Below are 57,671 nucleotides of genomic sequence, written 5' to 3' on the forward strand. Positions count from 1 at the left end.
CACCGGTAATGTGACCGGCCCGCACCTCCACCTCGAGGTCCGGCCCGGCGGCGGCTCGCCGATCGACCCGATGCCCTGGCTGCGCCAGCACGGACAGAACCCCTGACACCCCGGACACCCCTGATACCCCGGCGGCCCTGGCGCTCTCTCCCCCCTTGACGCCAGGGCCGCCGGTTGTCCGTGTCCGGCACGGCGCAATCCGCGCGGGTGTGGTGGAACAACCTCTTCCAGTCAGTCGTTGAGGGAATACATGGCTGACAACAAGCAGAAGATCGGTGACCTGTCCGTCTTCCCGCTCTCCTTCGGTGGGAATGTCTTCGGCTGGACCGCGAACGAGGCCGAGTCCTTCGAGGTGCTCGACGCCTATGTGGCGGCGGGCGGCAATTTCATCGACACCGCCGATGTCTATTCCGCCTGGGTGCCGGGCAACGAGGGCGGCGAGTCCGAGATCATCCTCGGCAAGTGGTTCGCCTCCCGCGGCAACCGCTCCGACATCGTCCTGGCCACCAAGGTGGGCGCCGGGGTCCCGGAGCCGCGCGGCCTGACCTCGTCCGCCATCAAGTCGGGCATCGAGGAATCCCTCCAGCGGCTGGGCACCGACTACATCGACCTCTACTACACCCACTACGACGATCCGTCGGTGCCGGTTGAGGAGATCATCACCACCCTGGACGAGCTGGTCCGGGAGGGCAAGGTCCGCGAGATCGGCGCCTCCAACGTGAGCGCGGAGCGCCTGGAGGCCCAGCTCACCTTCTCCACCCAGGAGAACCTGGCCCGCTACGTCGCACTCCAGCCCCACTACAACCTGGTCTCGCGCGACACCTTCGAGGGCGAGCTGGCCGACGTCGCCGCCCGCCACGGCCTGGCGACCCTCCCGTACTACTCCCTGGCGTCCGGCTTCCTCACCGGCAAGTACCGTCCTGGCACCGCGGTCGACAGCCCCCGCTCCACGGGCGCGGCCAAGTACCTGGAGACCGAGCGCGGCCAGAAGGTCCTCGCCGCCCTGGACGACGTCGCCGCCAACCACGGCGCCGAGCCCGCCACGGTCGCCCTGGCCTGGCTCCTCGCCCAGCCCACGGTCGTGGCCCCCATCGCCAGCGCCCGCACCGTCGACCAGCTCCCGGCCCTCCTGGCCTCGGTCGACCTCAAGCTGACCCAGCCGGAACTGGACCTGCTGACCTCGGCCTCGGACTGAGGCCGCAGGCCGTCCGGCGGCACGGATACGCGATACGAGATACGAGGGGCGGGCGGGCCGCAGGGCCCGCCCGCCCCTCCTCATACGTACGCCTACGAACGGAACGCCTACCGCCGATCGGCAAGAGCCCACGAAGCGAGGGCGACGCCACCGGCGACGGCGAACACGGACGGCCAGGCCCCGATCTTCTTCGCCAGCGGATGCGACCCGGCGAAGGCGGCCACATACGCCGCACTCAGCGCGGCCGCCGTCCCGTTCCCCGCCTTCTCCCGCCACCCCCGAGCGGCCACCGCCCCGGCGGCGGCCAGGGCAACCCCACCCAAGGGCCGCTTCTTGGTCCACCGGGCGACCCCATACCCCCCGACCAAACCACTAGCGGCCACGACACCCGCCGGCACTCCAGCCATCCCGATACCTCCCACTCCAAGGATCTCCTCGCCCCGACCCTACGCAGCAGGCACCCCGAACGGACCCTCGACCCGGTCCAAGCCCAGCCGGTCTCAGCCCAACCGACCACTCCGCACCGCCGCGACAAAGTCCCGCCAGGCGCCACCCGAGAACCCGACCACGGGCCCACCCGGATCCTTGGAGTCCCGCACCGCGGTCCCCTCACCGGCCAGACCGGCCACCTCGACGCAGTTGCCCCCGCTTCCGTTGCTGTAGCTGCTCTTCCGCCATCGGCGAGGCGATATCTCAGTCATCAGGACAGCCCTTCTGCTGCTCGTCTGATCAGGTCACTCGACCGCTGAGGACTCAAGGACAGAGCGCGTAGATTGTCAAACGCCTTGGCGTAGAGACCGATCTCTTCCGGACGCTCCAGATACACGGCGTCTGTCAGGCCGTCGCGGTACACCATGTCGGGGTCCTCCTGGTCCGGAAACTCCAGGATCGTAAATGCCCCTACAGCGGGGTAGCTGCCAGCGTCGAACGGCAACACTTGGATCGTGACGCTTTTCAATTGCACTAGCTTCAACAGGTTTTCACACTGGCCGCGCATGATCGCGGCGTTGCCGATGGTGTGATGCAGGACGCTCTGATGAAGGATCGCCCACAGGTCGACAGGTCTTGTGCTCGTCAGGAGGGCCTGTCGCTCCATTCGTACGTTGATCATCCGCTCGACATCGTTGGGGTCCTGATCAGGCGCAGCGAGGTGGAGTTCTCGTGCGTAGTCGGCCGTCTGGAGCAGACCGGGGACGAACTCGCACTCGTACGTGCGTAGTCCCGAGGCAGCCTGCTCCAGCCCAACGTAGACCGAAAACCACGAGGGAACAGCGCTGCCATACGCATGCCACCACCCGCGCGTCTTGGACTGCTTCGCAAGGTCTTTGAGGAGTTCACGGAGCTCATCGGACGTTCCGTAGAACCGGCAGAGGGCATCGACGTCCGATGGCTGCACACGACCTTGGCCAGTCTCTAACCGGTTGACCTTCGAACCACTCCAGTCCAGTTCCTCGCCCACCTGGCTACAGGTGAGCTGGTGTTCCTCACGAAGTTTCTTGAGCTCGATCGCCAGGCGACGGCGTCGAGCGGTGGGTGATCCGGGCACGCTGACTCCTCAATTCATTGGGCCGTTCAGTCTTGTCGGACGGCTGGAGGCCCGCCATCACTCGATCGAGCGAATCCGTATGTGCACATTGCATGCCGGGATGTGCGGTGCCATGCTCTCACATGGAGTAACCGAAAGCCACCACGTCGTCGCCATCGGTGATTGTTGGGTGGCAACCCAACGGCAAAGGCTGAGTCATGGTCATCGGACACTGCATGTCGAGGAAGGCGTGGGATCTTCCCTTCCTCGCGGAACCTAGCGAAGTGGCAGCCCTACGGCGGATCGTGCGTACGCATCTGACGCTGTGGGGGCTGCCTGACGTTATTGAGGTGGCACAGATGTGCGTCACCGAACTCGTCGCCAACGTCATCACGCACATCGGCCCCGGCACTCCAACGACGTTGGTAGTCGCCATGAATGGCACGCATGTGCGCCTTGAGGTCCACGATCCGGATGGCAGCGCGTTGCCGACACTGCTCAGCGCGACAACTACAGCCGAGTCGGGGCGCGGCTTGGCATTAGTCACGGCGATGGCAGACCGTTGGGGGGTGATCCCGACCGAGAAAGGCAAGACGACCTGGTGCGAGATCGCCACCGAGCTCTCGCGGAACGATGCCCATGTGGACAAGCCTCAAGTCCATCGCGCCGAAGCCCTGCTCGCCCTCTATGGCCCATCGGTAGCCCAGCCAAGCTCTCTAACTCGACTGGGGCTGGCGAACTGGGAAGAGGCAGCGATTACGGTGATTACCGACTTGCTCCACTGGTTTCGCGCCCATGGGCAGGACCCGGATACAGCCTTGGACCGAGCCCAGATGCACTTCGAGGCAGAGCTGCACGCGGCCGGTTGAGCTACCCCGCTGCGATGGCCGAGTAGGTCCAGACATCGGCGGGCAGCTCATGTTGGAGCCGCCAGACGATGCCCATGGGCTTACTGCCCTCGTGGGATTCGTATTCGGCAGGACCGAGCAGCATCCAGGGCTGAGGCCCCCCGATGTCCGTCTTCTTGTAGCGCCGCACAAAGAGCAGCACATGCGATCCACGCGCTTTGTGCTGCTGGTAGCGCTGTCCGGTGGGCGAAGAGTCAGACGTTTGGTTCTGCGATTCCCAGTGGAAGCGGTCCGGGCTCATCGCAAAGTCCTTGTATCGGGTCTGTGGTGAGAAGTCCTTATCGTCCTTCTCGAGTGTGATCAGGAGCGCATCCGTCTGTATCCCTTCGCACCACTTCACGCCCTCGCGGAAATTCCCTGGCAGGAAGCCGCCTACCGCTGCCTGGCCAAGGGCGGGCAGGATCTCCTCCCGGCTGTACGAGGCATGGATGGCCAGCGGAACGCCGCTGTGCTCGCCGAGGAGCGGGATCGGGTAGTGGTCGGTGTGCTCCAGGTTGTACGCCAATACGTGGCTCAGTTCACGTCGGAAGGCTTTCTGCTGGCGCAATGACGCGAAGCCATCGGCATAGCTGCTGAACCCACCGCCCAGCGGCCACAAGGAGAAGAAGAGCATCCGTGCATACGCTTGCCCTGATGCGTCGAGCGAGTCGTAATCCGGGGCCTCATCGGCGAGCATCCGACGGTAGGCATTCACGCGTTGTGGGTCGCTGACATGGAGAAACGCTGAGACGCGCTTGAGAAGTGCAGCTTCTCCTTCGGGTGGCTCGTCGGTGAGGAGATTGGCTCGCCGCAACAGACTCGTCCATGAGTTGTTAGCCCGGTAGAGCTCCTTGAGCTCGCGGCGACTCTCCCGAAGGTAGGCGTCGAGTCGCGGCTCGGCGTATGCCGCGACCTCTGCCGCCAACTGGCGTACGTTGACGTTGATCTGGCTTCTGATGTTGTCCAGGATCCGTTCCTTGGACTTTCGGTCCAGGATGATCTGGCAGCCGGAAGGAAGCTGAGGGAAGTCTCGCTCCATGTGCTCCGTCAGCCGGTTACGGGTGAAGTTCGTCAGTGCACGGAACTGCTCCTCGAAGCGGAACTCTTTACGGTGCTGCCCGATGAAGTCGAGCACCGTCAGGACCGGCTTGCCTGGTGTGCGTCGCAAGCCTCGGCCGAGCTGCTGGAGGAAGACCGTGGCGCTGGACGTGGGACGTAGCAGGAGGAGAGTGTCTACGTCAGGGACGTCGAGCCCCTCGTTGAAGAGGTCGACCGAGAAGAGGACCTGTACGTTGCCTTCACGGAGATCCCTGAGGGCCTGGGCGCGCTCGTTGGCAGGAGTTGAGCCGTCGAGGGCCTTGGCGTTGATACCCGCCTGACGGAAGAAGTCAGCCATGAAGTGGGCGTGCGCCACGGTGACACAGAAGCCCAGGGCCCGCATGGCTCCCGGGTCGGTCACCTTCTCTTGGACGGCCTTGACGATGAGTCGAGCTCGAGCGTGGTTGCCGGTATAGACCTCGCTGAGCTCACTTGTTACGTAGGAGCCCTGCTTCCAGGTGAGCCCTTCGAGATCGGTGTTGTCCGCGATGCCGAAGTAGTGGAACGGACTGAGGAGGTCGTTCTCCAGCGCTTCCCACAACCGCATCTCGGCTGCGATGTGGCCGTCGAAGAACTCATCCTGAACGTTCCTGCCGTCCATCCGCTCGGGTGTGGCGGTCAGGCCAAGAAGCTCGATGGGCTCGAAATAGTCGATAATGCGCCGGTACGTTGGGGAAACGCCGTGGTGGAATTCATCGATGACCACCACATCGAAGTGGTCGGGAGCGAACTCCTCCAGGGCCCGGGCGTTGAGGGACTGCACGCTGGCGAAGACATGGGTCCAGTCCCTCGGCGACTCTCCTCCGAACAGCAGCTCGCCGAAGTTCGCGTCGTCGAGCACCTCCTGGTAGGTGCGCAGCGATTGCTTGAGGATCTCCTGGCGATGTGCCACGAAGAGGATGCTGAGGGGACGTCCTTGGTGGGCGCGCTTCAGCGCCTTGTAGTCGAGGGCCGCCATCACCGTCTTACCGGTCCCGGTCGCTGCGACGAGCAAGTTCTTGTGCCGGCCGTGGATGTCACGCTCGATACGGAGCCGTTCGAGCATGTCTTGCTGATGGGGGTACGGCCGTACTTCGAGGCCGGACAGGCTGATGGCGTGGGTGTCGCTCTTCTGCTTACCGCTGGCCAAGGTGAGAGCCTCGTCCAACCGGATGGCATCGCGCTCGGGGTCGTAGGTCTCAAAGGCGGGCTCAGCCCAGTACGAGTCGAACGTTGCCTCGAACTTCCGCAACACGGGTGGCGTCGCTACGGATGACAGACGGACATTCCACTCCAAGCCATCGAGAAGTGCCGCCTTGGAGAGGTTGGAACTCCCCACGTAGGCAGTGTCGTAGCCGCTGTTCCGTCGAAACAGCCATGCCTTGGCATGGAGACGCGTGGACCGTGACTCGTAGTTGACCTTGACCTCGGCATTGAACTCCGTGACGAGGCGATCCAGTGCACGTCGCTCCGTGGCGCCGATGTAGGTGGTCGTGATGACACGTATCGGCACTCCACGATCGCGAGCAGCCTTGAGCGACTCTTCCAGGATGCGTAGACCATGCCACTTCACGAACGCACAGAGCAGATCGATACGGTCGGCCGTGGCCAGCTCGGCCCGCAACTCGAAGCCCAGGTTCGGGTCTTCCGGCGCGTTGGTGATGAGCGCTGTCTCGGAAAGCGGGGTGGCCGGACGAATGCTGTAGACACCTTGCGCTTCCTGCTCTGCGATGGCCGTCAGCTGATGAGGCCCGTCCGCGACAAGGTCTACCCACTGCTTGGTTCCATCGAGGGTGCTGATCGACTCAAGGATGTGATTGGCCGCGACGACCTGCTCTGCGGGTGGCAGACCGATGAAGATCTGGCGGACGGTCTCGCCGATGTGACGTGCGAGTACATGAGGTGAGGAGTGCTCGCCGACCCTCTGTCGGATGGTCTTCCATCCGCTGGCATCCAGAGCGTTGAGCTGCTCCTCGACCCGGGAGGTGATCAGCCGCTCGTACAGCCCGGGCACCGGCGTCGTCTGGTCCGCAGGGTGATCGGCCATGGGCAGCTCTCCTCGGGGTCGGCTCAGTGGTGCAGCTGTTGTACCAATCGCATCTGACGACGCGCTCGAACAGCGCGAGCAGGAAGAGCCGTTGGCCTGATACCTGGTGTCATGGGTGGTTGTTATCGAATGCTTCTCCGTCGCGCCAGATTACTGTCGCACCGGACATATTGCACAGGTCGATCAGGTCTTGCCTGGGGCGCGAGGGCAGCAGTACTGCCAGGGACGGCGCAGGCGTGATGTACCGGCGATAGTCGTAGAGCTGCCCTATGGCCATGCGCACCGCTTCGCGACTCACACTGCCCTTGGCCTCGACCAAGACTTGGTCGGTGGTGTCGAAAAGATCGGTGTAGAGGGCCCTGACCTCACCCGCCGGGATGATCTTCTTGCGCGTCACGGTGTGCCCACGCTCCACCAAATAGTCGCGATACGCCCCGACCAGGGGCGCCTCACGCCGCTCGGCTTCGCGCTCCTCCCCCTTCGAGTTGACGAGCATGCGTTCAGTCTGGTGGTTTTCGACCTCGACGTCCTCGACCACATCGTCCTTGCGCGGGGTAAACGCGAGGTCCTCACCGAGCTTCGCCGCCGTGCCGACCGGCTTGAGCCGGAACATGATCACGCTGCGCGTCTCGCCCTTGGCGTCTGGCGAGTCCCGGTAGTACCAGGGGGTATCCGTAGCGAGCGTGAACTCTCCTACGTAGGCCACGAGGCCCTTGGCGACTGAGTCAAACAGGTGCAGGGCGCGCCCGTCGTGTACATGGTTCAGGACGGCTAGGTTTCCTCGGACCATCCTCTGGTCGCCCGTCTGACCTTCGCCGGTGTAGTGGTAACAGCCGTCTGTTCCCCAACCGTCGAAGTAGCCCACCTTGTGGCCTCGGCTGGGATCGGTGAACAGCAGAACGTTTGGCGTCAAGCGCGAGTGTGCGATCCCCCCTTGGGGACTGCCACCGTAGACGGCTTGTATCTCCTTACGCTTGCGCTTCTGGCCAGGCGCGATGTCCAAAGTGGGTCCCCCAAGGGCCAAGAATGATGGTCGACCCAAGAGGCTAGTCCTATAAGCCTACTAATTCAGGTATGAGACTGCCCTGGCGTGCCGGGGCGGACCTGGAGAGAGCGGGAGGTTACAGACGGCCTCCGGGGCCGCCGGGGCCGTGCGGGACCGAAGTGGGGTGGGCCGTCGGCGGGGTCGTGGGGGGTTGGGGGCCCTGCGGGGGAGGGGTGGCCCACGGGGCGTAGGTGGGATGGACCCCGTATTGCGGCTGCTGGCCGTAGCCGTATCCGTATCCGGTGCCGCTTCCGTGCTCTTGGCCCTGCCCGGCTCCGTAGCCGTAGCCGTATCCGCCGCCGGACGGCCCCGTGGGCCAGTACGGTGCGGGCGTCGTGCCCGGGGGTGGGTGGGGGACGAAGCGGGGGCGGGGGAGGGGGACCGAGAGGGCCGCGTGGGCCAGGGCGGGCTGGGCGGTTTCGCGCCGCTCCCAGAGGCGGTCCAGCAGCTCCTTCTCGCGGGTGGTGAAGTCCGGGCCCGCCGTGCCCCGGTACGCGCGCCGCCGCAGAAGGGCCAGTGAGGTCGCGTAGGCGGTGTACTCGCCGACCGTACGGGCCGCCGCCGCGCCCTGGGTGCGGCGGGCGAGGTCCCGGGCGATGCCGCGGGCGCGCATCGAGGACAGCGCGATGGGCTCGGGCGGGGTGAGCCAGCCGGCGGCCTGGTAGGCCGCGAGCTGCTCCCGTATGGCGCGCAGCTCCTTGCCGCGGGACCAGATGGTCAGCCAGGTCAGCAGTCCGAACACCGGGACCATGAAGAGGGCGTAGACGATGAGGAAGCCGTAGCCGCCGAGGCTCGCCGAGCCGTTCCAGACGCCGTGCAGGACCATCGCGCCCAGCAGCATCGCGATCGGTATGAGGACGCGGCGGACGCGCTGGTGCCGCGCCGTCGCGGCGGCTATGCCGAAGCCGACGCCGGTCATCGAGGTGAAGAGAGGGTGCGCGAAGGGGGACATCACGGCGCGGATGAAGAAGGTCGCGGCCGTGGTCGACCGGATGCCGGAGTAGCCGAGCGTCTGGTCGCTGACGAAGGCCGAGCCGAGGTAGAGGATGTTCTCGGTGAAGGCGAAGCCGGTGGCGGTGATTCCGGCGACGACGACCCCGTCGACCAGCCCGTTGAAGTCGCGGCGGCGGAAGAGGAAGAGCAGCAGGACGGCGGCCGCCTTGGCGCTCTCCTCCACGAACGGCGCGACGAAGGTGGCGCCCCAGGCGTCGGCGTCGGCCTGGCCGCTGGAGGACGAGGAGTCCACGGTGGTCATGAGCCACTCGGTGGCGAAGCCGTTCGCTATCAGCGCGACCAGCGTCGCGGCGCACGCCCCCCAGGCGAAGGCGAACAAAAGGTTTCGCCGGGGCTTGGGGTCCACGCGGTCCAGCCACCCGAAGACCGCGATGATCAGGGGCACGGGGAGGACGGCGAGGCCGAGCCCCACCAGGAAACCCTTGGTGCCCGTCTGCTCACGCACCAGCGCCAGGATGATCAGGCCGGAGAGCGAGAGCAGGCCGGTGAGCGCGGTGGCCCGGAGCGCCCTGTTGTCCCAGAGGCGGGCGAGGCGGCCGCCCGGCCCCCACAGGCGCTGGCGCGGCGGATGCGGCCAGCCCGCCGGGGCGGCGCCGGCGTCGAACCACGGGTGCGGGCCGCCGCCGTACGGACCTCCGTAGGGCGTGCCGTGCGTACCGGGCGGAGCGCTGTACGGGGCCTCCTGCGGGGCACCGGGCGGAGCGCTGTGGGGAGCCTCGTACGAGGCGCCGCGCGGAGCGCCGGGTGCCTCGCTCGGTGTGCCGGGCGGAGCCTCGTGCGGCGGCGTGGCCGGTGGATCGGGCGGTTCTTGCGGGGACGGGGACTGATGCACTCGACCGACCCTAACGAAAGGGAGAAGAGGGGACTCGGGGTATATGCCCACCCCCTTGGGGCCGTTATGTGTCGTTGCGGCGGAAGATCAGGTCATGGACGAGGTGCCCCTTGTCCAGCCCCTGGCTCTCGAACTTGGTGAGCGGCCGGAAGTCCGGGCGCGGGGTGTAGCCACCGTCGGGCTGGGAGTTGTCGAAGGCGGGGCTCGCGGAGAGGACCTCCAGCATCTGCTCCGCGTACGGCTCCCAGTCGGTCGCGCAGTGCAGCAGGGCGCCGGGCCTCATCCGGGTGGCGGCCAGCTCGATGAACTCGGGCTGGATGAGGCGGCGCTTGTGGTGCCGCTTCTTGGGCCAGGGGTCGGGGAAGAAGACCCGCAGCCCGGAGAGCGAGGCGGGGGCCAGCATCTCGCGGAGCAGGATGATCGCGTCGCCGTTGGCGACCCGTATGTTGTCCAGGCCGTTCCGCTCCGCGAGCGCGAGCAGATTGCCCTGGCCGGGGGTGTGGACGTCGGCGGCGAGGATGCCCGTGCCGGGGTCGGCGGCGGCCATCTGCGCGGTGGCCTCGCCCATGCCGAAACCGATCTCCAGGACGACGGGGAGGCCGGGGCGCGGGCCCGCCTCGGTGGCGAACAGCTCACCGAGGTCGATACGGCTCAGCCCGTCGATGTCCAGGCCCCACTGCTGCCACAGGCGGCGCAGCGCCTCGCCCTGGCCCGCGGTCACCCGGCCGCGGCGGGGGCGGAAAGAGCGGATGCGGCGCTCGTGGTGCGAGCCGGCCGGATCGGCCGCGGGGCCGCCGGGGAACAGGGGCTCGCCGCGGTCACGGGGGGCGGGCAGCGTGCGCTCCGCGCGGGGGCCGGGGGCGGTGGGGTTCTCGGACACAGTGCTTCGATTCTACGGGCGCGGGTGGGTGGGGCGGTGGGGCGCGTATCCCAGGCGGTGGGGTGCGGCATGTATGCCGGGCGGTGGGGTGCGGCGCGTATGCCGGGCGGTGCGGCACGTATCCCAGGTGGTGGGGCGCGGCGCGTACCCCAGGCCCCAGCCCCCGTATCACCCCGCCCGCAAGGTCTCCAGCACGCGCCGGGCGACCTCCCGGCCGATCGGCAGGGAGGCCGTGGCGGCGGGCGACGGGGCGTTGAGCACATGGACGATCCGGGGCGACTGCGAGATGAGGAAGTCGTCCACCAGCGTGCCGTCCGGCAGCACCGCCTGTGCGCGCACGCCCGCCGGGGCCGCTATGAGGTCGTCGGCCGTCACATCCGGCAGCAGGCGGCGCACGGCGTCGGTGAAGGCGCGCTTGGACAGGGAGCGCCGCATCTCACCCGCCCCGTACCGCCAGTGGCGGCGGGCGATCCGCCAGGAGCCCGGATACGCCAGCGTGCCGGCCAGCTCCCGGGGGCGCACCGTGTGCCAGGCGTAGCCCTCGCGGGCGAGGGCCGGCACGGCGTTGGGCCCGATGTGGACGCCGCCGTCGATGCCGCGGGTCAGATGGACGCCGAGGAACGGGAACGCCGGGTCGGGCACCGGGTACACCAGGCCGTGCACCAGCGAGGCGCGGGAGGGCACCAGCTCGTAGTACTCCCCGCGGAAGGGCACGATCCGCATGCCCGGGTCGTCGCCCGCCAGCCGGGCGACGCGGTCGCAGTGCAGCCCCGCGCAGTTGACCAGGGCCCGCGCGCGCAGCACCGTCCCGTCCGCCGTACGGACGGCGACCGCGGAGGGGCGCCGGCCGATGGTGCGCACCCGCGCTCCGTAGCGCACCGAGGCGCCCGCGTCCTGGGCCAGCCGGGCCAGCCGGGCGGCCACCGCGCCGAAGTCGCAGACGCCCGTCGTGCCGACATGGATCGCGGCGAGGCCGCGCACCCATGGTTCGTACTCCGCGATCTGGGCGGGGCCCAGCTCGCGGACCGGAATGCCGTTCTCCCTGCCGCGCTGGACGAGGCCGTGGAGCCGGGGCAGCTCGGCGCGCTCCGTGGCGACGATGAGCTTGCCGGTGACCTCGTGCGCGATGCCGTACTCGGCGCAGAACTTCACCATCTCGGCCGCGCCGCGCACCGCGAACCGCGCCTTGAGGGACCCCGGCCGGTAGTAGATACCGCTGTGGATCACTCCGCTGTTCCGCCCGGTCTGGTGGCGGGCCGGACCCGCCTCCTTCTCGAGCACGGTCACACGGGTGCCGGGCGCGGCGCGCGTGATCGCATACGCCGTCGACATGCCGACGATCCCGCCCCCGACCACCAGCACGTCGCAGTCCAAGGCCGTCACGCCATGTCACCTCCCCACGCGCCACACCGTCCAGTCGCCCGACCGTCGATCCCTATCATGACCTGCGCCACTGACAACGGCCCGAAACCCATGCGATGACCAGGTTCCGGGTCGGGCGCGCTGGTCATACGGTTCGATGCGCGTCGAGCCGCTCATCTCGGACGGACGGCATTTAGCCGTCCGTATCGGGTGACTCTTCGCGTATCGCCCACCTCGATCCGATCACCCTGATCCGCGATCCGGTCACTCTGACCCACTCGCCCCGGTCCGCTCGTCCGGCCTGCTCACGCCGGGGCCACCAGCAGCGGCCGGGCCTGCTCGCGCAGCTCGGCGACGCGCGGTTCGTCGCGGTACGCCTCGAGGCGGCGCATCAGGTCGCGTACGTACTCCGTGGTACGCGCGGACGAGATTCGGTTGGCGACCTCGACGGCACGGGCACCCGCCGCACAGGCCGCGTCCAGATTGCCCGATTCCAGTTCGGCGACCGCGGACACCACCAGGCGCAGCCCGTGCGACCGCACGAACTCCTCCGTCGGCCGGGCCAGCGCCTGTTCGGTGAAGCGCCGCACCTGGCGCGGCAGCCGGAGGTCGCGGTAGCACTCGGCGGCGTCGGCCGCGAAGCGCTCATGGCTGTAGAAGTCCAGCCAGGACGGATCGGGGTCGCCCGCCCGCGAGCGCTCCAGCCAGCCCTCGGCGGACTTCAGGGCCGCCCCGCAGGCGGGCCCGTCCCCGGACTTGGCCTGGGCGCGCGCCTCCACGAGCCGGAAGAAGCTCATGGTGCGGGCGGTGGCCAGGCCGCGGTTGCGCTCCAGGGCGGCCTGGGCCAGGTCCACGCCCTCGTCGGCGAATCCGCGGTAGGTGGCCTGGAGGCTCATCGACGCCAGCACATAGCCGCCCAGGGGGACGTCGGCCGCGGCGCGGGCCAGGCGCAGCGCCTGGATGTAGTACCGCTGCGCGGCCTCCTGCTGGCCGGTGTCGAAGGCCATCCACCCGGCGAGCCGGGTCAGTTCGGCGGTGGCGCCGAAGAGGGAGCGGCCGACCTCGTCGCTGTACGAGCCGAGCAGCAGGGGCGCCGCGTCCACCCGGAGGCACTCGGGCACCATGGACGAACGCCAGTCGCCGCCGCCGTACTTGGAGTCCCAGCGGCGGGCGTCCTCGGCGGCCTCGCGCAGTTTGGTGACGTCACTGTGGCCGACGCGCTGCGGCGGCACGGCCTCCGGGGCGGTCCCGCTCGCGGCGCTCGCGCCGGTGGTCATTCCGTCTTCCGCATCCTTGGGCTCGCGGGCCACCGAGCTGTCGGCGGGGGATATGAGCCAACGCGAGGCCGGGGTGGCGTACGCGCTTACTGAGAAGGATCCGGCCAGGCTCTGCCAGATGCCGACCCCGCCTCGCCGACCCGCGAGATCCAGCCGGTAGAGCTCGGTCGCGGAGCGGACGGCCTGGCCGATGTCGCGCGGGAAGGTGAGGCCGACCTCGGGGGCCGGATCGGCATCGGCCAGGCCGATCTCGTGCAGGGGGACGGGGCGACCGAGTTTGCTGGCGATCGCAGCCGCAATGAGGTGTGGCGCGGCACCCTGGGGCACCATGCCCTTGGACACCCAGCGCGCGACGGACGTCTTGTCGTAGCGAAGCGTCAAGCCGCGCTGGGCGCCGAGGTCGTTGACTCTCCGCGCGAGCCCGGCATTGCTGATCCCAGCGAGGGCGAGAACGGTGCCGAGCTTTTCGTTCGGCCCGCGTGGCTCCCTGGACATGCGCACCCCTCGACAGCACCGACGGCCGCCCCGGCATAAGCACGGGGCATTCGTAAACCCAGCGTAGTTCGCCGCATCCCGACCGTTAAGAGGTGGTGTCCCGGATGGCGAGATTCTTGTACGAACGGGCGTGCGGAGCGTGACGTGTGCTCCCGGTGTGTGTGGCTGTGCGCCCGTGTGTGCGCTCTGTCTCCCTCGCGGCGGGGACGTTTCGATGGGTCCTGCGTGGGTCGGCCCGCTGTACTGGATCCAGTGGGCTGGGGGACGCCGCCGCCTCATTCCCCGCGGGCGGCGGAACGGTCCGGGAGGCGAATGCCGCCTCCCGGACTGTCGTGTCGGGGGGTGCGAGGGGCCGCAGTTGAGCACATACAGGGCGTCCGCAAGACCATCGAGAGCGCCACGAGGATTTGGCTGAATAACGCCCATCACGGCCGGGCTCCCGTGTCGGACCGGGGAGGGGGAGGCCCGACGCGGGACGCTCTCTTCTGCGCAGAGCGGTGAGCTGCTTCCGCGCAGAGCGGTGAACCGCTTTCATGCAGAGCGGTGAGTCGCCTCCCCGCAGGGCGGTGAGCCGCCTCCCCGCAGGGCGGTGAGTCGCCTCCCCGCAGGGCGGTGAGTCGCCTCCCCGCAGGGCGGTGAGCCGCGTATCACATGCGGCGGACGTCGCGGGGTGGGCGTACGTCGCCACGCGAGACGTAAGTCCCTTGTCTGCTGCACGGGTTGGCGTCGTGCTGGCGTCGGGCTGGTGCCGGGTTGGCGTCTTTTCCGTGCGACCCTCCGTGCTCCCTTTCGTGCGCCTCCCGCGCGCCGCTTCTGCGCCGTTCCGCACACTCGTCGACGCCCTTGCGCTCTTGCGCGCCCCAATCGTGGCAGCATGGGCCACGGCGGAACGGTGGGTCGCTACCGGCGGTGGTTCCCTCATGGGCTCCTTACGGATGCCTTCCTGAGAGACGCCACCCCCTGTGATCAACTCTGCGATTCCTGTGGTCATCTGTGGTCACGGGACATCCAAGAGATCCACGTTGTTGTCCGGTTCGAAGCCGAAACCGTCAACATGCTGTGCATGATGGCACCTACTTCTTGGTTGCCCTGGATGCCCACAGCCTGTGGAGGCGGCGATGCGGTGGTTGGTGGGGTGGAGCAGTACCGCATCCGGCCCGGTCCCCCCGGAAGGCCGTGCGATCCAGCCGGTCGGTGCCCAACTCCTGTGGGCCGACCCCGATCCGCTGTGGGCGGTGGGCGACTGGCGGCCCGATGAGGTACGCGTCGTCCAGACCGACCCCTTCACCCGCCTCGCCGTCTTCGGCTGCTGCGGCGCCAGCGACGAGGAGCTGCGGGTGGGCCTGTTCGCCGCCCGCGGCGGCGCCCTGCGCCATCTGACCGCCTGGCCCGGCAGCTACACCGCCGTCGCCCAGGTCGGCCGCCGCGTCACCATCGCCGGCGACCTCGCCGGCGCCCGGCCCGTCTTCCACACCGACTGGGCCGGCGGCACCGCCTACGCCACGGCCGCGCTCCCGCTCGCCGACCTCATCGAGGCACAGCTCGACGTCAGCCACCTCGGCGCGCTGCTCGCCTGCCCCGACTCCCCGGAGGCCATGGGCGACGGCACACCCTATATGGGCGTCAGACGCGTCCCCCCGGGCCACGCCCTGATCCTGCGCGACGGCGCCCGCGACGTCACCGGCTACGAGCCCACCGCGTCCCTCGCCGTCGCCGCACCCCCGCTCGACCAGGACGAGGCCGTGGAGGCGGTCCGGGACGCCCTCGTGGAGGCCGTACGGGCCCGGCTCACCGCCCCGCGCCACGCCCCCGAGACCGCCGGCCTCGACCCCGGCCCGGTGCCCGGCATGGGGCCCGCCGAACGACGGGCGGCCCGCGGCGCCCCGGCCCCCGGCATCGGCGCCGACCTGTCCGGAGGCAGCGCCTCCGCCACCCTCGCCCTGCTCGCGGCCGGTCTCCCCGGAATGCCCGGCACCCTCTTCGGACACGGCACCGAGGCGGGCGAGCGGCTCCTGGCCGTCACCTTCAACGACCTGGCCACGGCGGGCGGGGCCCGCACCCGCGAGGCCGAGCTGGAGCGCGCCGGCGCCATCGCCGCCAATCCGCGGCTGCACCATGTGGTCGTCGCCGCGGGCGAAGAGGCCCTGCCGTACGCGGGCCTGGACACCGGCGCCCTCACCGACGAACCCGGCCCCTCCCTCGTCATCGCCGAACGCCACCGGCGCCGGCTCGCCGCGGGCAGCGCGGACCACTTCATCGGCCACGGCGCCCGCCAGGTGCTCGACGCCCACCCCGCGCGCCTCGCCGACCTGCTGCTCGACCGCCGCAGACGCCATCTGCTGCGTCCCGCCACCGCGCTCGCGAAGGCCGACGGCCCCTCCGCGCAGTCCTTCTTCGTGCCCTTCACCGTCTACCGGGCCGCGCGCCGGCTGGCCCGCACGTCCTACCGCGACGGCGTCCAGGAGGCCGCGGCGCGCCTCCTGGAGCGCCGCTTCGCCGACGACCAGGCGGCCCGCGGCCCCGGCGCCGTATCGGCCTCCCTCGCCGCCCTGACGTGGTGCCGCCCCGGACCCGCCGCCCGCTGGCTCACCGGAGAGACACTCGCCGAGGTGTCCGTGCGGCTGGAGGAGGCCGCCGTACGCCCCGTGCTGCTGCGCCGCCCAGGGGAGCGCCGCGCCGACGCCGCCCTCGCCCGCTACGCGGCCGACCACCGCGTCTTCGAACAGGCCGCCGAGGTCCGCAGCCAGCGCCTGCACGCGCCCTTCCTCGACAACCAGGTCGTACGGGCCTGCCGCGCGCTCCCCGAAGCGCTGCGGGTGCAACCCGGGGCACGCGCCGCGGTGCTGCGCGAGGTCCTTGCCGGAGCGGGCATCCGGGAGCTTCCCCCCGGCTGGGGCGCCACCTCCCACGCCGCCCACACCGCCGCCGTACGGACCGGCATGCGCACCTGGGCCGGCGAACTGATGACCCTCTTCGACGCGCCGCTGCTGGCCGACGCGGGCCTGATCGAGGCCCGTGTCGTCCGTAAGGCGCTGCGCGCCGCCGCACAGGGGGAGCGGCTCCCCTTGGACGGCCTGGCCGAACTCGTCTCCACCGAGGTCTGGCTGCGGCGGCTGCTGGCCCGCCGGGGCACCTGCTGGACGGGCACGGCGGCGCCACGGCAACGGGCGGTGGCGGGCGGAGTGGTGCCGCGACCGAGCCTGTGACGGCTTCCTTCCGCACCAGGGCGCCAACGGGCCCCTCGCGGTTGGGGCATCCCGCACCGGGCGTCCACGCGGCGTGCCGCACCGAGCGGTCGCGGGGGTATGGCGCGGGTCCTGGGGCGGGGCCGGTGCGGTGCGGTGCGGGGAGTTGGGGCCATGCGTGGGTGTGGGGGCCAGGCGGCGTATGAAGTCGGCGTCCTTACGGCTGAAGTCGGCGTCCTTACGGCGGGCGAAAACGAACGGACCCCAGCGCCGTCACGCGCACCATCTCCCGAGCGGCAACAAGCAACCTAGGAGAATGGGCCCTGTGCGGTATCTGATCCTCGGCACCACCGAAGCGCGCGACGACCACGGAAACCCACTGCCCCTCGGCGGCCCCCGCATCCGCGCACTGCTCGCCGCGCTCGCCGTACGAGCCGCACGCCCCGCCCCGGCCACCGTCGACGTCCTGATCGACGAGGTGTGGGCCGACGACCCTCCGCATGACGCGCCCGCCGCGCTCCAGGCGCTCGTCGGCCGGCTGCGCCGGGCCATCGGCAGGAGCGCCGTGGTCTCCTCACCCGGCGGCTACCGCCTCGCGACCACCGCCCCCCAGGACGACGTCGACCTGCTCCGCTTCGAGCGGCTGACGAACGAGGGTTTACGCGCCCTGCACGCCGGCGACCCCGGGACCGCCGCCGCCACCCTCCGTAAGGCGCTCGCCCTGTGGCGTGGTCCGGCCCTCGCCGACCTGCCGGACCGGGACGCGGCCGCCGCCCGCCCCGAGGCGCTTCGGCTGACCGCGCTGCACCGCCGGATCGACGCCGACCTCGCGCTCGACCGCCCTACGGACGTCATACCGGAGCTGCGCGAACTCGTCGCGGACCACCCGCTTGACGAAACGTTCCACGCCCAGCTGATCCGCGCCCTGTGGGCGGCCGGTCACTCCGCCGACGCCCTTGCCGCGTACGAGGACGTCCGCCGCACCCTCGCCGAACGCCTCGGTACCGACCCGGGAGCGGAGCTGAGGGAGCTCCACAGACGGCTGCTGACGACCGCCGCCGAGCCGGCCCTCCGAGAGCCGATCGCCGCGCGCGGCGACCCGGTGGACGCGGCGCCGCGCGCTGACGGCCACGGAGCGACAGGGACCGGGTGCGGGTCCGGGAGGGAGAGCGGGAGCACGGGCGGGGTCCGGACCGGTGCCCGAGCCGGTATCCGGCCCGACGGCCACGTCGGGGACCCGGCGGACGGCGTGGCGGAGCGCCGGGTCGACGGCCGGGCCATGGACGGGGCGGAGGAGCGCCGGGGCCACGGCCGGGCCGGGAGTGCGCTCGACCGTCGGCCCGGGGAGGCGTACGAACCTCGGCCCGGGGAGGCGTACGACGGTCGGGCCGCAGGCGGGGCCGACGGCCGGGGGGCCGGTCCGCGTACCGCCGTGCCGCGTCCGCCGCACGGCAACCTCAGAGCCCGCCTCACCAGCTTCGTCGGTCGGGAGACCGAGATCAGCGACATCCTCCGGGACCTGGAGAGTGCCCGGTTGGTCACTCTCACCGGCCCCGGCGGCTCCGGCAAGACCCGGCTCTCCGAGGAGGCCGCCGCGACCGTGACGGCCGATTACCCGGATGGCGTCTGGATCGCCGGACTCGCCCCGCTCGACCAGCCCTCCGCCGTCCCCGGCGCCGTCCTGAGCGCGGTCGGCCGCCGCGAGACCACGCTGCTCGCCTCCGGGCTCGAAGGCCGCGCCGCTGGGACGGACGGTGTGGACCCGACCAGCCGGCTCGTCGAGTACTGCGCGGACCGCCGGCTGCTGCTCCTGCTCGACAACTGCGAGCACGTCATCGACACCGCGGCCCGGCTCACCGAGACCCTGCTCGAGCACTGCCCAGGGGTGACCGTGCTCGCCACCAGCCGGGAGCCGCTGGGGGTGCCGGGCGAGATCGTCAGGCCGGTGGAGCCGCTTCCGCCCGCCCCGGCTCACCAGCTGTTCGCCGAGCGCGCCGCGACCGTACGGCCCGGGTTCGACCCGGCGGCCGATCCGGACACGGCGGCCGCGGTCGCGGAGATCTGCCGCCGCCTGGACGGTCTGCCGCTGGCGATCGAGCTGGCCGCGGCGCGGCTGCGGCTGCTGACCCCACGGCAGATCGCGGACCGGCTGGACGACCGTTTCCGCCTGCTGACCAGCGGCAGCAGAACCGCGCTGCCCCGCCAGCAGACCCTGCGGGCCGTCGTCGACTGGTCCTGGGACCTCCTCGATGAGCGCGAGCGCACCGTGCTGCGCCGTGCGTCGGTCTTCGCGGGCGGGTGGACCCTGTCCGCGGCGGAGGCGGTGTGCGCGGACGCCCCGCCCGTCGAGAACGTCCTTACGGACGACGGCGAGGTCCATGGCGCCCTTACGGACGCGACGGCGGGCACACCGCCGCCGGGCGACGCGGTTGCGCGCGCCGAGACGCGCTCCCCCCTGCGCTTTCATGCGCGCCCCCGCGCCCGGATCACGCCGGCTGAGGTTCTGGAACTGCTCGGGGCGCTGGTCGACAAGTCGCTCCTGGTCGTCGACCACCCCTCGCGCGGTACGGCGGCGGAGTCCGCCGGTACGACGGGCAGGGAGCCCCGCTACCGGATGCTGGAGACGATCCACGATTACGTCAGCGAGCGCGCCACCGAGGGCCCCGCGGCCCGTGCCGACCACAAGGCCGCCGTGGCCCGCCATACCGCCCACTTCCGGGACTTCGTGCGCACCGCCGAGCCCCGTCTGCGCTCGGCCGGACAACTGCCGTGGCTGCGCCTCGTCGAGGCCGACCTCGACAACATCCGGGCAGTGCTGCACCGCTCCCTGACGACCGCGGACGAGGACACCTTCTTCGCGCTCATCCATTCCATGGGCTGGTTCTGGTGGCTGCGCAACTACCGGGACGAGGGCGCCGCCTGGATCGGCCGTGCCCTGGCCCTCGAGGACCGCCCGGACCATGGACTGGAGGAGGCACCGGACGGAGATCACCCGTTCGAGCGATTCCCCCGTATCCCGGCCCGGGTGCCGGACGGTGTGGACGGCGTCGACGAGGAAGTCACCCGGTACTGGCACTTCATGGACCTGCGGATGCTGCTCTTCTTCCTGCTCGCGGAGCAGGGCAGTGGGCCGGACCTGAGTGACCCCGGGATCCGGGAGGCCGCCCTACGCATGCGTGACGCCTACGCGGGCAATCCCGGGCCTCGCAGTGCGCGCTTCCCCGGTCTGCTGTGGCCGTTCGCCGCCTTCGCCGTCGAGGGCTTCGCCGGTGTGCTGCCGCTCATGGACCAGACCGTGGCCGGCTGTCGGAAGCACGGTGACGACTGGGCGGTCGGCGTCACGCTGATGTACCGCACCCACCTCGCCATCGACATGCCCGGCGGCATCGAGAGCGTCGATGACGACCTGGCCGAGCTGCGCGAGCTGACCGCCCGTGTCGGCGACCGCTGGGTGCTCGCCCAGGTGGAGGGGGCGCGCGGCGAGATCGCCGCCCATCGCGGGCGGTTCGCGGAGGCGAGGGCCGCCTATGAGAAGGCACGGCGACTCGCGCAGGAGCTCGGCGCGCACACCGAGGTGCCGTTCCTCTTCACCCGCCTCGCCGATCTCGCCCTTCACGAGAAGGACGTGGCGGGCGCGATAAGGCTGGTGGAGCGTTCCGAGCAGGAGGCGGAGCGTCGTGGCACCCAGGACACACGGGCCTTCAACCAGATCCTGCGCGGCCTGGTGGAGCTGGTGCGCGGTGATCTGGCCCAGGCGCGAGCCCGCTGCGACACCGCGCGGGATGTCGCGCTGCGCGGCACTCCACCGCCGCAGTTCTGGGTCGTGATCAACGGCCTGGACGGCCGCATCACCGGCTTGGAGGGCGATCTGGCCGGCGGAGTGCGCAAGCTGCGGAACACGCTGCGCGATGGCCTCGAGGCGGGCTCCATGGAGTTGCTGCTGGCCCATCAGGCGGAGTCGGCGGCGACACTCCTGGCGAGATGCGGGCAAGAGCGGCTCGCCGCACGGCTGGTGGGCGCCGCCGACGGCTGGCGCGGCCGGCTGCCGCGCTCACCGCTGGTGGCCGAGGACGTCGGCACGACCGTGGCGCGCTTGAGCGAGGCGCTGGGCCATGACGCGGTGGAGAAACTGCGCACCGAGAACACGACCCTCACCCCCGAGCAGGCCATCCGCCTGCTCGACGAAGTGCTGACCTCTCTCGACGCCACCGACGCCACCGACGCCACCGACGCCACCGACGCCACCGACGCCACCCCTGCCCAGGCCGAGGCCGTCACACAGGCCGAGGCCGTCACCTGGGACGAGACCGCAGGCCGGGCCGGGACTGCCGACCCGGAGGCTGGCCGGGATGCCGATTAAGGGCATCGCACCGCCCGCCCGCTGCCGACGCGGGCACGTGGCACGCGCCAACGCGGCGCACCCCTGGACCCCGGGACACGAAACGAACCGGGAAACAGAACACGAGCCATCCGGACCGCCCACCGGGCCGACACCTGCCGCCACAGCGCCCAGCGCCCAGTGCACATGTATATGCATAGGCATATACATGTGCACCCCGCCCGGCACGGCCCTTCGGGCGTCGTCGATACCGATACCGATACCGGTACCGATGCCGATGCCGATGCCGATGTCACCCTGCCGGGCGCGGGTATCACTCCCGGGCCGACGGCATCACCCCACGGGGCGCGACCGCAGCCCGTCCAGCAGTATGTCCAGCAGCCGGGACGACGCCGCCGCCTGCTGCGCCGCGTCCGGCAGCGAGGGCGCCGCCGTGGCGATCACCAGCAGCACATCGGCGACCGTCACATCCGGGCGCAGCTCGCCCGCCGCCCGTGCTCGCTCCACCAGTTGCCCGACGACCTCCAGCAGCGCCGCGGCGCCCGCGTCGTCCGGCTCGTCCTCAGGTGCGGTCGGCCGCTCGACCAGCCGCAGCTCCGGCTGAGCCGGTCCGGCTAACGCCGCCTGCCGCGGCTGCGGCAGCCGGATCTCGGCCTCCACGTCGACCCCGACCCGCAGCACCTGCGGCGGAAGCAGCCGGCCCGCGCCGGACGCCACCGAGGTGCGCAGGAACCGGGCCAGCGCGGACCACGGTTCGTTCTCCTGACCCAGCGCCGCCCGCGCCTGATCGGTCAGCCTTGCCGTCTCCTCCTCGGCTATGCGTCGCACCAGCACGTCCTTGCTGGGGAACCGCCGATAGACGGTGCCCACCCCGACCCGCGCCCGGCGCGCCACGTCCTCCATCGGAGCCCCGTACCCCAGCTCACCGAAGACTTCGCGGGCCGCCCGCAGGACGTGCTCCAGATTGCGCTGCGCGTCCACGCGCAGCGGTGTGTTCCGTCCGCCGTTTCCGTCCGACGACGCGACGGCTGCGGACCATGACGAACCCTGAAGGTGCATAAGTGATCCCCCGGTAATGACGTCTCCCCCCGGAGACTCCCCGCCCAGACTGTCGAGGCAGTCACAACCCCGACGAAGTACGAACATAGTTGAGCACAGGTCAAGAAAGAAGAGGGTAGCTCGGGACAGAACGCCCACTGATCGGAGCACAGGACCGCCTTGTTCCGACTCGCCACCCGTCGGTTACCGCCCATCCCGGGGCTGACCTGCGGACATTTCGTACGTGCAACCGATTCCGCACCGTGCGGCGGGCCGAGCCGTCCGGTCACACAATTCGTCGGGCCTGTGGACAAACCGCGGCCGCGCGTGCCTCATGGGAGGGTGAAGGAACCTGTGCGCATTCTCGTTGTCGGCGGTGGCTACGTCGGGATGTACGCCGCGCTGCGCCTCCAGCGGAAGCTGAAGCGAGAGCTGAGGCACGGCGGCGTACAGGTCATCGTGGTCGACCCCGAGCCGTATATGACCTACCAGCCCTTCCTGCCCGAGGCGGCTGCCGGATCCATCTCACCGCGCCATGTCGTGGTGCCGTTGCGCCGGGTCCTGCCCGACTGCACGGTCGTCATCGGCGAGGCCACCGCGATCCACCACGGCAAACGCACCGCGACCGTGAGAACCCTCGCCACCGAGGAAGAGGGCGCCGGCACGGTCGACATCCACTACGACGAGCTGGTGCTGGCCCCCGGCTCCGTGTCCCGCACCCTCCCGGTCCCCGGTCTCGCCGAGTTCGGCATCGGCTTCAAGACCGTCGAGGAGGCCATCGGCCTGCGCAACCATGTGCTCGAACAGCTGGACATCGCCTCCTCGACCCGAGACCCCGATGTCCGGGACGCGGCGCTGACCTTCGTCTTCGTCGGCGGCGGATACGCGGGCGTCGAGGCGCTCGGCGAGCTGGAGGACATGGCCCGGTTCGCCGTCCGGTATTACCACAACATCGCTCCCGAGGATCTGAAGTGGATCCTCGTCGAGGCCACCGACCGGATCCTTCCGGAGGTCGGCGAGGAGATGGGCAAGTACGCCGTCCGGGAGCTGCGCGACCGCAATATCGACGTCCGGCTGGAGACCCGCCTGGACTCCTGCGCCGACCGGATCGCCGCGCTGAGCGACGGCTCGCGCTTCCCCACCCGCACGCTCGTGTGGACCGCGGGCGTGAAACCGCACCCCATCCTCGCCTCCACCGATCTGCCGCTCAACGAACGTGGCCGCCTCACCTGCACGGCTGCGCTCCAGGTGGAGGGCGTGGAGCACGCCTGGGCGGCCGGGGACGCCGCGGCGATCCCCGACCTGACGGCCGACCGGCCCGGTGCGGAGTGCGCCCCCAACGCACAGCACGCCGTCCGCCAGGCCAAGGTCCTCGCCGAAAACGTGCTCGCCTCGCTCGCCGGCCGGCCGCTCACGGACTACGCGCACACGTACGCGGGCTCCGTGGCCTCCCTGGGGCTCCACAAGGGCGTCGCACATGTGTATGGACGAAAGCTGAAGGGCTATCCGGCCTGGTTCATGCACCGCGTGTACCACCTCAGCCGGGTGCCGACGTTCAACCGTAAGGCGCGCGTGCTGGCCGAGTGGATCCTGTCCGGGCTGTTCAAGCGGGAGATCGTCTCGCTGGGGTCGCTGGAGAACCCGCGCGCCGAGTTCAAACTCGCCGCGGATACCGGTCGCCATCCCGAGGCCAGTTGAGCCAATCGGGGCGGAGCCGGGAACTCCCCTCCCACGATCGGCGTCTGACGGATGTCAGACCGGTCGGCCACACTGGACGTGTGACCATGGGTGGGCTCGTATCTGCAAAGAGTGACAATCGCGAGGATTCGGAAGTTTGCCGCATTCCCCTGGGGGTCGCCCCCCGTACCCGCACCCAGCTCCCCGATCCCGCGCCGGCGCGCTGCTCAGCCACCACCCCACGAGGTAACCCGCAGTGAATTTCACGCGCTGGAGCGCCCGGCTCCCCCGAACCCAGCGACGCATCGCCGCCCGAGCCGACCGCGGTGCGCGGCGGCCGCAGCCCGCGGCCGCGGCGGGCGGCGGCTCCGTCCCGGCGGCCAGGGGCGAGCGCGCCGACGCCTCGGGGCGCGGCGAGCCTCCCGCGGCCGCCCCTTCCGACGCCGCGCCCGCCGCCGTCCCCACGCTCGACGGGCTGTCCGTCCATGACCTCCTCGGCCAGGTGCCGGCACTGGTCGCGGTGGTCTACGGACCCGAGCACCGCATCGCCTACCTCAACGACGCCTATGCCGAGCTCTTCGGCTCCCGGGCCCTCGGCACCTCCGCCCGCCAGGCCCTGCCCGAGCTGAGGGAGCTGGGGCTGCTGCCGCTCATGGACCAGGTGCTGCGCAGCGGCAAGCCCCGTACGGTCAAGTCCCGGCGCGTGCCCGCGGGCCGCCCGGCGACCACGCCCGGCCCGCGGCAGGAGGGCGCGGCCCCGGGCTCCGGCCGGTCGCGCCACGGCTACTACACCTTCACCTGCTCCCCGATCGAGATGGCCGTGCCGACGGCCGCCGCCCCCGGGGCGCCGGCCGACGAGCGGGCGGGCGAGGCCGCCGTGGACGGGGCGCCGGTGGACGGGGCGCCGGTGGACGGACCGATCCCGGAAGCCGCCCTCCGTAAGGCCGTCACGCCGGAGGCGGTCACCACTGAGCCCGTCGCCACCGAGCCCGCCCCCGGCCCCGCCACGGCCACCGAGCCGGTCCGCGGCGTGCTCGTCTTCGGCGCCGACGTCACCGACCAGGTCGAATCCGCCGAGCGGCTGCGCGCCAGCGAGCGCCTCCAGCGTGAGGCCGCCGTCACCCTCCAGCGCAGCCTCCTCCCCCAGGAACTGGAGCAGCCCGACGATCTGCGGGTCGCCGCCACCTATCAGCCCGGCGGCACGGACGCGGCGGTGGGCGGCGACTGGTACGACGTCATCACCCTGGGCGCCGGCCGCACCGCCCTCGTCATCGGCGACGTCATGGGCCGCGGTGTGAGGGCCGCCGCCGTCATGGGCCAGCTGCGCACCGCCGTCCGCGCCTACGCCCGGCTCGACCTCCCGCCGCACGAGGTCCTACAGCTCCTCGACGGCCTGGCCGCCGAGATCGACCCCCACCAGATCGCCACCTGCGTCTACGCCGTCCACGACCCCAACGAGAACCGCCTGGTCTACGCCTCCGCGGGCCATCTGCCGATCCTGGTCCGCGACCCGGACGGCACCGTCCGCCGCGCCTCCGAGCCCACCGGACCTCCGCTCGGCACCGGCGGCTGGCTGCACACCTCCGGCTCGGTCCCGCTCGGCCCCGGGGCCAGCGCGGTCCTCTACACCGACGGTCTGGTGGAGCGGCGCGACAAGGACATCTACGACGGTGTGGCCGCGCTCGAGCGCGTCTTCGCGGGCGCGACCGGCTCGCCCCAGGTGATGTGCGACCGCCTCATCAGGGCCCTGGGCATCACCGCGGAGCACGACGACGATGTGGCGGTGCTGGTCCTCCAGCACCCCGCCCGTACGGGGCACGACGCGGAGCTCTTCCACAACGCCGCGCTGGAGCTCCTCGGCGGGGTGGAAGCCGCACCGCGCGCCCGAGCCTTCGCCTCCGGGGTGCTCGCCAGCTGGCGCTTCCCCATGGAGCTGCGCGATCTGGGCGTGCTCGCCGCCAGCGAGCTCGTCGCCAACTCCCTCCAGCACGGCACTCCGCCCATGCGGCTGCGGCTGCGGCGCACCGACCGCCGCCTGATCATCGAGGTGACGGACGGTGATGACCATCTGCCGCGCCGCCGCCGGGCCGAACCGGTGGACGAGGCCGGACGCGGCATCTCGATCGTCGCGACCATCGCCTCGTCCTGGGGCTCACGCCGCACACCGGGCGGCGGCAAGGCGGTCTGGTGCGAGTTCGCCCTGCCGGCGGACTAGGCGCGTGCTCCGAAGAGGCCGCTGACGCGGCACCGGCCGTGGTCCGCGAACGTCGGTGACGGGCCCGAGCGGTACGGGGACGGCGGACCTGAGCGGGACGGGCCCCAACCGGCACAACGCCCCGGCACGGCGGAGCCGAGCGGCTCCATCGCCGCGCCAGGGCGAGGGCGGAGTGGCCGGCCGGTTCAGGCCGCGGTGGTCACCTCGTCCGACGAGGCCGCCCGCGGCGCGGGCACCGAGGGACCGGCGACCGTCGCCCGCAGCGGATTGTCCTGCTGGGCCGTGAGCCGCTTGCCGAGCCTCAGCGCGAGCGCGGTGATGCCGAGCGAGCAGACGATGAGCGTCGCGATGTACGTCCCGTACAGCCCGGCTCCCGCCAGCAGCCCGCCGACCGCCGGGCCCACGGCCAGGGCCAGCTGCTTCACCAGCGAAAACGCCGAGTTGTACTGACCGAGTGCCGTCGGCGGCGCCAGGTCGGCGACCAGCGGCGCGACCGTGGGCGACAGCATCGCCTCGCCCAGTCCGAAGAGCGCGTACGCCGAGATGATCGCGGTGATGCCGACGGCCTGGCCCCCGGGCACCAGGCCGGCGGCCCCGGCGGCGCACCACGCCACCGTCCAGACCAGCCCGACCAGCGCGATCACCCGGCTGCGCCGCCGCCGCTCGACCAGCTTGAGCACGACGAACTGCGCCAGCACGATCGCCGCCGTGTTCGCGGCCAGGGCGACGCCCAGCATCGACGGCGATATCCGGGCGACGTCCACCGCGAACGCCGACAGCCCGGACTCGAACTGTCCGTAGCAGGCGAAGAACATCACGAAGCCCAGCACGCACAGCTGCACCATGGCGCGGTCGCCGAGCAGGGAGCGCCAGCGGCCGGTGTCGCCGAGGCGCTCACCGACGGTCGGCACCGGGCCGTCGAACACCGGTGTCCGCTCCAGCCTTACGGTCGCGACCGCCGCGCCGAGCGCCAGGAACATCACCGCGTCGATCGCGAAGAGCCGCACAAAGCTCGCGGCGGCGGAGGCGTCCACGAGCAGCCCGCCGAGCAGCCCGCCGACCCCGAGGCCCAGGTTGCCGAGGAAGAACTGGGTGGCGAAGGCCCGCGACCGGGTGAGCGGAGTCGAGCACCAGACGATCAGCGTGGCCAGCGCGGGCTGGATGGCCGCCATACCCGCGCCCAGCACTCCGGCCGCGGCGATGACCAGCGGCTCGCTCGCCGCCAGGCCCAGCCCCATCGATCCGACAGCGGCGGCGACCGCACCCGCGACGGCAACGGACTGCGGCCCTCGCCGGTCGATCAGCCGACCGATGAAGGGCAGCACGGCGAGCGCGGCCACGGCGAACGTCGCGAGCACCACGCCCGCGGTGTTCGCGCCGAGGTCCCGCACCCGCGCCACATAGACGAAGAGGAACGGGACCGTGAAGCCGTTGCCGAACGCGCTCAGCGCGTTGCCCAGCTGGATACGGCGCAGCGCTGCGCCCATCGCGGTGGTCACACTCACCTACCTAGGTCGAGGAGGGGCAAGAGAAACGGGCCTGACCTGCGGGTCGACCCGGAGGATGCATGTCTGAAGACTTCGAAGGTAAACTTCGATGCTTAAGAGTACAGAGAGAAGGACTTCAGCGCCAATGACTTTCGTGTCATGCTGTTCACATGGCGGAGACCCCCGACCCTGACGACCTGCTGAGCATCGAGGAGCAGATCGCGGCGTACCAGCGCGAGTTCCAGGACCTCGACCCCCAGGTGGAGCAGGTCGTGAGCGCACTCAGCCGGCTCACTCGGCGAATGAACGTCGCGTACAGCCGCCAGTCGGCCACGCTGGGTATCAGCAACTCCGAATGGGAAGTCCTCAAGGCGCTCGTCCTGTCCGGGGCTCCCTACCAACTGGGCCCCGGAGACCTGGCCAAGCGGCTGGGCCTCACCCCCGCCGCCATGACCCACCGCATCGACCGCATGGTCAACGAGGGCCTGGTCACCCGTGAGCGTGACGCGGACAACCGGGTCCGCGTCATCGTCGAGCTGACCCACGACGGCCGGGAGAAGTGGCTGGAGGCGATGCGCCAGGCCGCGATCTTCGAGGCGGACCTTCTCCAGGATCTCTCCAGCGAGGAGCGCGGAGCCCTCGGCGAGATGCTCACCCGTGTGCTGCGCAGGGTGGAGGAGGCCCAGCCCGACGCCGAGGGGCGGCTGAGTAACCTCGGCTGAGCCATGTGGCGTAGCGAGGTTGACACGGGTCCGGGCGATCCGTAACGTACTCCGAGCTGCCACGGAGCCGTAACGGTTATCCGTCAGCACTCGAGCCGCACCGGCGGCAAACCACTTCTGCACGGCCCCTCATCGGGATGGATTTCGGCATGCCGAAATTCGGATCGGGAAGCTCGATTATGAGCATCCGGGGGAATCCGCTAAAGTAGTGGACACGCCGGAAGGCGCGAAACACCCCGCTCCAACAGGGGGCCGGAAACGGAATTCGGATCGGAAACGGACCGGAAATCGGATCTGGTAAGGTTGGAAACACCGAAGGGAAGCGCCCGGAGAAACCGGTGAAAGGGTTTCGAAGGAAGCGTCCGTTCCTTGAGAACTCAACAGTGTGCCAAAAGTCAACGCCAGATATGTTGATAACCCCGTCCTTCTCGGACGAGGTTCCTTTGAAAAACACAGCGAGGACGCTGTGAACGGGACTGGATTATTCCTCCGGTTCTGTTCCGCTCTCGTGCAGTGTTTGCCGGGATATCCCGGAAGCATTCACGGAGAGTTTGATCCTGGCTCAGGACGAACGCTGGCGGCGTGCTTAACACATGCAAGTCGAACGATGAACCGGTTTCGGCCGGGGATTAGTGGCGAACGGGTGAGTAACACGTGGGCAATCTGCCCTGCACTCTGGGACAAGCCCTGGAAACGGGGTCTAATACCGGATATGACCGCTGACCGCATGGTCTGGTGGTGGAAAGCTCCGGCGGTGCAGGATGAGCCCGCGGCCTATCAGCTTGTTGGTGGGGTGATGGCCTACCAAGGCGACGACGGGTAGCCGGCCTGAGAGGGCGACCGGCCACACTGGGACTGAGACACGGCCCAGACTCCTACGGGAGGCAGCAGTGGGGAATATTGCACAATGGGCGCAAGCCTGATGCAGCGACGCCGCGTGAGGGATGACGGCCTTCGGGTTGTAAACCTCTTTCAGCAGGGAAGAAGCGCAAGTGACGGTACCTGCAGAAGAAGCGCCGGCTAACTACGTGCCAGCAGCCGCGGTAATACGTAGGGCGCAAGCGTTGTCCGGAATTATTGGGCGTAAAGAGCTCGTAGGCGGCTTGTCGCGTCGGATGTGAAAGCCCGGGGCTTAACTCCGGGTCTGCATTCGATACGGGCAGGCTAGAGTTCGGTAGGGGAGATCGGAATTCCTGGTGTAGCGGTGAAATGCGCAGATATCAGGAGGAACACCGGTGGCGAAGGCGGATCTCTGGGCCGATACTGACGCTGAGGAGCGAAAGCGTGGGGAGCGAACAGGATTAGATACCCTGGTAGTCCACGCCGTAAACGTTGGGAACTAGGTGTGGGCGACATTCCACGTTGTCCGTGCCGCAGCTAACGCATTAAGTTCCCCGCCTGGGGAGTACGGCCGCAAGGCTAAAACTCAAAGGAATTGACGGGGGCCCGCACAAGCGGCGGAGCATGTGGCTTAATTCGACGCAACGCGAAGAACCTTACCAAGGCTTGACATACATCGGAAACACTCAGAGATGGGTGCCCCCTTGTGGTCGGTGTACAGGTGGTGCATGGCTGTCGTCAGCTCGTGTCGTGAGATGTTGGGTTAAGTCCCGCAACGAGCGCAACCCTTGTTCTGTGTTGCCAGCATGCCTTTCGGGGTGATGGGGACTCACAGGAGACTGCCGGGGTCAACTCGGAGGAAGGTGGGGACGACGTCAAGTCATCATGCCCCTTATGTCTTGGGCTGCACACGTGCTACAATGGCCGGTACAATGAGCTGCGAAGCCGTGAGGTGGAGCGAATCTCAAAAAGCCGGTCTCAGTTCGGATTGGGGTCTGCAACTCGACCCCATGAAGTCGGAGTCGCTAGTAATCGCAGATCAGCATTGCTGCGGTGAATACGTTCCCGGGCCTTGTACACACCGCCCGTCACGTCACGAAAGTCGGTAACACCCGAAGCCGGTGGCCCAACCCTTGTGGGGGGAGCCGTCGAAGGTGGGACTGGCGATTGGGACGAAGTCGTAACAAGGTAGCCGTACCGGAAGGTGCGGCTGGATCACCTCCTTTCTAAGGAGCACATAGCCGACTGCGAGCGAATGTCTCGCACGGTTGCTCATGGGTGGAACGTTGACTATTCGGCACGGCCGTTGGCCTGGTGTCTTCAGTACTGCCTCTTCGGGGGCGTGGAACGGGATGATCGGGTGCGGTCGGGTCGGGCACGCTGTTGGGTGTCTGAGGGAATGAACCCTCGGTTGGCCGGAGTCCATGTTGGTGGTGGGCGACTGGTCGTTGCTTGAGAACTGCACAGTGGACGCGAGCATCTGTGGCCAAGTTTTTAAGGGCGCACGGTGGATGCCTTGGCACCAGGAACCGATGAAGGACGTGGGAGGCCGCGATAGGCCCCGGGGAGCTGTCAACCGAGCTGTGATCCGGGGGTGTCCGAATGGGGAAACCCGGCAGTCGTCATGGGCTGTCACCCATACCTGAACACATAGGGTATGTGGAGGGAACGCGGGGAAGTGAAACATCTCAGTACCCGCAGGAAGAGAAAACAACCGTGATTCCGGGAGTAGTGGCGAGCGAAACTGGATGAGGCTAAACCGTATGTGTGTGATACCCGGCAGGGGTTGCGCATGCGGGGTTGTGGGAGCGAGCTTCGGTCGTCTGCCGGCGGCTGGGTGAGTCAGAAATTGTTGATATAGGCGAAGGGCATGCGAAAGGCCCGGCGTAGAGGGTAAGACCCCCGTAGCTGAAATGTCAGCAACTTGCTTGCTTGTTTCCCAAGTAGCACGGGGCCCGAGAAATCCCGTGTGAATCTGGCGGGACCACCCGCTAAGCCTAAATATTCCCTGGTGACCGATAGCGGATAGTACCGTGAGGGAATGGTGAAAAGTACCGCGGGAGCGGAGTGAAATAGTACCTGAAACCGTGTGCCTACAAGCCGTGGGAGCGTCGCCGTGTTCTTCGGAGCACGGTCGTGACTGCGTGCCTTTTGAAGAATGAGCCTGCGAGTTTGCGGTGTGTTGCGAGGTTAACCCGTGTGGGGGAGCCGTAGCGAAAGCGAGTCCGAAGAGGGCGTTTGAGTAGCACGCTCAAGACCCGAAGCGGAGTGATCTAGCCATGGGCAGGTTGAAGCGGAGGTAAGACTTCGTGGAGGACCGAACCCACCAGGGTTGAAAACCTGGGGGATGACCTGTGGTTAGGGGTGAAAGGCCAATCAAACTCCGTGATAGCTGGTTCTCCCCGAAATGCATTTAGGTGCAGCGTCGTGTGTTTCTTGCCGGAGGTAGAGCACTGGATAGGCGATGGGCCCTACCGGGTTACTGACCTTAGCCAAACTCCGAATGCCGGTAAGTGAGAGCGCGGCAGTGAGACTGTGGGGGATAAGCTCCATGGTCGAGAGGGAAACAGCCCAGAGCATCGACTAAGGCCCCTAAGCGTACGCTAAGTGGGAAAGGATGTGGAGTCGCAGAGACAACCAGGAGGTTGGCTTAGAAGCAGCCATCCTTGAAAGAGTGCGTAATAGCTCACTGGTCAAGTGATTCCGCGCCGACAATGTAGCGGGGCTCAAGCGTACCGCCGAAGTCGTGTCATTGCAGTATGTACCCCTAACGGGGGCTGTGATGGGTAGGGGAGCGTCGTGTGCCGGGTGAAGCAGCCGTGTAAGCGAGTTGTGGATGGTTCACGAGTGAGAATGCAGGCATGAGTAGCGATTCACACGTGGGAAACGTGTGCGCCGATTGACTAAGGGTTCCTGGGTCAAGCTGATCTGCCCAGGGTAAGTCGGGACCTAAGGCGAGGCCGACAGGCGTAGTCGATGGACAACCGGTTGATATTCCGGTACCCGCTTTGAAGCGCCAACGCTGAACCAGGCGATGCTAAGTCCGTGAAGCCGCCCTGGATCCTTCGGGTGAAGGGGAGTGGTGGAGCCGACGGTCCAGACCTGTAGTAGGTGAGTGATGGGGTGACGCAGGAAGGTAGTCCAGCCCGGGCGGTGGTTGTCCCGGGGTAAGGGTGTAGCCCGAGGGGTAGGTAAATCCGTCTCTCATTGTGGGTGAGACCTGATGCCGAGCCGATTGTGGTGAAGTGGATGATCCTATGCTGTCGAGAAAAGCCTCTAGCGAGTTTCATGGCGGCCCGTACCCTAAACCGACTCAGGTGGTCAGGTAGAGAATACCGAGGCGTTCGGGTGAACTATGGTTAAGGAACTCGGCAAAATGCCCCCGTAACTTCGGGAGAAGGGGGGCCATTGCTGGTGATGGGTTTTGCACTCGGAGCTGGTGGTGGCCGCAGAGACCAGCGAGAAGCGACTGTTTACTAAAAACACAGGTCCGTGCGAAGCCGTAAGGCGATGTATACGGACTGACGCCTGCCCGGTGCTGGAACGTTAAGGGGACCGGTTAGTGGGGTTTCGACTCCGCGAAGCTGAGAACTTAAGCGCCAGTAAACGGCGGTGGTAACTATAACCATCCTAAGGTAGCGAAATTCCTTGTCGGGTAAGTTCCGACCTGCACGAATGGCGTAACGACTTCTCGACTGTCTCAACCATAGGCCCGGTGAAATTGCACTACGAGTAAAGATGCTCGTTTCGCGCAGCAGGACGGAAAGACCCCGGGACCTTTACTACAGCTTGATATTGGTGTTCGGTTCGGCTTGTGTAGGATAGGTGGGAGACTGTGAAGCCGCAACGCCAGTTGTGGTGGAGTCGTTGTTGAAATACCACTCTGGTCGTGCTGGATGTCTAACCTGGGTCCGTGATCCGGATCAGGGACAGTGTCTGGTGGGTAGTTTAACTGGGGCGGTTGCCTCCTAAAGGGTAACGGAGGCGCCCAAAGGTTCCCTCAGCCTGGTTGGCAATCAGGTGTTGAGTGTAAGTGCACAAGGGAGCTTGACTGTGAGACCGACGGGTCGAGCAGGGACGAAAGTCGGGACTAGTGATCCGGCGGTGGCTTGTGGAAGCGCCGTCGCTCAACGGATAAAAGGTACCCCGGGGATAACAGGCTGATCTTCCCCAAGAGTCCATATCGACGGGATGGTTTGGCACCTCGATGTCGGCTCGTCGCATCCTGGGGCTGGAGTCGGTCCCAAGGGTTGGGCTGTTCGCCCATTAAAGCGGTACGCGAGCTGGGTTTAGAACGTCGTGAGACAGTTCGGTCCCTATCCGCTGTGCGCGTAGGAGTCTTGAGAAGGGCTGTCCCTAGTACGAGAGGACCGGGACGGACGAACCTCTGGTGTGCCAGTTGTTCTGCCAAGGGCATGGCTGGTTGGCTACGTTCGGGAGGGATAACCGCTGAAAGCATCTAAGCGGGAAGCCTGCTTCGAGATGAGGGCTCCCACCTCCTTGAGGGGTTAAGGCTCCCAGTAGACGACTGGGTTGATAGGCCAGATATGGAAGCCGGGTGACCGGTGGAGTTGACTGGTACTAATAGGCCGAGGGCTTGTCCTCAGTTGCTCGCGTCCACTGTGTTGGTTCTGAAGTAATGAACCGTGTTGTTTCCGGTTGTTATCTTCATAGTGTTTCGGTGGTCATAGCGTTAGGGAAACGCCCGGTTACATTCCGAACCCGGAAGCTAAGCCTTTCAGCGCCGATGGTACTGCAGGGGGGACCCTGTGGGAGAGTAGGACGCCGCCGAACAGTTTTTAGCCTCGGTCCCGAGCATATTGTGCTCGGGACCGAGGCATTTTTGCGTTCAGGTCTTTTGTCGGGTCGGAGAGCCCTTTGTCGGGTCGGAGAGCCGCTGGCGTCCTGGTGTGGCTACCCCAGCTCGTGGCTCACCAGGCTGCGGTGGGGCCAGCGGGCGCGTGCCTGCTCCTGGGAGCGCATCAGGGCCAGTGTGGGCAGGCCCTGGGCCGCGCCCTGGGCCAGGAGGTCGGGGAGTGCCGGAAGCGGGGCCACGGCGGCGACATCGTCCAGGACGAGGGTGAGTGGTGGGTCGAGCCGACCGGAGGATGACCGTTCGGCCATGCGCCGGCCGTGCTCGACCACGTGCGAGGCGAGTGCGGTCAGGAAGGGCATCGCACCCGGCTGGGTTCGGGGATCCTCGATGGATTCACCCATCAGATAGAGGGTTCCCCCTTCGGCGACGAATGACTCCAGTGCGAGCGCGTCGGCACGTCCCGGATTGCAGGCGTCCCGGATGTGGATCGAGGAGAGCGCGCCGAGAGCACGGGCGGTCAGCTCCTGGGCCATGTCACGGCGTTCGCGGTGTGCGGTGAGCGTGGCCTCCAGCTCACCGGCCGCCCCGCCCGCCGCCTTGGGATGCGTACGGAGGATCCGCACGGGCTCGTGGGCCGAGTTGCCCTGGGCCCAGCGGTGCACATGGCGGAACGGCCGGCCGTCCACGGCGGCGGCGTGCAGCCAGCAGCGGAGCATCGTCTCCGCGGCCTCCGCCATGGGCCGGTCCATCGCGTGTGCCGGGCGGACGGGGGCGAGGAGGGCGGTGGCGCGGGCGGCCGCGATCTCGCGGGAGCCGCAGTCCGCCGCCGGGTTCCAGCGCAGCCGGACCGGGGTGTCGAGCAGATGGGACGGGTCGAAGACGTGGGTGGGACCGAACTTGGCGCGGACGTCCTTCGTCGTGGCCCAGAGCTTGGGATCGCTGGTGACGACGAGGACGGGGCCGACGGCCTCCAGGACGGTGTGGACCGCGGACTCGCCGCGCTGGGCGCCGAAGAGGACACGGGACCGGACCGACTCGCCGTCGGGGAGGCCGGCCACGGTCAGCGGGCCGGTGCGGGCGGTGGGAAGCTGCTGTGCCGCCGTCGGGTGGAGCGGGGCGTACGCGCCGTCCTGAACGGGGGGCGTGGGGACGCCCTCAGCGGGGGCGTCCTGCACGCTAGCTCTCTGCTCGGCGATGCGGGGGTGCGGCTCGGGACCCGTCCCGGTGGCCGCTCGAGCGGCGACGGCCTCGGTCTCGGGGTGACCCGTGACGGGCGCGACGGCTCCGTTGCCGGACACCGCCTGGGTCGGGCCCGGCGCGGCGCTCCGGGGCCAGGAGACCGGGGCGCCGTCGGTGGACTCGGCGAAGGGGCCGGCGGTGCCGGAAGCGACCTCTGGGGCCGCCGAGCCGCTTCCCGGGCCACGGGCGGGCGAGGGCTGTGCCTCGACACCCGCGGCCGGCTCAGCCCTCGTACCGCTGTGGGTCGCGGTCTCGGTGCCGCCCTTGGCGGCCCCCGCGTCCGTAAGGCCGAGCCGCTTGGCCTCCGCGGCCTGCGCGCGGGCGGCGCGGCGCCGGGCGCGGACGGTCCGGTAGCGGGCCAGCGTGCCGACCACGAAGATCGTCAGCACGATCAGCACCATCAGCTCGCCGATCACGATGCCCCAGAACAGCCCGTACCCCGACAGCTGGTCCTTCGGGGTGCTGGGCCATGCCCCGGCCAGGTCGTGGGGCTCTGTCACCAGCTGACGCAGTGCCTGCGGCGTCCGCATGAAGGCGAGGTTGTCCGGCCAGGCGCCGTGGGCGAGGAGTCCCGCCAGACCGGTCGCCGACCACACCAGGCCGAGCAGGCCCAGCAGAAGGACGAAGGAGCCGATCAGCAGGCCGTCCGGAATGCCGCCCGCCGCGGACGGATGCCTTCCGTGCTCCGCGGGCCCGTCGTGATGCTGTCCCGCCGCCATCTCAGGCCACCGTGGATCCGTACGACGGCCCGCCATAGGTATCCGCCTCCGCCGCCTCGACCGCGGCGGCGGCCCGCTCCTCGGCCTCCGCCTCGGCCGCCATCTGCAGGGCCAGCGCGTCCTCCGTCATCGCCCGGTCGGTGTAGACGAGAGGCCGCTCGGCCTCGGTGATCAGGTGTTTGACGACCTGTACGTTGCCGTTGACGTCCCATACGGCGATACCGGGGGACAGCGTGGGGATGATCTCGACGGCCCAGCGGGGCAGGCCCAGGACGCGACCGGTGGCCCGTGCCTCGTCCGCCTTCTGGGCGTAGATCGTCCGTGTGGAGGCCATCTTGAGGATGGCCGCGGCTTCCCGCGCTGCCGCGCCGTCCACCACGTCGGAGAGATGGTGGACGACGGCGACGAAGGACAGGCCGAGCCGGCGCCCGAACTTCAGCAGCCGCTGGAAGAGCTGGGCGACGAAGGGCGAGTTGATGATGTGCCAGGCCTCTTCGACCAGGAAGATGCGCTTCTTACGGTCGGGACGGATCCAGGTGTGCTCGAGCCAGACCCCCACGATGGCCATCAGGATCGGCATCGCGATCGAGTTGCGATCGATATGGGAGAGGTCGAAGACGATCAGCGGTGAGTCCAGATCGATCCCGGCCGTGGTGGGGCCGTCGAACATACCGCGCAGATCACCGTCGACCAGCCGGTCCAGCACCAGGGCGACATCGAGGCCCCAGGCCCGTACGTCGTCTATGTCGACGTTCATCGCCTCCGCCGATTCGGCCTCGGGGTGGCGCAGCTGCTCCACGATGTCGGTCAGCACCGGCTGGCGGTCGACGATGGTCTCGTTGACGTAGGCGTGCGCGACCTTCAGGGCGAACCCGGAGCGCTCATCGAGCCCGTGCCCCATCGCGACCTCGATGATCGTACGGAGCAGGGCGAGCTGACCGGTCGTGGTGATCGCCGGGTCCAGGGGGTTCAGCCGGATACCGCCGTCCAGGGCCGCCATCGGGTCGAGCCGGATGGGCGTGATCCCCAGCTCCTGGGCGATGAGATTCCATTCGCCGACCCCGTCCTCACCCTGGGCGTCCAGCACCACCACCTGGCGGTCGCGGAACCGCAGCTGGCGCAGGACATAGGTCTTCTCCAGGGCCGACTTGCCGTTTCCGGACTCGCCCAGCACCAGCCAGTGGGGAGCCGGCAGCTGCTGGCCGTAGAGCTGGAAGGGGTCGTAGATGTAGCCCTTGCCGGAGTAGACCTCGCGGCCGATGACCACGCCGGAGTCGCCGAGGCCGGGGGCCGCGGTGGGCAGATAGACGGCCTGGGCCTGGCCGGTGGAGGTGCGCACGGGCAGCCGTGTCGTCTCCACCTTTCCGAACAGAAAGCTGGTGAACGCATCGGTGATGGCGCTCATCGGATCGGCCACGGCGGAGCCCCTATCGTCCCTGTCGTCCCAGTCGTCTCTATCGGCGGATGCCGGTCGCGAACGGCAACGTGTTCACAAAGGCCCGGTGGTGTTCGCGGTCGCACCACTCCAGCTTGAGGTAGCTCTTCCCCGCCGAGGCCCGGATGGTCCGCTTGTCGCGCGCGAGGGCCTCCGGCGACCGGGAGGAGACGGTGATGTAGCCGACGAGGTTGACGCCCGCGGCGCCGCTGGCGAGGTCCTCGCCGCGCTGGTCGAGCCGGCCGTGGGCGGCGATGTCGCGCGGGTCGACGGTGCGGTTCATCTTCGCGGCGCGGCTGGCCTCGGCCTCGTCGTTGGTCTTCTCGGTGAGCATCCGCTCGATGGCGACCTCGGTGGGCTCGAGGTCCATGCAGACGGCGACCGTACGGATGACATCGGGGGTGTGGACGAGCAGCGGGGCGAGGAAGTTGACCCCGACCGGCGTCATGGGCCACTCCTTCACCCAGGCCGTGGCATGGCACCAGGGCTCGCGGGTGCTCGACTCCCGGGTCTTGGCCTGGAGGTAGGTGGGCTCCATCGCGTCCAGCTCGGCGGGCCAGGCGTTCCGCTTGGTCATCGCCTGGATGTGGTCGATGGGGTGGTCCGGGTCGTACATGGAGTGGATGAGCGACGACAGCCGCCCCTGCCCCAGGGGCTGCCGCACCCGGATGTCGGCCTCGGCGAGCCGGGCGCAGATGTCGGTCAGCTCACGGGCCATCACCACGGCGAGGCCGGCGTCCTTGTCGAGCCGGCGGCCGCCGCCGCTGTGGCGGGCGGCGCGCGCGATGGCCTGGGCCTCGGCGGCGAGCTCGCGCGTGTAGTGCATACAGGCGACGAGATAGGCGCGGTGCTGCTCGGAGGAGGTGGAGACCATGGACTGCAACTGGTCGTAGGAGTCCTTGAGCCAGGCGGGGGCGTTGTCGTCGCCGCGCCGCTCGACGTCCTTGGCGTGCGCGTCGGGGTCGGCGGGGAGGGTGCGGGCCAGCATCTGCAGACGGGTCACGAAACCGTCGCCGTTGGCCACGTGCTTGAGCAGGGTGCCGAACCGGTCGACCAGGGCCTCCTGGTCCTCGCTGTCGCGCAGGCCGACGCCGGGGCCCTCGATCTCGATGGCGGCGGTGACGGTGCGGCGGTCGGCGTGCAACAGCACGGCGATCTCGTCGGGGCCGAAGGGGGCGGCCAGCCAGTTGATCCGGCCGATGCCGGGGGGCGGGCCGACCTCGATCTCGCGGCCGTCGAGGCGGGTACCGGCCTCGGCGGCGCCGGAGCGGTAGGTGGTGGTGCCCTTACGGACGCTGCGCTTGTAGGAGCGGTTGATCTCGAACCACCTGTAGAACGTCCGCCCGTTGTACGGAACGTACACGGCGGCGAGGGCGAGGGTGGGGAAGCCGACCAGGGCGACGATGCGGAACATCAGCACTGGCACCAGCAGCCCGCACATCATCCCGATGAACGCCCCCGCGATGATCAGCGCGATCTCGCCGGTCTCGCGGTTCTTGCCGACGATCGCGTTGGGGCGGGGACGTCCGATCAGATATGTGCGACGGGGTGCGATGGGATGCGACTGGGCGTCGATCGTCACCGTCGGTCACCTCCCGGGGTGTTGCCGGAGCTGCGGTTGCTGGTGGAGGCGCCGGCTGAACCGCCGGGGTGGCCGGTGCGGCTGGCGGGCGCGGGTGCGCCGCCCCCGCCGCCCGAGCCTGTTCCGCCTCCGCCGCCGGTGCGGGTGCTGTGGGCCGATACCCCGCCGGAGACGGGGTTGGCGGGCTTGACCTGCCCCGGGGTGGCGGCGCCGCCTCCGCCGGCGTCGCCGCCGCGGGCGCTGTGGGTGTTGATGCCCTGCTTCACCAGAGCGGCGGGAGAGCTGATGACGGCGGCGGCCTGGCGGGACGCGGGATCGGCGCTGGCGCTGCGGGCCTTGACGATCTCGTCGCCGAAGCCCGGCACGAAGCGGTAGATCATCGCGCTGGCGAAGATGGCGAGGATGATGATGGACAGGCCGGAGACGACGGCCGAGAAGGCGTCGGGCTCGTCGCCGGAGGTGGACAGCGCGCCGGCGAGCGCCAGGACTATCACGATCACCGGTTTGACGAGGATCACGGCGATCATGATCCCTGCCCAGCGGCGCACATGCCCCCACATGTTCTTGTCGACGAGGCCTGAGTAGACGGCGGTGCCGAGCAGCGCGCCCACGTAGAGGAGGGCGGCGCGGATGACGAGTTCGAGGCAGAGGACGCCGGCGGCGAGGATCGTCACGAGCGAGACGACGATGAGCATGATGGGGCCGCCGCCGATGTCCTCGTCCCGCTTGAGCGCCTGGGCGAAGGAGCCGAAGAAGGCGTCGTTGTCCGCACCGCTGCCGGTGGAGATGGCGTCGGTGACGGCGTCGGTCGCGGTGACGACCGTATAGAGGATGAGGGGCGTGAAGGCGGAGGCCAGGACCGTCAGCCAGAGGAAACCTATGGCTTCGGAGAGCGCCTCGCCGAGGGGGACGCCGCGGATGGCGCGCTTGGCGACGGCGAGGAGCCAGAGGATGAGGGTGAGGACGGTGGAGGCGGCGAAGACGACGGCGTACTGGCGGAGGAACGACTCGTTGGTGAAGTCGACGTTGGCCGTCTCCTTGACGAGCTTGGAGAGCTTGCCGACGAGCCAGGAGGCGGCGTCGGCGCAGCCGCGGGCCAGGGAGGCGGCGGGGTCCAGGGGGTTGGAGGTATCGGGGGGGCCGCTGGAGCCGCCGGAATCCTCTCCACAGGGCGCGGGGCCGATGATGTCGCCGCAGTGACCCTCGTCCGACGGGGTCGGCGTGGGGCTGGGCGCTGCCGCGGCGCGGCTGGCCAGGAGGATGGCGGCCGTCTGCACGGACGCCAGAGCTCCGGCGAGTGTGAGAGCACGGCGGCGGTGGCTAGCGGGCATAGGTGAACCCTCCGTACTGCTCGACTGCCTTGGCGATCTCATCGGCCGTGGACGCGGTGCGGTCGCTGTTGACCGGGGCTGGACCGGCCTTCTGCGAGTAGCTCTCGGCCTTCCAGTCGTTGTTCACCCACCGCAGCTTCAGTGTCAGGGTGAACCAGTCGTTGGTGACCGGGTTCTTCGACCCTTCTCCGGCGGTTCCGAATACGCCTGTGCACCAGACGGCGACGGTTGCGCTGGTCCCCGAGATCTTGTTGACCTTGGTGCCCAGAGGGGCGGTACGCGAGACGTAGGTCATTCCGTCGGCCGCCTTGCCGTCGGCGTCCAGGCCGATTTTTTCCAGGGATGCCGCGGAGTAGGCCTTGTCGAGTCTGGGCTGGAGCCGGGCGGCGGCCGCGCTGGTGAAGATCTGGGGGACGATCTCATGGCGTCGTTCGCGGTTGTACATATCGGCGGAGGCGAGCGCCACCGCATAGTTCGCCGCCGCGCTCTGCGCCCCCTGTTCCGACTTGGCGAAGCCCGAGGCGATGCCCGTGGTGTTGTTCTTGCCCTCGACCGGGCGTTCGCCCGTGGGGGCGGTGGGGCGGGCTTCGGTGCTGGTGCCGCCGGTGTCGCCGTTGTCGGTGTCGCCGTTGTTGTCGCCGCCGCGGTTGACGAAGGCGATGGCCGCGAGGAGGAGGACGACGACGCCGACGACGGTGATCAGGTTGCGGCTGGGTTTGCCGGTGCGGCCGGGGGCCCGGCGGGGCGGGCCGTAGGGGTCGCCGTCGCCCTCGGGCAGGCGGGTGCGCGTCAGGTGGCCTTCGGGGGACGCGCCGCGGCCGCGGCGCGTCTCGTGGCCCTCGTAGTCACCGCCGTATCCGTCGTCGCCCAGACTCATCCTGCGTACGCCCCTTCGCCCGTGCCGAGCCCGCTGACCCTGCCGGCCCCGCGGATTCTGCCGATCCTGCCGACCGCGTCATCCATGGTCCCTCTTTTGCCACCCGCATACGACGGTAGCGGTGCGGACTGACGCTCGGACGCGCTGGTGTGAGTGGACATCAAGCTGACACGACCTCAGCGTGGGGAGCGGGAGCGGGCATCAGGAAGCAGCCTCGGGTACGGAGTGTGGGGCTGGTAGGGGGAATCGGGGGCGGAGGCTTGCGGCCAGGGGGGGTGCGCCGCGCGCGGGGGAGTGGCTCGGGAGTGGGCGGGGGCGTGGCTAGATGGCCATGCCGTAGACGATCGTGAAAAGCGTGCCCAGTGAACCGATGATGAACACACCGGTGAGGCCGGCGACGATCAGCCCCTTGCCCTGCTCGGCGCTGAAGGTGTCGCGCAGCGCCGTCGCGCCGATCCGCTGCTTGGCCGCACCCCAGATGGCGATGCCGAAGCACAGCAGCAGGGCGACCGCCATCACGACCTCGATCATGACGCGGGCTTCGCTGCCCAGGCTGCCGAACGGACCCCAGTCTGGGGCGATTCCGCCGATGATGGTGTTGATGTCGCCCTTTTCGGCCGCTAGGAACATGATGAACTCACCGCCCCTTGTGGGTAGTTGTGTCCCCCGCCCGGTATGGCGTGGGTCAGCCTCTATCTTCGCTGATGAATCCGCTTCCGCATGTCGATTTGGCGGCATTTCTTAGCGGATCTCGTGCGTGTTGTGGGACACGGCCGTCTGTCAGGGGTGTGAGGCGTGTCAAAGGAGTGTCGTATGGTCACTCTGTGTATCACGCGGGTGCGTGTTGGGCAACGATCGGTGAGGGCCGCCGGAGGCCCGTCCGTCGCTCATGGGCCGGCGGGCCCGTCGGCCTCGGTGAGGTCGGCGAAGTCGTCGAACTCGCCCGCCTTGACCCCTTTGATGAACGCCTCCCACTTGGCCCGGGTCGTGACCACGACGGTCTCCGGGTCGTTGCTCTCGCGCATCAGGATCTGGTCGTCGGGGCCCACGGCCACCTCGAGGTAGGCGATGCCCTCCTCGCTGTCGGCGGGGGCGGCCCGCTGCCAGTCGAGGTCTTGCCAGTCGAGCCGTGTCATCTGCGGTCCTCAGGGTCGTGGTGCTCGGACGGCTGGACTCTACGCTTCCCGTCGGCCCGCGAGCAGCGGCCGAGGCGGAGCGGCGAGGTGCGGGGACGGGGGCGGCGAGGCGCGGGGGCGGGTCGGCGGCGCACAGGGGGGCGCGCGGCGGGGACCCGTCGTATGGTTTCGGCTGGGGAGCGGCTGATTTTCGCCGTGCGTACGGAAACGTGTTCGCAGCGCAGGTGAATGGGGGAGGATGGCCGGGTGCGTAAGGTCTGGCTGGGTGTCAGTGTCGGTCTCGGAGTCTCCTTTTCCTTCGTCGCGCTGCTCGTCGTCGGCACCTACATGGTCGCGGCGGACCTCGTCGGCGGTGCGGGCGGTAAGGCCGTCGGGCTGGCGAAGGGCTCCGTCCCCGCCGCGTACGAATCGCTGATCCAGGAGTATGGGAACTCCTGCTCCGCCATCAACCCGGCGCTCCTCGCCGCGCAGCTCTACCAGGAGAGCGGCTGGAACGCGAAGGCGCAGAGCCCGGCCAACGCCAAGGGGCTGGCGCAGTTCATCCCCGCCACCTGGGCCTCGCACGGGGTCGACGGCAACAAGGACGGCGTCAAGGACATCTGGGACCCGCAGGACGCGATCCCGTCGGCGGCCGCCTATGACTGTTCGCTCGCCAAGTACGTCAAGGACGTGCCGGGCAACCCGACGCACAACATGCTGGCCTCGTACAACGCGGGTGCGTACGCGGTGATCAAGTACGGCGGGGTGCCGCCTTACAGCGAGACCCAGAACTATGTGAAGACCATTACCACCCTCGCCAAGAGCTTCGAGGCGCCGGTCCAGAAGGTCCAGCCCTCCCAGCAGTCGGCCGGGGCGATCTACTTCGCGCAGAAGCAGCTCGGCAAGCCCTATCTGTGGGGCGGGAACGGCACGCCGGAGCAGGGCGGGCGGTTCGACTGCTCGGGGCTGACGAAGGCGGCGTACAAGACGGTCGGGATCGACCTGCCGCGCGTCGCCAACGACCAGTGGAACGCCGGACCGCATCCCAAGCGGGACGAGCTGCTCCCCGGGGACCTGGTCTTCTTCGCCTACGACCTCGACGATCCGAGATCGATCCACCACGTGGGGATCTATGTGGGCGGCGGCTACATGATCAACGCTCCCTACACCGGTGCGGTGATCCGTTTTGACAAGATCGACACGCCGGACTACATCGGTGCTACGCGGGTGACCCAAGATGGCGCAAAAGCGCTGCCGCGGGCGAACTCCGCGTGAAGATTCCCCCTGAGCTGCGACGATCGGTCACCCTTCGATAACGTCCCGGTGATCGTTGGGTTGAGAACGGAACCCCCGGCGAGAAGAGGGCGTTCCCTGGAAGTGGATCGAGCGTGGATCCGTGTGGACCGACGGCGGACTGTCCGGCGGCGGTCGCGGTGACCACGATCGCACGGCATGACGGGGGTTGGCAGCTGCACGTAGTGACAGGCAAGAGATAAGGGGCCACGGCATATGGCTGGACTCGCACTGGACGGGTCGAACCCCGATGTCAGCCTTCTCTACGACATCAACGGGCTGGCGAAGGACGCCCCCCACTGGTTCGACCGCGTCATGGAGTTCGTCGGCGAGTACGGGATCATCATCGGGCTCGCCCTGGTGACCCTGGCCGCCTGGTGGAACGTGCGGAAGCGGCCGCAGGACGCGCCGTCCGCCGTCGCCGGGCTGGTGTGGGCCCCGCTGGCCGCCGGGCTGGCGCTGGTGGCCAACATCCCGATCCGCGGCTTCGTCGAGCGGCCGCGGCCCTTCAACGACCACCAGGGGCTCGACGTCCTGGTCGCGGGGAAGACCGACTTCTCGTTCGTCAGCGACCACGCGACGCTGACCATGGCGGTCGCCGCCGGTGTCTTCATGGCCCACCGCGCCTACGGGTCGATCGCGATAGGCCTCGCGCTGCTGGAAGGGTTCTGCCGCGTCTATATGGGCGTCCACTACCCCACCGACGTGATCGGTGGGTTCGCGCTGGGCACGGCGGTCACGCTGCTGCTGGCGCCGCTCGCGATGATGCTGCTGACACCGCTGACCACCACCCTCGCGAACTCGCGCGCCGGGTGGCTGGTGCGGACCGAGCCCGCCGCGGCGGACCGGGGTGCGGACGAGGCGTTCCCGGAGCTTCCCGGGTCCCGCTCGGCGGACGGCGACCGCGGGAACAAGGACCTGGCGGCCTGAGCGGCTTCCTTACGGATGCGATGAAGGGTTCCGAGAAGGCCCGGCGGCAGCCGGGCCTTCAGCGCATCCGGGTGCTCACAGCGCCTGCGGGAAGTCGAAGAGCCGGTCCGGGTCGTACCGCTTCTTCAGCCGCGTGAGCTTGTCGGCGGCCGAGCCGTAGTACGCCGAGCGCCAGTCCTTCAGCGACGCGTCCGTGTAGTTCTGGTACGCCGCCCCGGAGGCGTACCGCCGCATCGCCGTATGGGCCTCGTCCAGCCAGGCGTTCGGCGCGCTGCCCGAGCCGCTCGCCGCCCAGGACGCGGTGTACTGCGCGAGGAACCGCGAGCGGCGGTGGACGAAGGACGTGGCCGTGGGCGCGACCCGGTTGACCGCCCCGCCGAGCGCGGTGAGCGCGATGCTGACCCCGCCCCCGCCGCTGGTGCGCCGTCCGTAGCGGTCCAGCTGGTCGAGCATGGCCCGTACGCCCGCCTGGCTCAGCGAGCGGTCGTAGAAGTCCGAGCGCGCCGCGTAGGTCTCGCGGTTCAGCACCCCGGAGGTGCTGCGGCCGGGCTTGTCGCCGGGCAGGTGGCAGTCGGTCGTCGAGGTGTCGCCGCAGCCCGCGTACATCCGCATGGCGTCGACGTAACCGCGGCGGCGCAGGGAGACCTGGGAGGCGGGGCCGGGGCCGCCGGGTCCGTCGGCGAGCCGGTCCACCGCGTCTTGCAGCGCGCCGTAGGTGCCGAGCGAGAAGCAGCTCACGGATACGGTGGGGGTGTGTCCGGGGGTGGCCGAAAGGTGCAGCGCCGACCAGATCTCGTCCGGCTGGTCCGGACCCCAGGTCTGCCAGGCGCTCAGCACCTTCGTGGCCTTGGCCCACGGCCATGACATGTAGCAGGTGACGCCGTCGGCCGCCGCGTGCGTACGGAAGCGCAGTTCGGTGACGACGCCGAAGTTGCCGTTGCCCGCGCCGCGCAGCGCCCAGAACAGATCGGCCTCGCGGTCCTTGGAGACCTCCAGGGTCTTGCCGTCCGCGGTGACGATGGTCGCCCCGGTGAGGCTGTCGGCGGTGAGCCCGTACGCCCGGGAGACCACGCCGTGGCCGCCGCCGAGGGTCAGCCCTGAGATGCCGACGCTCGGGCAGGAGCCACCGGGGACGGTGACCCCGTGGGCGCCGAGCTGTGTGTAGACGTCGATGAGCTTGGCGCCGGCGCCGATCCGTGCCTCGCCGGAGGTCGTGCGGATCGACGAGAGCGTGGAGACGTCGATGACCAGGCGGCCGTCGCCGCTCGACCAACCGGCGTAGGAGTGCCCGCCGTTGCGTATGGCGACGGGGGAGCCGTGGCGCCGGGCGAAGTCCAGACAGGCGGAGATGTCCGAGGTGTTCGCCGCATAGGCGACGGCGGCGGGGCGCAGATGGTCGAAGCGGGTGTTGTAGAGCCGGCTGGCGGAGGTGTAGTCGGAGTCTCCTGGGCGCACCAGGTCGCCCTGTAGGTCCTTGCCGAGCGCGCTCCAGTCGGCGGACCGCGGCTTGCCGTCGATGGCGCCGCGCGTACCGCTCGCGGAGGCCGAACGGACGTCCGTCGAGGAGGAGCCGCCGGCCTGTCCCGTGCCGTCGTCGCACGCGGTGGCCCAGGTGGCGGTGGCCGCCAGCCCCGTGCCCGCTGCCAGCAGTGTCCGCCGGTTCATGGCGGTGTCCCCTCCCTGTCGACGCTGTTCTCAACCGTCGACCGGGCCACCGCGAAGTCGGCCCGGTCTCAGGGTCAGAGGGGTGCACCGGGCGGTGTGGTTCCGCTTGTGGCCGAATAGTTGTCGGGGGACGGACAAGCCGGGACTGACGCGTCGCGGCGGACAAAGCCGCGCTAGTCGGACGAGGCCGGTGAATCGCCCGCGCCGGAGGGGGAGTGACGGGCCGTCGCGTGGGCGGCCGCGTCGTCGCGGGCGACGGCGCGGGCGCGACGGGCCGGGCCGGACCAGCCGCAGGTGCAGCGGGCGATGGCGAAGGCGCCACGTTCCACGGTGGTGGTGCGGTCCTGGCTGGGGCCCATGTCGGCTGAGTCGAGCACATGACCACGCTATCGGGCCGTGACGGGCCACCGGTGCGGATCGTTAAACCAACAAGTATCAAGCGTGGACGAGCGTGGCCAGGGGGTCGGCGGTCGATGGAGTTCCAGCAGCGCGGGCTCGGCGTACGGAGACGGGTGAGGGCGGTCGCCGGGGTCGTGGCGGCCGGACTGCTGGCCGTGTCGCCGGCGGCCGTCAGCGGCTGTTCCTCCCAGACGGTGGCCGATGAACGCCCCGGCGGCGCCGCGCGGGAGAGCGCGGTCTCGGTGCTGCACCGGGCCGCGGATGTGCTGGTCAGATCGGGCAGTTCACGGGTCCGTACGACCATGGAGACGGCAACGGGCGGCACCCGCGTGTCCATCCGGGGCAGCGGTGCGTACGACTTCGAGAAGCGGCTGGGCCGGCTGCGGCTGCTGCTGCCGAGGGACGCGACGGGGACCGCCGAGCACGCGCCGATCACCGAACTCCTGGCCTCCGGGGCGCTTTTCATGCGCAACCGCGGCGCGGGCATTCCCCGCGACAAATGGGTGCGGGTGGATACCACGGACGTTCCGGACGGCAATCTGGTCACCGGCGGGGCCACGGACCCGCTGACCGCCGCCGAGCTGCTGCGCGGGGTGCGGAAGGCCAGCCTGGTCGGCGAGGAGGGACTCGGCGGGGATCTGGTGCGCCACTACCGCGGCACCACCGACATCGGCCGGGCGGCGCGGGCCGCCTCGGAGGGTGCGCGGGGCTCGCTGGGGGCCGCGGCGCGGGGATTCGCCGAGCGCGCGGTGCCCTTCGACGCGTATCTCGACGGACTCGGCCGGCTGCGTCAGGTGCGGCACCGGTTCACGGTGAGCGGCCGGGGTGACGGACAGGGGGAGTCGGAGGGCTCGGGTGCCGCCGGGCGGCGCGGTGCGCTGCGGGTCGCCTCGACGACGGAGCTGTACGACTTCGGGACGCCGGCCGTGGTCGAGCTCCCCAAGCCCACGGATATCTACACAGGAAAGGTCGGATCACCTCAGAAGTAGTCGGAGGGGCCCGCTTTGCCCTTCGAAATGGCCCATCCGTGCCATGCGCGGAGTGTGTACCGATCCCTACGCTGGGAAGCCGCTGCTCGAAAGTGCTCGCAGGTGCTCGCTGGAGGAGGTGAAACACGTGGTTGCGCGTCGCGGCTCGTCGGGCCCGGACCCCGTGGCCCTCGTCGAAATCGATCTCTACGGTGATTTGATGATCGCTGCGTCGAGCGCGGACGAGGACAGGCTCAGTACGGACCGTATCGACGAGGTGCTCCGGGTGCAGGCCGACCGATCGGAATCGGCCGAGGGCGCCAACGGCGTCGAAGGCATCACAGGTGTCAAAGGTTCCGGAGGCGTCCAAAGCGCCACGGGCGCTCATGGCGCCGAGGGAGTCGGGGGCGCCCCGGAGGCCGAGGGCCCGGACGCCCCGTAGCGACGTCGCCGCCTCGTCGGACGGATGCCTCGCGGGTCCCGTCCGGCGAGGACGCGGTCATGGTGCCGGTCATGTCGGTGCCGGTCATGTCCACGCCGGTCGGTCCGTCTGGAACTCCACCCCGGTCATGTCCACGCCCCGCGGCGGTCAGGGGCGGCGGTGGTAGCCGGTGCTCAGGTCCGCAGCAGCCGGGCGATGGCCGCTGTGGCCTCGGCCACCTTGGCGTCCACCTCGCTCGTGCCCTCCGTCTCGCCCTGGGCGGCGCTCTCCACGGCCGCGCTGGCGACGCAGTGGCGCAAATGCTCCTCGAGCAGCTGGAGGGCGAAGGACTGGAGCGCCTTGGTGCTCGCCGAGACCTGAGTGAGTATGTCGATGCAGTAGACGTCCTCCTCGACCATCCGCTGCAATCCTCTGATCTGGCCCTCGATCCGGCGCAGCCGCTTGAGGTGCTGATCCTTTTGCTTGGCGTACCCGTGGCCGCCGTGGGGTACGGAGTCCTGGGCGGACGTCTGGCCGGACGCCTGGCCCCGCTCGTCGCCTTCGATGGGCGCGGTGGTGTCGGCTGCCGTGGTCGTCATGGCGTCCTCCCGTTGATCGTCCTCTGTCCCCATATACCCCCAGTGGGTATATGGTACCGGCTTTTCCGGTCGAACCGGGCCCCCGTGCTGAGCACTCTGCCCTATGGGCGACACTGGGAACGCCGGTTACCGTGGCCGGAAGATGCGCCTAGCATCGACGAGTCCCCATCCGCTGCATTCCGAGGATCCCCAGTGCGCTTTCGTCTGACCCCCAGGGAGACGAGCTTTTACGACATGTTCGCCGCGTCCGCGGACAACATCGTGACCGGCTCCAAGCTCCTGATGGAACTGCTCGGGGCGGACTCCTCCGCTCGTGCCGAGATCGCCGAGCGGATGAGGGCCGCGGAGCACGCCGGGGACGACGCCACACACGCGATCTTCCACCAGCTGAACTCCTCCTTCATCACCCCGTTCGACCGCGAGGACATCTACTCCCTGGCCTCGTCCCTCGACGACATCATGGACTTCATGGAGGAGGCCGTCGACCTGGTCGTTCTCTACCAGATCGAGGAGCTGCCCAAGGGGGTCGAGCAGCAGATCGAGGTGCTGGCGCGAGCGGCCGAGCTGACCGCCGAGGCGATGCCGAATCTGCGCACCATGACCAACCTCACGGAGTACTGGATCGAGGTCAACCGGCTGGAGAACCAGGCGGACCAGATTCACCGCAAGCTCCTGGCCCACCTCTTCAACGGTAAGTACGACGCCATCGAGGTGCTCAAGCTCAAGCAGATCGTCGATGTGCTGGAGGAGGCGGCCGACGCCTTCGAGCATGTGGCCAACACGGTCGAGACCATCGCCGTCAAGGAGTCCTGAGCCCCGGCATGGACACCCTCGCGCTTGTCGTGACCATCGCGGTCGCGCTCTTCTTCACCTATACCAACGGCTTCCACGACTCGGCCAACGCCATCGCGACCTCGGTCTCCACCCGGGCGCTGACCCCCAGGGCGGCGCTGGCGATGGCCGCCGTGATGAACCTCGCGGGTGCCTTCCTGGGCAGCGGCGTCGCCAAAACCGTCAGTGAGGGGCTGATCGCGACCCCCACGGGCGGCCAAGGCATGATGATCTTGTTCGCCGGGTTGGTCGGTGCGATCACCTGGAACATGGTGACCTGGTACTTCGGTCTGCCGTCCTCCTCCTCGCACGCCCTGTTCGGCGGGCTGGTCGGCGCGGCACTCGCGGGAGCCAGCACGGTCCACTGGGACGGGGTGCTGGAGAAGATCGTCATCCCGATGGTGCTCTCGCCCGTCGTCGGCCTGGTGCTGGGCTACTTCGTGATGGTGATCATCCTCTGGCTGTTCCGCAACGCGAACCCGCACAAGGCCAAGCGCGGCTTCCGGATAGCGCAGACCGTCTCGGCGGCGGGCATGGCGCTCGGCCACGGTCTGCAGGATGCCCAGAAGACCATGGGTGTCGTGGTGATGGCCCTGGTCATCGGGGGCGTCCAGGACGAAGGCGACGCGATTCCGGTGTGGGTGAAGATCGCCTGCGCCGCGATGCTGTCGCTCGGCACCTACGCGGGCGGCTGGCGCATCATGCGCACGCTGGGACGGCGGATCATCGAGCTGGACCCGCCGCAGGGATTCGCGGCGGAGACCACGGCGGCCGGCGTCATGTACACGGCGTCGTTCATGTTCCAGGCGCCGATCTCGACCACGCATGTCATAACGTCGGCGATCATGGGTGTGGGGGCCACCAAGCGGGTGAGCGCGGTCCGCTGGGGCGTCGCGAAGAACATCGTCCTCGGCTGGTTCATCACCATGCCCGCGGCGGCCGCGGTCGCCGCGCTCTGCTACTGGATCGTCAACCTGGCCTTCGGCTGACCGTTGGGCGTTCCCGTGTGAAGCCGGACGTTCCGCGTAAGCCGGACGTTCCGCGTAAAGCCAGACGTTCCCGCGTGAAGCCGGACGTGCGGCCGGACGTACGAGCAAAAACGCAGTGGGCCCGCCCCCGGGAGCCAGGGGCGGGCCCTTTCTCGTCTTGCGGTGGCACCGCCATGCAGCACCGCAGGACGTTTTGGTTCCTCGCCGGGCGGGCGAGGGGCCTGGTCAGCCGAAGCGGCCCGAGATGTAGTCCTCGGTCGCCTGCACCGACGGGTTGGAGAAGATCCGCTCGGTCTCGTCGATCTCGATGAGCTTGCCGGGCTGGCCGACGCCGGCCAGGTTGAAGAAGGCCGTACGGTCCGAGACGCGCGCCGCCTGCTGCATGTTGTGCGTCACGATGACGATCGTGAAGCGCTCCTTGAGCTCACCGATCAGGTCCTCGATGGCGAGCGTCGAGATCGGGTCGAGCGCCGAGCAGGGCTCGTCCATCAGCAGCACATCGGGCTCGACCGCGATGGCGCGGGCGATGCACAGCCGCTGCTGCTGACCGCCGGAGAGCCCGGCGCCCGGCTTGTTCAGCCGGTCCTTGACCTCGTTCCACAGGTTGGCGCCCTTGAGGGACTTCTCGACGATGCCCTCGAGCTCGCTCTTCTTGTACGAGCCGTTGAGCTTCAGCCCGGCCGCGACGTTCTCGAAGATGGACATCGTCGGGAACGGGTTGGGGCGCTGGAAGACCATGCCGACCGTGCGGCGCACGGAGACCGGATCCACGTCCGAGCCGTAGAGGTTCTCGTCGTCGAGCATCACCTTGCCCTCGACCCGGCCGCCGGGCGTGACCTCGTGCATCCGGTTGAGGGTGCGCAGGAAGGTGGACTTGCCGCAGCCCGACGGGCCGATGAAGGCGGTCACCGAGCCGGGCTCGACCGTCATCGAGATGTCCTCGATGGCTTTGTGGCTGCCGTAGTAGGCGGTGAGCCCGCTGACGTCGATGCGCTTGGCCATGTGAATCACTTCTCTTCTTCTTGGCCTCAGCGGCCGGTCTTCGGGGCCTTCCAGCGGGCGATGCCGCGGGCCACCAGGTTCAGGATCATGACGAAGGCGATGAGCACGAGCGCCGCGGCCCAGGCCCGGTTGTAGGAGGCTTCGTTGCCGAGCTGCCACTGCTCGTAGATGTAGTAGGGCAGCGACGACTGGGCGCCTTCGAACGGGTTGTTGTTGATCCCCGCGGCGCCGAAGACCAGCAGCACGATGGGCGCGGACTCCCCGGCGACACGGGCGACCGCGAGCATCACACCCGTGGTGATCCCGCCGATGGCGGTGGGCAGCACCACCTTGAGGATGGTGCGCCACTTGGGCACGCCGAGGGCGAGGGACGCCTCCCGCAGCTCGTCCGGGACGAGCTTGAGCATTTCCTCGGTCGAGCGGACGATGATCGGCATCATCAGGATGGCCAGCGCCATGGCACCGGCGAAGCCCGAGTAGTCGAAGTCGAGGATGATGATCCAGAAGCTGAAGATGAACAGACCGGCGACGATCGAGGGGATACCGGTCATCACGTCGACGAAGAAGGTGACGGCCTTCGCGAGCCGGCCGCGGCCGTATTCCACCAGGTAGACGGCGGTCAGCAGCCCGATCGGCACGGCGATGACCGCGGCCAGGAGGACCTGCTCGAGGGTGCCGATGATGGCGTGGTACGCGCCACCGCCGGGCAGGATCGTCTGCACGCCCTCCATGGAGTGGCTCAGGAAGTAGCCGTCGAGCACGGTGCGGCCCCGGTCGATGGTCTCCCAGATCAGCGAGAGCAGCGGGACGACGGCGAGCAGGAAGCAGACCCACACCAGGCTGGTGGCCAGCCGGTCCCTGGCCTGCCGGCCGCCCTCGACCACGGCGCCGAGGCCGAACGAGGCGATGATGAACACCAGGGCGGCGATCAGGCCCCACTGGAACGTGTCGTCCGTGCCCAGGGCGGTGCCGATGCCCGCACCCGCGGCCACCGACACCACCACCAGGGCGTACGGGGCCCACCGGGGCAGCCGGGCCTGCCGGAGGGGGGAGGGGCCGGACGCACGGCCCGGGGCGTCGCTCTTGTCGATGACGGCGTTGCTCATGCGGCGGTCCCCGAGTACTCCTTGCGGCGGGCGATGATCATTCGCGCGGCGCCGTTCACCAGCAGGGTGAGGACGAACAGCACCAGGCCGGAGGCGATCAGCGCGTCACGGCCGTTGTCACCGGCTTCCTTGAAGCGGCTGGCGATGTTCTGCGCGAACGTGCCGCCGCCCGGGTCCAGCAGGCTGGTCTCGATCAGGAGGTTGGGGGACAGCACGGTGGCGACCGCCATGGTCTCGCCCAGCGCGCGGCCCAGACCCAGCATCGAGGCGCTGATGATGCCGGAGCGGCCGAAGGGCAGGACCGCCATCCGGATGACCTCCCAGCGGGTCGCGCCGAGCGCCAGCGCGGCCTCCTCGTGCATCTTCGGCACCTGCCGGAACACCTCCCGGCTCACGCTGGTGACGATCGGCAGGATCATGATCGCCAGCAGGATGCCGACGGTGAACAGGGAGCGTGCGGCGCCGCCCTGGTAGCTGAGGATCCCGGTCCAGCCCAGGTAGTCGTCGAACCAGGTGTAGAGGCCGGTCAGATGCGGGACGAGGAAGAGCGCGCCCCACAGGCCGTAGATGATGCTGGGCACCGCGGCGAGCAGGTCGATGACGTACGCGACGGGGGTGGCCAGCCGGCGCGGGGCGTAGTGGGAGATGAACAGCGCGATGCCGACCGCGATCGGGACGGCGATCACCATGGCGATGATCGAGCTGACCACCGTGCCGTAGGCGAAGACGGCGATGCCGAACCGTATCGACGGCGCGTCGGGGGTCTCCCACTCGAAGGAGGTGAGGAAGTTGGCCTCGTCCTTGGAGATCGCGATGGCGGCGCGGTAGGCGAGGAAGGCGGCGATGGCCGCCATGATCACCAGTAGGGCGATTCCGGAACCCCGGGAGAGGCCGAGGAAGATCTTGTCGCCGGCGCGGCCGGTGGAGCGGGTCTTGACCTTGGTTGGCGACCCGGTGGTTGAGGATGTGGGTTCTATGTCCGTTTTCATGGGTTCTCCGGTCTGCGGAGCCTGATGCGGAGGAGGCTCCTTGCGCGGCGGTGCACCGGACGACGCGGCTGACTCCGCCGTGGCGATCGCCACGGCGGAGTCAGGACTCGGGTCAGGAGAGGGTCTTGATGCTCTCGCGGACCTTCGTGGCGATCTCGGCCGGCAGCGGGGCGTAGCCCAGCTCCTTGAGGGAGGTCTGGCCGTCCTCGCCGGCGATGTAGGTCAGGAAGGACTTGGTCGCGGCGAGGGTGCCGGCCTTGTTGCCCTTGTCGCAGGCGATCTCGTAGGTGACCAGGGTGATCGGGTAGGCGTTGGCGGCCTTGGTGTCGTACGCCAGCTCCAGGGCCAGGTCGCTGCCGGTGCCCGCGATCTTGGCCTCGGAGATGGCCTTGGAGGCGTTCTCGACGGTGGCCTGGACCGGGGTGGAGGCGCCGGTGTCGAGGTCGACGGTCTTGATGCTGTTCGCGGTCGCGTAGGACAGCTCGAAGTACGAGATCGCGCCCGAGACCTGCTTGACCTGCGAGGAGACACCGGAGGAGCCGTCGGCCGACTGGCCGCCCTTGCCCTCCCACGCCTTGCCCGGCTCGTGCGGCCACGACTTCGGCGCGGCGGCCTTGAGGTACTTGGTGAAGTTGTCCGTGGTGCCCGACTCGTCGGAGCGGTGGAACGCCTGGATCTTGAGGCTCGGAAGCTTCGCGTCCGGGTTCAGCTTCTTGATCGCCGGGTCGTTCCACTCCTTGATGTCGGAGTTGAAGATCTTGGCGAGGGTGTCCGCGTCGAGGGTCAGCTTGTCCACGCCCGGCACGTTGAAGCCGACCGCGATCGGGCCGCCGACCATCGGCAGGTCGATGGCCTTGCCGCCCTTGCAGACCTTCTCGGACGACTTGATCTCTTCGGGCTTCAGTGCCGAGTCGGAGCCCGCGAAGGCGGTCTTGCCCTGGAGGAACTCCTGGATGCCCGCGCCCGAGCCGGTGGCCTTGTAGTTGAGCTTGGTGTCCGAGCAGGCGGCGCCGTAGTTCTTGATCCACAGATCCATGGCGTTCTTCTGCGCGGACGAGCCCGAGGCCAGCAGCTGCCCCTTGCCGTCGCACTTGATGTTGGCGGCGGCCTTGGAGTCGCCACCGCCGCCCGAGCTGTTGTCGTCGGAGCCACACGCCGAGAGGACGAGGACGCCGGAGACAACGAGGGCACCGGCGGCGATGGCGCGAAGCCGGTTCTTGCGCTGAAGCTTCACTTTCAGGTGTTCCTTCCAGGAGCCGCCGGTGGGGGACGGCGCGGGAAATGGGTGGTGCGCACTTGTGTGTGGTGCTTTTGCGCGTGCGCCGGAGCCGTACTCGACTCACGCTCAGTAGGGCCGAAAGTAGGCAGATCAGGTGAAGCGGCCTGAGGGGGTGAGTTAACGAGCGGTGAACCTCGGCCGTCAGTGTGGTGGCCATGTCACGGCCGGGTCACGGCCAGGTCGCGGCGCGGATGACGCCCTTACGGAGGCCGCGTGAAGCCCGTCCGACACCTGTGCGACACCCGTCCGGTGAACCGGATCGGGGTGGCTGCTGGGGTAACCGCCGCGTGTCTCTGTCGGATTGCGGTACGGCATGTCACTATCCGTCCCTACGTGCCGGTACGTCAGGTCTGGTGCGCGAATGGGGCAGGAGCGCGTACGGCCTGGGCGGAACGAGAGGAGACCGCGGATGAGGCGGGACCGGAGAGGGAGGGGTGTGAGCGTCGCCGCGGCCACCGCGCTCGTCTGCGCGCTGGGACTGTCGGCCGGGCCGGAGGCGGCGTACGCCGCGCCCGGTGATCCGGGGCCGACGCCGGCGCCGGGCGGCGGGGCCGGGGGCACCGCGGCTGGGGACACCGCGGGTGGGGGCGCCGCGACCGGTGGCGCCGCGGGCGGGGGGCAGAGCCTGGAGGACGTCCGTAAGGAGGTCGACGACCTGTACCGCAAGGCGGAGTCGGCCACCGACGCGTACAACCTGGCGCGGGAGAAACAGACCCGCCAGGAGAAAACCATCCTGAAGATCGCACGGGCCGTGGTGAAGGCCCAGAAGGAGATGGCCGGACTGCGCAAGCGGGCCGGGGCGATGGCGCGGGCACAGTACCGGGGCGGCGGTATGCCCGCGGAGGCGCGGCTGTTCCTCAACGGCGATCCGAGCGACTTCCTCGACGGTGTCACGCTCGCGCGCAAGGGTGAACAGGCGACCCACGGCCTGATCGGCCGCCTGGAACGCACCCGGACGGCGCTCGACCGCTACGCCGACTCCGCCTCCCAGGAGTGGGAACGGCTGGACCGGAGCCGGGCGAAGAAGGCGGCGGCGAAGAAGGAGATCCTGCGCAAGCTCGCCGGAGCGCAGCGGCTGGAGTCCCGGCTGGCGAAGGACGAGCGGGAGCGGCTGCGCCGGCTGGAGGAGGACAAGGCCCGCGACGCGCAGGCGAAATGGCTGGACACCGGGATACTGCGGGAGCTCGGCCGCGGCGCCACCGCGACGGGCCGGCGCGCGGTCGACTTCGCGAGGGCCCAGCTCGGCAAGGACTACGTGTGGGGCGCGGTGGGACCGGACACCTACGACTGCTCGGGGCTCACCCAGCGGGCGTGGGCGACGGCCGGCCGGACGATCCCGCGGACCTCGCAGGAGCAGTGGAGGCTGCTGCCGAAGGTGAGCGTGAAGGACATGCGTCCGGGCGATCTGATCATCTACTTCGGGGACGCCAGTCATGTGGGGATGTACGTGGGCGGCGGCGCGATGATCCACGCTCCCCGCCCCGGCCGCCAGGTCACGGTCGCGGGCGCGGGCTCGATGCCGATCCTGGGCGTGGTCCGGCCGGACGCGGGATAACGCGGCCACGGCAGGCCGGGCGGGTCCACGGAAGGAGCTTGGGCCTGCTTGGTCAGGCCTGGTCGGCGTGGTCGGTCAGGTCCGGTCGGCTCGGTGGTCAGGTCCGCTCGCCGCGGTAGGTCAGGCCTTTTGGTCCCGTCGGCCAGGGCCGGTGGGTCCGCTCGGTGCGGTCGGTCTGGTCCGGGACTGGCCCTGGCCCGGTCAGGCCTGGTCGGCCTTCTTGGCCCTGGCCCGGTCAGGCCCAGTCCGCTCGGCCCGGTCAGGCCCGGACCGGTCGATCGGTTCGGGTCGGTTCAGGGCGGGGTCGGTCCAGCACTGGTCGGGTCGGTCAGAGCGGTGGCAGCTCGTTCAGGGCCGTCTCGAAGGCGTCGTACGCGCGCTGGTCTAAGAGGACGAAGCGGGCCTCATCGACGGAGCTGTCCGTCTCGCGGACGGTGGTGAGGGCGATCCGGGCCGCGTCGTCGAGGGGCCAGCGGTAGACGCCGGTGGAGACGGCCGGGAAGGCGACCGTACGGGCGCCCAGTTCGTCCGCGACCCGGAGCGACTCGCGGTAGCAGGAGGCGAGCGTGGCCGAGCGGTCCTCGGATTCGGCGAACACCGGGCCGACCGTATGGATCACCCAGCGGGCGGGCAGCCGGCCGGCCGTGGTGGCGACCGCCTGGCCGGCCGGGAGGCCCTTGCCGTAATGAGACGCCCGCAGGTCACGACATTCGTCCAGAATGTCGGGTCCGCCCCGCCGGTGGATGGCTCCGTCGACGCCACCCCCTCCCAGGAGGGAGGAGTTGGCCGCGTTCACCACGGCGTCGACCGTCTGCTCGGTGATGTCGCCCAGCGCCAGCGTGATGTTCGTCATCCCGGGATTGTCTCTCGGGCCGCCAAAAGGCGCATGACGTGCGGCATATGACAAAAGTCGTTGCCGGAGGTCATTCCGCGAAACGGCCGCCTAGCGCTAAGGTCGGCTGGCAATCTCCGGCGCCCACGCCCTGAGGCCGCTGAAACCGACCAGTCGGTGTGCGTGCCGGAATCCCAGTGCGCTCCACCCGTCGGCGGGGCGTGCCCTCGGGGGGAGGGAAGGAATCGAGCGATGTCCGTACCCGTGCCGAGGCTACGGGAGGCACCGGCCCCGGACGCCGGTCCCGCCACCCTGCCCGACAACGGGCTCACCCTGCTGGTGATCGAGGACGATCCCTCCGGTGCCTTCAACGTTCCCGAGATGCTGGACACCGAGGGTAACCGGCTCCGCATCCGTACGGCCCGCAACCTCACCGAGGCCGGCCGGCTGCTCACCGACGGGGTGCAGTGCATCCTCCTGGCCCTGCCGGGCCCGGCCGACGACGGCGCGGACTCGCTGGCCACCCTGCGCGCGGTGCTGAGGCTCGCGCCCTCGCAGGC

Annotated in this window: 42 protein-coding genes and 3 rRNA genes (2 of these 45 running past the window's edge); 19 read left to right on the forward strand and 26 right to left on the reverse strand. The window is 69.2% G+C overall.

Annotation, left to right across the window (positions count from 1 at the left end):
- Both N6H00_RS21620 and N6H00_RS21625 read left to right on the forward strand, forming a co-directional pair.
- Window positions 1–106 carry the 3' portion of a M23 family metallopeptidase gene (locus tag N6H00_RS21620; RefSeq protein ID WP_268973459.1) on the forward strand. It extends 1,124 nt beyond the left edge of the window, so only the last 106 of its 1,230 coding nucleotides appear in the window; its start codon lies off the left edge, out of view; the stop codon is at window positions 104–106.
- A gap of 144 nt (window positions 107–250) precedes the next feature.
- Complete coding sequence (locus N6H00_RS21625) at window positions 251–1,195, forward strand: aldo/keto reductase (protein WP_268973460.1); 945 nt, start codon at window positions 251–253, stop codon at window positions 1,193–1,195.
- A gap of 107 nt (window positions 1,196–1,302) precedes the next feature.
- Here the strand turns inward: N6H00_RS21625 and N6H00_RS21630 are convergent, their stop codons facing one another.
- From N6H00_RS21630 to N6H00_RS21640, 3 genes are all read right to left on the reverse strand, one after another.
- Entirely contained in the window at window positions 1,303–1,602 is a 300-nt protein-coding gene (locus N6H00_RS21630) for a hypothetical protein (RefSeq protein ID WP_268973461.1), read from the reverse strand.
- Window positions 1,603–1,695: 93 nt separating this feature from the next.
- Entirely contained in the window at window positions 1,696–1,896 is a 201-nt protein-coding gene (locus N6H00_RS21635) for a DUF397 domain-containing protein (protein ID WP_268973462.1), read from the reverse strand.
- Entirely contained in the window at window positions 1,896–2,741 is an 846-nt protein-coding gene (locus N6H00_RS21640; RefSeq protein WP_268973463.1) for a helix-turn-helix domain-containing protein, read from the reverse strand. Before N6H00_RS21640 ends, N6H00_RS21635 begins: the two co-directional genes overlap by 1 nt.
- Before the next feature lie 197 nt (window positions 2,742–2,938).
- Here N6H00_RS21640 and N6H00_RS21645 point away from each other — a divergent pair, with 197 nt between their 5' ends.
- Window positions 2,939–3,589: an ATP-binding protein gene (locus N6H00_RS21645; RefSeq protein ID WP_268973464.1), complete on the forward strand. Its 651-nt coding sequence runs from the start codon at window positions 2,939–2,941 to the stop codon at window positions 3,587–3,589.
- Between the two features lies 1 nt (window position 3,590).
- Here N6H00_RS21645 and N6H00_RS21650 read toward each other — a convergent pair whose 3' ends face one another.
- The 6 genes from N6H00_RS21650 to N6H00_RS21675 form a co-directional block, all read right to left on the reverse strand.
- Entirely contained in the window at window positions 3,591–6,731 is a 3,141-nt protein-coding gene (locus N6H00_RS21650; RefSeq protein ID WP_268973465.1) for a DUF3427 domain-containing protein, read from the reverse strand.
- 109 nt (window positions 6,732–6,840) lie between these two features.
- A complete protein-coding gene (locus N6H00_RS21655; RefSeq protein WP_268973466.1) occupies window positions 6,841–7,734 on the reverse strand; it encodes a restriction endonuclease in 894 nt (297 codons plus the stop codon).
- A gap of 118 nt (window positions 7,735–7,852) precedes the next feature.
- Window positions 7,853–9,622: a PrsW family intramembrane metalloprotease gene (locus N6H00_RS21660; protein WP_443073005.1), complete on the reverse strand. Its 1,770-nt coding sequence runs from the start codon at window positions 9,620–9,622 to the stop codon at window positions 7,853–7,855.
- 64 nt (window positions 9,623–9,686) lie between these two features.
- Entirely contained in the window at window positions 9,687–10,502 is an 816-nt protein-coding gene (gene trmB / locus N6H00_RS21665) for a tRNA (guanosine(46)-N7)-methyltransferase TrmB (protein ID WP_268973467.1), read from the reverse strand.
- 168 nt (window positions 10,503–10,670) lie between these two features.
- Window positions 10,671–11,885, reverse strand: coding sequence for an L-2-hydroxyglutarate oxidase (gene lhgO / locus N6H00_RS21670; RefSeq protein WP_268973468.1), 1,215 nt, complete (start codon window positions 11,883–11,885; stop codon window positions 10,671–10,673).
- 284 nt (window positions 11,886–12,169) lie between these two features.
- On the reverse strand, window positions 12,170–13,636 hold the full coding sequence (locus N6H00_RS21675) for an MFS transporter (RefSeq protein ID WP_268973469.1): 1,467 nt from the start codon (window positions 13,634–13,636) through the stop codon (window positions 12,170–12,172).
- A 1,118-nt stretch (window positions 13,637–14,754) separates the two neighbouring features.
- Between N6H00_RS21675 and N6H00_RS21680 the strand changes: the two genes are divergently transcribed.
- A complete protein-coding gene (locus N6H00_RS21680) occupies window positions 14,755–16,842 on the forward strand; it encodes an asparagine synthase-related protein (RefSeq protein ID WP_268973470.1) in 2,088 nt (695 codons plus the stop codon).
- Between the two features lie 304 nt (window positions 16,843–17,146).
- Window positions 17,147–21,181 carry an AfsR/SARP family transcriptional regulator gene (locus tag N6H00_RS21685; protein WP_268977064.1) on the forward strand — a complete coding sequence of 1,345 codons (4,035 nt, stop codon included), beginning with the start codon at window positions 17,147–17,149 and terminating at the stop codon, window positions 21,179–21,181.
- Window positions 21,182–21,493: 312 nt separating this feature from the next.
- Here N6H00_RS21685 and N6H00_RS21690 read toward each other — a convergent pair whose 3' ends face one another.
- Window positions 21,494–22,219 carry a TetR/AcrR family transcriptional regulator gene (locus N6H00_RS21690; RefSeq protein ID WP_268973471.1) on the reverse strand — a complete coding sequence of 242 codons (726 nt, stop codon included), beginning with the start codon at window positions 22,217–22,219 and terminating at the stop codon, window positions 21,494–21,496.
- A gap of 321 nt (window positions 22,220–22,540) precedes the next feature.
- On the opposite strand from N6H00_RS21690, the gene N6H00_RS21695 reads away from it, so the two are divergent.
- Window positions 22,541–23,896, forward strand: a complete 1,356-nt coding sequence (locus N6H00_RS21695; RefSeq protein WP_268973472.1) for an NAD(P)/FAD-dependent oxidoreductase — start codon at window positions 22,541–22,543, stop codon at window positions 23,894–23,896.
- A gap of 235 nt (window positions 23,897–24,131) precedes the next feature.
- Entirely contained in the window at window positions 24,132–26,090 is a 1,959-nt protein-coding gene (locus N6H00_RS21700) for an ATP-binding SpoIIE family protein phosphatase (protein WP_268973473.1), read from the forward strand.
- 185 nt (window positions 26,091–26,275) lie between these two features.
- On the opposite strand, the gene N6H00_RS21705 is transcribed toward N6H00_RS21700, so the two are convergent.
- Window positions 26,276–27,589 carry an MFS transporter gene (locus N6H00_RS21705; RefSeq protein ID WP_268977065.1) on the reverse strand — a complete coding sequence of 438 codons (1,314 nt, stop codon included), beginning with the start codon at window positions 27,587–27,589 and terminating at the stop codon, window positions 26,276–26,278.
- A gap of 158 nt (window positions 27,590–27,747) precedes the next feature.
- Here N6H00_RS21705 and N6H00_RS21710 point away from each other — a divergent pair, with 158 nt between their 5' ends.
- The 4 genes from N6H00_RS21710 (at window position 27,748) to rrf (ending at window position 33,933) form a co-directional block, all read left to right on the forward strand.
- The gene (locus N6H00_RS21710; RefSeq protein WP_268973474.1) at window positions 27,748–28,299 is read left to right on the forward strand and encodes a MarR family winged helix-turn-helix transcriptional regulator; all 552 of its coding nucleotides are present in this window, start codon (window positions 27,748–27,750) and stop codon (window positions 28,297–28,299) included.
- A gap of 539 nt (window positions 28,300–28,838) precedes the next feature.
- A 16S ribosomal RNA gene (locus N6H00_RS21715) occupies window positions 28,839–30,365 on the forward strand.
- 258 nt (window positions 30,366–30,623) lie between these two features.
- Window positions 30,624–33,744: ribosomal RNA gene (locus tag N6H00_RS21720) — 23S ribosomal RNA — on the forward strand.
- A 72-nt stretch (window positions 33,745–33,816) separates the two neighbouring features.
- Window positions 33,817–33,933: ribosomal RNA gene (gene rrf, locus N6H00_RS21725) — 5S ribosomal RNA — on the forward strand.
- Together the 16S, 23S and 5S rRNA genes form the textbook arrangement of a ribosomal RNA operon.
- A 120-nt stretch (window positions 33,934–34,053) precedes the next feature.
- On the opposite strand, the gene N6H00_RS21730 is transcribed toward rrf, so the two are convergent.
- From N6H00_RS21730 to N6H00_RS21760, 7 genes are all read right to left on the reverse strand, one after another.
- Window positions 34,054–35,913: a hypothetical protein gene (locus N6H00_RS21730; protein WP_268973476.1), complete on the reverse strand. Its 1,860-nt coding sequence runs from the start codon at window positions 35,911–35,913 to the stop codon at window positions 34,054–34,056.
- A gap of 1 nt (window position 35,914) precedes the next feature.
- Window positions 35,915–37,318, reverse strand: a complete 1,404-nt coding sequence (locus N6H00_RS21735) for an ATP-binding protein (RefSeq protein WP_432280753.1) — start codon at window positions 37,316–37,318, stop codon at window positions 35,915–35,917.
- Between the two features lie 49 nt (window positions 37,319–37,367).
- A complete protein-coding gene (locus tag N6H00_RS21740; RefSeq protein ID WP_268977066.1) occupies window positions 37,368–38,924 on the reverse strand; it encodes an SCO6880 family protein in 1,557 nt (518 codons plus the stop codon).
- Between the two features lie 2 nt (window positions 38,925–38,926).
- A complete protein-coding gene (locus tag N6H00_RS21745; RefSeq protein ID WP_268973478.1) occupies window positions 38,927–40,261 on the reverse strand; it encodes a hypothetical protein in 1,335 nt (444 codons plus the stop codon).
- Window positions 40,251–41,138, reverse strand: coding sequence for a hypothetical protein (locus N6H00_RS21750; RefSeq protein ID WP_268973479.1), 888 nt, complete (start codon window positions 41,136–41,138; stop codon window positions 40,251–40,253). Before N6H00_RS21750 ends, N6H00_RS21745 begins: the two co-directional genes overlap by 11 nt.
- A gap of 321 nt (window positions 41,139–41,459) precedes the next feature.
- The gene (locus N6H00_RS21755) at window positions 41,460–41,768 is read right to left on the reverse strand and encodes a hypothetical protein (RefSeq protein ID WP_009716148.1); all 309 of its coding nucleotides are present in this window, start codon (window positions 41,766–41,768) and stop codon (window positions 41,460–41,462) included.
- Window positions 41,769–42,025: 257 nt separating this feature from the next.
- Complete coding sequence (locus N6H00_RS21760) at window positions 42,026–42,274, reverse strand: DUF397 domain-containing protein (protein WP_268973480.1); 249 nt, start codon at window positions 42,272–42,274, stop codon at window positions 42,026–42,028.
- Window positions 42,275–42,520: 246 nt separating this feature from the next.
- Here N6H00_RS21760 and N6H00_RS21765 point away from each other — a divergent pair, with 246 nt between their 5' ends.
- Window positions 42,521–43,528, forward strand: a complete 1,008-nt coding sequence (locus tag N6H00_RS21765; RefSeq protein WP_311036797.1) for a C40 family peptidase — start codon at window positions 42,521–42,523, stop codon at window positions 43,526–43,528.
- Between the two features lie 234 nt (window positions 43,529–43,762).
- Window positions 43,763–44,476, forward strand: a complete 714-nt coding sequence (locus N6H00_RS21770; RefSeq protein WP_268973482.1) for a phosphatase PAP2 family protein — start codon at window positions 43,763–43,765, stop codon at window positions 44,474–44,476.
- A 75-nt stretch (window positions 44,477–44,551) separates the two neighbouring features.
- Here the strand turns inward: N6H00_RS21770 and N6H00_RS21775 are convergent, their stop codons facing one another.
- Window positions 44,552–46,141 (reverse strand): FAD-binding oxidoreductase, encoded by a 1,590-nt coding sequence (locus N6H00_RS21775; protein WP_268973483.1) that lies wholly within the window; start codon window positions 46,139–46,141, stop codon window positions 44,552–44,554.
- Between the two features lie 173 nt (window positions 46,142–46,314).
- Window positions 46,315–46,518 carry a hypothetical protein gene (locus N6H00_RS21780; RefSeq protein ID WP_443073007.1) on the reverse strand — a complete coding sequence of 68 codons (204 nt, stop codon included), beginning with the start codon at window positions 46,516–46,518 and terminating at the stop codon, window positions 46,315–46,317.
- Window positions 46,519–46,614: 96 nt separating this feature from the next.
- On the opposite strand from N6H00_RS21780, the gene N6H00_RS21785 reads away from it, so the two are divergent.
- Together N6H00_RS21785 and N6H00_RS21790 are read left to right on the forward strand one after the other, a co-directional pair.
- The gene (locus N6H00_RS21785) at window positions 46,615–47,529 is read left to right on the forward strand and encodes a hypothetical protein (protein ID WP_268973485.1); all 915 of its coding nucleotides are present in this window, start codon (window positions 46,615–46,617) and stop codon (window positions 47,527–47,529) included.
- 199 nt (window positions 47,530–47,728) lie between these two features.
- Complete coding sequence (locus N6H00_RS21790) at window positions 47,729–47,950, forward strand: hypothetical protein (RefSeq protein ID WP_268977297.1); 222 nt, start codon at window positions 47,729–47,731, stop codon at window positions 47,948–47,950.
- 173 nt (window positions 47,951–48,123) lie between these two features.
- Here the strand turns inward: N6H00_RS21790 and N6H00_RS21795 are convergent, their stop codons facing one another.
- Window positions 48,124–48,528 (reverse strand): metal-sensitive transcriptional regulator, encoded by a 405-nt coding sequence (locus N6H00_RS21795; protein ID WP_268973487.1) that lies wholly within the window; start codon window positions 48,526–48,528, stop codon window positions 48,124–48,126.
- Window positions 48,529–48,720: 192 nt separating this feature from the next.
- Between N6H00_RS21795 and N6H00_RS21800 the strand changes: the two genes are divergently transcribed.
- Window positions 48,721–49,341, forward strand: coding sequence for a DUF47 domain-containing protein (locus N6H00_RS21800; RefSeq protein ID WP_268973488.1), 621 nt, complete (start codon window positions 48,721–48,723; stop codon window positions 49,339–49,341).
- 8 nt (window positions 49,342–49,349) lie between these two features.
- Complete coding sequence (locus N6H00_RS21805; protein WP_268973489.1) at window positions 49,350–50,348, forward strand: inorganic phosphate transporter; 999 nt, start codon at window positions 49,350–49,352, stop codon at window positions 50,346–50,348.
- A 225-nt stretch (window positions 50,349–50,573) separates the two neighbouring features.
- On the opposite strand, the gene pstB is transcribed toward N6H00_RS21805, so the two are convergent.
- The 4 genes from pstB to pstS form a co-directional block, all read right to left on the reverse strand.
- Window positions 50,574–51,350 (reverse strand): phosphate ABC transporter ATP-binding protein PstB, encoded by a 777-nt coding sequence (gene pstB, locus N6H00_RS21810; RefSeq protein ID WP_268973490.1) that lies wholly within the window; start codon window positions 51,348–51,350, stop codon window positions 50,574–50,576.
- Between the two features lie 26 nt (window positions 51,351–51,376).
- The gene (gene pstA / locus N6H00_RS21815; RefSeq protein WP_268973491.1) at window positions 51,377–52,456 is read right to left on the reverse strand and encodes a phosphate ABC transporter permease PstA; all 1,080 of its coding nucleotides are present in this window, start codon (window positions 52,454–52,456) and stop codon (window positions 51,377–51,379) included.
- Window positions 52,453–53,445, reverse strand: coding sequence for a phosphate ABC transporter permease subunit PstC (gene pstC, locus N6H00_RS21820; RefSeq protein ID WP_268973492.1), 993 nt, complete (start codon window positions 53,443–53,445; stop codon window positions 52,453–52,455). The genes pstA and pstC overlap by 4 nt, the downstream gene beginning before the upstream one ends.
- Window positions 53,446–53,557: 112 nt before the next feature.
- Complete coding sequence (pstS, locus tag N6H00_RS21825; protein WP_268973494.1) at window positions 53,558–54,679, reverse strand: phosphate ABC transporter substrate-binding protein PstS; 1,122 nt, start codon at window positions 54,677–54,679, stop codon at window positions 53,558–53,560.
- Between the two features lie 454 nt (window positions 54,680–55,133).
- On the opposite strand from pstS, the gene N6H00_RS21830 reads away from it, so the two are divergent.
- The gene (locus N6H00_RS21830) at window positions 55,134–56,279 is read left to right on the forward strand and encodes a C40 family peptidase (RefSeq protein ID WP_268973495.1); all 1,146 of its coding nucleotides are present in this window, start codon (window positions 55,134–55,136) and stop codon (window positions 56,277–56,279) included.
- Between the two features lie 328 nt (window positions 56,280–56,607).
- Here N6H00_RS21830 and N6H00_RS21835 read toward each other — a convergent pair whose 3' ends face one another.
- Window positions 56,608–57,132: an O-acetyl-ADP-ribose deacetylase gene (locus tag N6H00_RS21835; RefSeq protein WP_268973496.1), complete on the reverse strand. Its 525-nt coding sequence runs from the start codon at window positions 57,130–57,132 to the stop codon at window positions 56,608–56,610.
- Window positions 57,133–57,363: 231 nt separating this feature from the next.
- On the opposite strand from N6H00_RS21835, the gene N6H00_RS21840 reads away from it, so the two are divergent.
- On the forward strand, window positions 57,364–57,671 hold the 5' end (the start) of the coding sequence (locus tag N6H00_RS21840; protein ID WP_268973497.1) for a PP2C family protein-serine/threonine phosphatase. The gene runs 919 nt beyond the window's last position; 308 of the gene's 1,227 nt are visible here — the first part of the coding sequence; the start codon lies at window positions 57,364–57,366; its stop codon lies beyond the right edge, outside the window.

This window comes from Streptomyces sp. S465 (assembly GCF_026898115.1).
GTDB lineage: Bacteria > Actinomycetota > Actinomycetes > Streptomycetales > Streptomycetaceae > Streptomyces > Streptomyces luomodiensis.

Excerpts from the sequence above, each read along its gene's own strand:
- N6H00_RS21795 (WP_268973487.1), bottom strand. The coding sequence starts at position 48,528 with ATGACGACCACGGCAGCCGACACCACCGCGCCCATCGAAGGCGACGAG.
- pstC (WP_268973492.1), bottom strand. The coding sequence starts at position 53,445 with ATGAAAACGGACATAGAACCCACATCCTCAACCACCGGGTCGCCAACC.
- N6H00_RS21745 (WP_268973478.1), bottom strand. The coding sequence starts at position 40,261 with ATGCCCGCTAGCCACCGCCGCCGTGCTCTCACACTCGCCGGAGCTCTG.
- N6H00_RS21730 (WP_268973476.1), bottom strand. The coding sequence starts at position 35,913 with ATGGCGGCGGGACAGCATCACGACGGGCCCGCGGAGCACGGAAGGCAT.
- pstB (WP_268973490.1), bottom strand. The coding sequence starts at position 51,350 with ATGGCCAAGCGCATCGACGTCAGCGGGCTCACCGCCTACTACGGCAGC.
- N6H00_RS21750 (WP_268973479.1), bottom strand. The coding sequence starts at position 41,138 with ATGAGTCTGGGCGACGACGGATACGGCGGTGACTACGAGGGCCACGAG.
- N6H00_RS21770 (WP_268973482.1), top strand. The coding sequence starts at position 43,763 with ATGGCTGGACTCGCACTGGACGGGTCGAACCCCGATGTCAGCCTTCTC.
- N6H00_RS21680 (WP_268973470.1), top strand. The coding sequence starts at position 14,755 with ATGCGGTGGTTGGTGGGGTGGAGCAGTACCGCATCCGGCCCGGTCCCC.
- N6H00_RS21635 (WP_268973462.1), bottom strand. The coding sequence starts at position 1,896 with ATGACTGAGATATCGCCTCGCCGATGGCGGAAGAGCAGCTACAGCAAC.
- N6H00_RS21785 (WP_268973485.1), top strand. The coding sequence starts at position 46,615 with ATGGAGTTCCAGCAGCGCGGGCTCGGCGTACGGAGACGGGTGAGGGCG.
- N6H00_RS21830 (WP_268973495.1), top strand. The coding sequence starts at position 55,134 with ATGAGGCGGGACCGGAGAGGGAGGGGTGTGAGCGTCGCCGCGGCCACC.
- N6H00_RS21775 (WP_268973483.1), bottom strand. The coding sequence starts at position 46,141 with ATGAACCGGCGGACACTGCTGGCAGCGGGCACGGGGCTGGCGGCCACC.
- N6H00_RS21805 (WP_268973489.1), top strand. The coding sequence starts at position 49,350 with ATGGACACCCTCGCGCTTGTCGTGACCATCGCGGTCGCGCTCTTCTTC.
- N6H00_RS21735 (WP_432280753.1), bottom strand. The coding sequence starts at position 37,318 with ATGAGCGCCATCACCGATGCGTTCACCAGCTTTCTGTTCGGAAAGGTG.
- N6H00_RS21755 (WP_009716148.1), bottom strand. The coding sequence starts at position 41,768 with ATGTTCCTAGCGGCCGAAAAGGGCGACATCAACACCATCATCGGCGGA.
- N6H00_RS21710 (WP_268973474.1), top strand. The coding sequence starts at position 27,748 with ATGGCGGAGACCCCCGACCCTGACGACCTGCTGAGCATCGAGGAGCAG.
- N6H00_RS21630 (WP_268973461.1), bottom strand. The coding sequence starts at position 1,602 with ATGGCTGGAGTGCCGGCGGGTGTCGTGGCCGCTAGTGGTTTGGTCGGG.
- N6H00_RS21790 (WP_268977297.1), top strand. The coding sequence starts at position 47,729 with ATGATCGCTGCGTCGAGCGCGGACGAGGACAGGCTCAGTACGGACCGT.
- N6H00_RS21675 (WP_268973469.1), bottom strand. The coding sequence starts at position 13,636 with ATGTCCAGGGAGCCACGCGGGCCGAACGAAAAGCTCGGCACCGTTCTC.
- N6H00_RS21645 (WP_268973464.1), top strand. The coding sequence starts at position 2,939 with ATGGTCATCGGACACTGCATGTCGAGGAAGGCGTGGGATCTTCCCTTC.
- N6H00_RS21625 (WP_268973460.1), top strand. The coding sequence starts at position 251 with ATGGCTGACAACAAGCAGAAGATCGGTGACCTGTCCGTCTTCCCGCTC.
- N6H00_RS21835 (WP_268973496.1), bottom strand. The coding sequence starts at position 57,132 with ATGACGAACATCACGCTGGCGCTGGGCGACATCACCGAGCAGACGGTC.
- N6H00_RS21650 (WP_268973465.1), bottom strand. The coding sequence starts at position 6,731 with ATGGCCGATCACCCTGCGGACCAGACGACGCCGGTGCCCGGGCTGTAC.
- N6H00_RS21760 (WP_268973480.1), bottom strand. The coding sequence starts at position 42,274 with ATGACACGGCTCGACTGGCAAGACCTCGACTGGCAGCGGGCCGCCCCC.
- pstA (WP_268973491.1), bottom strand. The coding sequence starts at position 52,456 with ATGAGCAACGCCGTCATCGACAAGAGCGACGCCCCGGGCCGTGCGTCC.
- N6H00_RS21690 (WP_268973471.1), bottom strand. The coding sequence starts at position 22,219 with ATGCACCTTCAGGGTTCGTCATGGTCCGCAGCCGTCGCGTCGTCGGAC.